Source organism: Janthinobacterium sp. PSPC3-1 (assembly GCF_049896105.1).
Lineage (GTDB): Bacteria > Pseudomonadota > Gammaproteobacteria > Burkholderiales > Burkholderiaceae_D > Janthinobacterium.
Map to the genome: position 1 here is coordinate 1 of NZ_JAFCTQ010000027.1, position 57671 is coordinate 57671.

Here is a 57671-nt window from a genome sequence, read left to right on the forward strand (position 1 = left end):
TGTGAAGGATTTGCATACCCCCGATTTAACCAGCGATCTGCCTAGCTGAACAGGCTGGGGTTCGTGGAGCGCTTACGACCAACCTCGTCCCCGACTGACCACTGAAGTGACACCACCGACAGAGCCAGGGACCGGCTGCTTGCGCCCCAAAGCGGAAGTAGTAGCCCTCTACATTAGTTCTTCTTGTCCCCTAGGTTTAGAGCAACTCAGCTATGTATCCAGCGTCTTGGAGGTAGTGCAAGATCAAGCCATCGATTTGCTCATCCGGGAAGTTGCTCTCACCAGAAGTAGCCTGCCATTTGCGGATCGACATGGACGCAGCGGGGCTGATACGAGGAAATTCCTTCGCAAGGATATACCCCAACTTTCGTGCATTGATCGATGAGTCAGCTTGCTGCAACATCCGAAATAGTTTCGAAGCGGGTGTACCACAGATCAATCCCTGCATCATATTTGCGCTACTCCGTAGGCTTCGAGAATTAGTAGGTTGAACGTCGGCTTGTGGCCGAACCGGGCCGTTCACGCCAGCATAGCAGGTTGTCAATCTGAAAATCTAGCGCCTGCATTGGCGGGCTGAATCTGCCCCAAAGCCGCCGTACTGGGGATAAACGGTTGATATTGATGTTGCCATTTGAGTCTAGTTGCACAATTGCTGCTCGCACGGAATCCCATCGCGATCACCATCCATATTAGGAACTTTGCATCGCTCTTGCTGGAACAGCGCCTCAGCGCAAGATGTCATCTTCGAACACGAATTCTTTTCTGGTTCGCATTGGAATTCTGGATGCGACTTAAGCGCATCTCTAGCTGAAACAATCTTGTATACGCTTGCAGAGATTGTGCTGTTTGGACTTGAGAACCGAACATAGACGACATAACCAAACATAAGCAGAAGCGCCAAGCCGCCTACTAGAAATGAGAATGCGCCTGTAAAGCTTTGCTTGGATGGCGTACTGCCAATGAGATCAGCAGCTGCGGCTTGTAGTCGGCCTTTGTCGTCTCGCCGCATCTCATAAGTCACCAAGCTCCCCAAAATTGGCCGATCTCGACTCTTGCGAAATGCAGATATGTGCACGAACGTCCGAGAACTCGCCCCGCTTTGCACTATGAAACCAAAACCACGTTCATCGTTCCACTCGATGACTTTTCCGTGAAGTCGCATGTATTTATGAGTCCTAACTGTAGTGGCTCGCGTTGGAAAATGGGGCACCGTCCGCTCTTGGCCGAATGCCGTCGTTGCCCGGTTCCGCCCCAGAGCGGCACTTCAGCTTTGAGCTGAACAAGGAAGTTGTTTCGACGGTCAAATGCAAATAAACTATCGACGGGACTTTGACATTAAGGCGCCGGTAACAACTCCAATTGCGATCCCCGTACCAATGCCTAGAGCAAGGTTGCCGATCGCGACGCCAATTCCACATCCAATCGCAACTCCAAGACAAATTCCAACGCCTATGAATTTGCCATCTTTTTTGTCGGGTGAATCGCTCATAGAATCCTTTTATGAAGGGGCCGAAAGGCCGCTACTGGCCGAAAGCTGAAGTTGGTCGCAGCCATTGTAACTCAGCAAGAAGCGGCGGACTTCGCTACTTCACGCCCGGTAGTCGCAGTAATTTCCAAAACGTCGCATCTATTTCGGAAAGTCACAGCACAAATAAGCTAAACGCGTACAGCCCCGAACCCTTGACGGCTTTATGTCATGGCCACCGTCGTAGCCGTGACCAATGATCCTTTCTCTGGCGCAGCAGGTGTGGAGGTAGGTATTTTGGCGAGAAACGCGATCCTGCAAGCCCTGATATCGATAGTTTTTGCCCAGCCGGCAGCTGCAGCAAACACGGTTCGCCGCTAGCGCGGCGATTGTTTTCTAGCTCTTGGCCATCTGCGAGGCTTTGGTTTTTCCCATATGAATTACGCTTCAGCTGAAGCAGGTAAATCCGGCCCTATCTTAGCGCTACTCATTCAGGTAGATTTTTGCTATACGTATAATCACTTGCCAAAAAAGGAGATTTACATGTCACCGCTATCAATGTTCCAGTTTGCACTCATGCACGTCAAAGCCTTTCTATGCCCGCGCACGTTCGTCATCGGAATGAGCATTGCGGGTGCCGCTTGGATGTGGGGTCGCTCCCCGGTACCAGTTTGGGCATTGAAGTTCTTCAGTGGTTTCGGGGGATTGCTCGTTTTTTCGTTGTGTGTCGCAACGCTTCTTGCCTTGATAGCGTTGTTCAAGAAAGATCGTACCGGTTACCTTGCATACCGTATTTTTCAGCGAATTCTGTCCTGGCTCTTGCCGAAATTATTACGCTCAGTTTCGGTGTTTTTCGGCTTAGTTCCAGTGGCCGCTATTTGCTGGGTGGTTTCCGGCAGCGGCAAGGCACTCATGGCTGCATTGATGGCGATGGTGTTGGGAGCAACATTGGCATATTGCCGGATGGGATTAAAACAGATTGCTGCCGACCTGGCAAAACGAGCATGGCGCTACTGAATCATCGAAGCACGGAGCGAGAACGTGGACGGTTACACTTTAGTTGTTGATTTCGTAACTGAATCTCTATTTATGGCGTAAAAGCCAAGGCTGAGATTTCTGGTTAAAAATTAAGCGCGTTGTGTTGACGTTGTCCGCGATCCCTGGAAGACGTTTCCTAACGGTCCGAATAGGGACGCACATGCACACCGCGGTGGTTCGCTCGTTTCGTACCAGTCCGTTATCGAAGCGATGCTGGTAATCGGCACGGATTAACGTCGTACCCAAAACGCGAGCGTCCCGAACGGTGGCGTAACGTTTTCTGTGTCGTAGGAGTTTCAACCACGTGGATGAGGGCGCTATGGGTATTTAAGCTGTGAGCTCGGGGAGACAGGCACCTACCTGGCCATGGCGGTGCGAGAGAATACCTGGAATACTGGAAGAGCATAAAATTGTCATATTGCAACTAAAAGCGGCCAACTTGGATGCATGTCCCGATCACAGATTAGTGGTCAGGATGTTAATAACTACGAACGTTGGCTCTCTCTGAATCGCGGCCAGGGAAATGATTGCGGTACCTTCGGTAGGCTTCAGATAATCGAAACAGAAGAGTGCGTACCCGAGTTGTTCTGCCTCGTGTGAAATCCTTCTGCGTAAAGACCGCGAGATATGTGGGCGCCCGGCCAGCACTTCTAGTGTGCTCCTGGTGATCCGTGAGCAGATCGCGCCGGATCGTTGCATCGCGTCGGCGATCAGGGCTGCCACTTCGGACGCTTCGCGCTTGGTCGGAACTACGTGAATCTCAACCTTGGTATCCATGATTACCTCGCTATCTCAGTTGAAAACGCTGGCGCACGCCGATATCGTGAATGGCTGATGGAATTGAGGAAGAAAAGAAACTGGCCAATTGCGCGAACCCCTCGGCATGCGGCCCGAAATTGAAGGCCTTGAGGTCCTTCTGGGCGGCGACGTAGTCGTCGACGGTGCCGATATCGTCGATCAAGCCTAGTTCCTGTGCTTCCAAGCCGCTCCAGACCTCGCCACTGCCGTAATTTACGCCGGCGCGCAGCAGCTTGGCACGGCGCTGTTCAAGTTCTCGCAAGAAGGTATGACCGACATGGTCGACCAGATCCTGCGCCTTGGCTTGCGCATCCTGGCTCGGTGGCGTGAACGGATTGAGGAATGACTTGAGGTGGCCAGACGCAAACACCTGCTGCGAGATTTCCAGCCGATCCAGCGCGCGTGACAACTGCCATGGCGCGATGATGGCGCCGATCGAGCCAACCAGGCTGTATTTTCCGGCAATGATTTTATCTGCACGCAGTGCGATCATATAGGCGGCGGAGGCGCCAACGTTGCTGATCACCGCGACCACTGGTTTCGGGTGCTTTTTCTTGAAGGTTGCGACGGCGTTGCCGATACGTTCAGCCTCGACAGGAGCGCCGCCGGGGCTGTCGATTGCCAATACCACTTGGGCGACATTGTTTGCTTCAAAGGCGCGCTCAAGCACAGGTACAATTTTGTCGGCCGATGATGGCGATGCTGACGATATTTCACCATCGATGTGGACGATGCCGATCACCGGGCCGAAGGGCCCAGCTTTAAAACCCGAGACCTGCAGGAGGAAATAGATTCCGAAAAGCAGCGGCATAAGCAGTAGCGTCGACTTGAGTGCAATGTTGAGCCGGCGTGCAAATTTGCGATCCTGTTCAAGTGCCAGACGCTCATTCCGGAATCCAATGCGCTGTTCGCGCATTTCAGCCAGCAGCAGTAGAGCGAGACTGACTGGTTCCAGGTTTGACTGGTTTTTGCTGTCGTCGTTTTCCATGACATATTTTCTCGGGAAATGAATAAAGAAAGTTAGCGACAGTTGCCGCCCCAGCCTAAGACAACCATGGCCCAAGTGATCGACTCACCGCATTTCTTTTTTTCTTCATCTTGACGTGATGACTGAGTACTTCGGTTTGGTGCGCCCTCTTCGATCATCTTTTCCGTTGTCTTTGTCCGTTCTAGGTCAGCTAACGCGGCAGTTGCATTTTCAATTTTGGAAATCGAGCAACGAATCATAAACGCATGAGGGTATTCCTGAGTTCCTGCTGATTCACGCCGAACATCAGATATGCTACAAAGTTGGGCCGTGACTACTCTGAAATATTTTTCATCGAAATCTATGCCATCTTCGGAGTGGAGCACTAGAACCTGCCCATTTTTACACTCTTGGGTTGCAAATCGGAGTGCAAGGCGAGCATAAATTGCTCCTTCTTCGCGGGTGCGGGCCTCGACAAAAGTCTTCTGTGCTAGTCGGTAAGTTGTCATGGTAGATAAGTCACAAACTAAATCATCGGTGGGCTTGTTAGCCAAGGAAACTGCGTGGACTGAAGATGAGTTAGAAAAAGATATTATAATAAATAGAGTTATAAAAAATTTCATCATAAAAGCTCCTTTTTTTGTTGTGCTGAATATTAATTTTCCTCAGTTGTTATTTATTGACATAATTATTATTTATACTATAATTATACTGAATTAATATAATTGGGGGGGGTAAAGTGAAAACATATAAAAAATTGTTCTTCTGTGCGCTTTGCGGCATAATACTTGGAGGCGCCTTTGGCTTAGCTAAATCACCCAAATTAATTTTTGCATTTTCCATGATGGGTCTTTTGGTAATATTATTCCTGTATGGAATTGTTTTCTCAGTCATCTTTATTATCGATAAGATTGTTATAAAAAAAATTAATGGATTAAAAGAATTCACAAAGTGTAATGATATTATTGAATTATCTGAAATGACAGACTTGGGAAATCAAGCTTGTAGAATTGATGAAAGCGGAGAAATAAGTGTTGATCCCCAATGGCTTATGCGTGATTGATTTAAATCATCGATTTTTGATATAGTTTTTAAACTTTTCCATGACCTTGTTCGTGGATTGTATTATGGGTTCGGCTACAATGTCTGGGTCTTCTTTTACTTGTTCGTTTGCCTTGCTGAAAAGAGATTTTTTTGACGAAATATGACCAGATGGATTTTCGACAATACCTGTCTCATCTCTAGCATTTTGGCGTGCCTGCTCAATTTCTTTACCTGTTTTTTTCCATTTTTGGTCTAATTTTGACTGTAATTCTGAAGGTTGTCTCGGAATATCATCCACTAAAGATTCCTTTTTCGCTCCGTTGCGTGGTGGCTTCGCATTGACTATGGGATCCTCCGCGCCCTTGTGGAAACCTTTAGCCTGCTCTTTTTCAATATTTTGATGAGGTGATAAATCTTTTTTAATTTCTTCATAATTTGCTTTGGTCGCATCGAACGAATCAGGAAGATTATTGGCCGATGATGGTATTGTCGGTGTTTTAGAAATGCTTCCTATATACGAATCAATCATTATTCTGGCCGCCGCACTTGTTTGGTTGTTTAATAAGAGAGATTCAAATAATTGATTATTGTGAGGATCTTTCGCCAAGTCAAAATGAAATGACTCACCGCGTAAATATGCTGCGGAAAGACTGGCGGCATACTCGGTCTGTTCACGAAGTGTTGCCTCCGCCCGAGAAGATGTTGCAACCGTCCGCGTAATTCGTTCGGAATTTTCGGTAGCGCTCCTCTGATCTTCCGTCACTGTACTTAGCAAGCTGGTGTTATTTGTAACTGTATTTGCCCAGTCCTTGAATTTTGAAATATCTTCGCTGTTTAAATGATTTTTAATATCGGAAGTTCTCTTATCTATTTCTGCAGAATATTGCTTTGCGCCTTTGGCTGAGATGCCAATTTTTACACCAGGTATGATACCGATAGGTGGAGTTCCAAAACTGAGTGCGGCATCGCCACCAAATGCGACACTTGCCACCTGTTGCTCAGTAGCGCCTGTAGCTTTGGCTATCGAATTGGTAATTTGTCTCAACTCATTGGTGCGCATGCCAAAGCTATCGGTGCTCGCTCGGTTTGTACCATTTGACTTGGAGCTCGCGGCAGTAGTTCCGTTCGATTGCAGCAAGGCATGCGATAGCGCTGAAGCTTTTTCACTCGTCGCCGCGACAGTTTGGGACTTGGCCGCCGCAGTTAGTCGTGACGCCGTCGCCACATGATTTTCCGTCACTTTGCCTTCGATCGAGCGGGAGACTGGTCCTTCATTGGACAGCGCCTTCACCGCAGTCAGGCCGGAGGACAAATTGGTGGTATAGCTATTTCCTGACACATCATTTTGCCGGCCACTGAAAAATGGCGAGGAACGCGTTGGAGACAGTGTCATCTGATCCATGCCGACGTTACCCATGGAGATGTTCCCAGTTGACGCTGAGTTGGTGGAGCTGGTCACGTTACCCTGCAGGGTACGCATGCCATCGACCAACGCTGTACCAAAGTTTTCCATCCGCTTGACGGCGGCCCAGGCAATGAATGGAATGCTGATCGTCATATATCCCACCACCGCCTCACCCGAGATAGCGCTGGAGAAAATGGTCGATGAGGTGGCGAGAGACAGAGCGTTGACGCCATTGCCTACGCCGGCAGCGGCGGCCATGTCACGCATCGCGAAGATCATGGACGTGTAGTTAAGGATGGCATACAGCGGTGGCCACAGTTGGATCCAGATCAGGATCATGGCGTAGTTTTTGATGCCGGCCACAGTCTCCTTGCCATTGGCCAGCAACAATAACAAAATCATCAGCGGAAAAACCGCGTAGACGACCGCTTCGACGACGTTGCGGATTACCGGCAGTGCTTGTTCCGCAACCTTGCCGTTGTTAATCCATCCGGCGTTGGTTTGGGCTACCGCCTGCGCCCGGCCGACGGCCAGCAGCATGGTGGCCGGGTCATTGATTTTCTGTCCTGTCATCAAGCTGGTATCCCCGATCGCATTGATCAGCGCATTTTGTCTGATGATGTTGGCGGCGGTGGATGACGCATCAGCGATTCTTGCCTTAATGTAAGCCTGTTGAACCTGATCGGCGATCAGGGAAGCTGCCACGGGGCCCGGCAGCGTCGGATTCATACGCAAGGACAAGGTGCCCTGAACACGGGCTATCTCCATTGGCATTTTTGCCGACAGGCGGATGTAGGCTTGCGGGCAGGTCATTACTTCGGCAACACCGGCTGCATCCGTGATGTTGGTGAACCTGGCCGGATTTGGATCGCCCATGAGACTCCATACGTCGCCCGAGGTAGCGAAGGCGTCGGGCGACAGATGACCAGAGGCCAGGTCGTACATGGTGCAGTTGTGCAGAAAACTGATCAGGTCTGTTCGAAAATACGGGCTTTGGAACACCACTCTGGATGTTTCGCGCACCAACCGGCTGCCGAACATCAGGCCGTTTTGCTGGTAGGTCAGTTTGTCCGGCATGCCGGCTGGGCCTGGTATAACTTGCATCGCTGTCTCTTCCAGTTCCGTCAAGCTGTTGCCGATGGTACTGGTCAGCGACGCCAGGACGGCAAGGCCGAACGGCACGTTGTCGACGAAAACCTCGGCCGAGCCGCCGGTCTTGTCGACGATACCCACGGTTACCTTCGGTACCAGCAATACCGACATGACGAGCATGACCGACGCCAGCCATTTCCAGCCAATCAGCTTTTCCGGAGCAAAGGTGTAGGCGAGTGCGGACACGAAAAAGCCACACACCAGGACCATCCCAAGCGCGTTACGGTAGGTGTTCGCACCGACCATAGCGGCGACCGCGTTCATCAAGCCATACAAGCTATCCGAGTTCTGATACGCAAATATTTCCCACATGATCGGACTCCTCCAGCGGCATTCTCATCGCAAATACGCGGCCTGGCGGCCCAGCAGATCGAGTACCTGTTGGGGCATGTTGGCGCGCAACTGCCGCTCCAGTTGTTCCAGATGGTTCGACACGACCGTCACCGATCCGACTTTCTGATACACCAGCGCCTTCTCTCTGGAAAGGTGAACCAGCATGTCGCTGGAGCGTTGACGTATTTCTTTTGATCTTTCCTGCTGCTTCATATCTAGCGTGAAGTCTTTTTCAAGAGCATTCATGCCCAGACGCAAGTTCTTTTCCAGAAACACATACGCATAGTCAGCGGCGATGACGTCGCGATAGATGGCGATCAACTGTTCATTAGCGGTAGCGGAAGGAAACGAAGCGCCGATCGACAGCATGCGATACACCGGTTCGGTGGTCTGATTGACGAAGCCGACTTCGGCCGACATATTCGGGATCGGTATCCGGTTCTGGATCTTGTCGGCGATCGAACGCATCAGATTTTCCACTTTGACGGTAAAGGGCGTATGGACGTAGTCGCTGTCGATAGCAACCTCGTCACAGGTCGTATAGTTGTTGCAGCGAAGGATCGCCTGCTTGACGTTGCCAGCGCCGGCGTCGGACCGTCCGTACAGCAGCTGCGTGATCGAGGTAAATGTTGGCGCGATCGGATTGGGATCCCGCCCTTCGGCGTAGAAGATGACCGTACCGACCAGACTCATGATCATCTCGCGCTCCTTGTCGTCCAGGTTGTTGCCGGCCAGTTTTAACGACTCCCAGGTGAGGTTACCCACGAACGGGGCCTTGTTTTTCAACTCCGGATCAGTGGAGTTGCGCGCGGTGCCGAGAATCGACGCCTTGTCCGACTTGCAGCGTACGGCCGCCGCCGCATAATCGGATTCGAGGCCGAGTGTGACGGCGATGTCCTCGCAGGCCTTGCTGGAGCTAAACCCGGTTGCCTCGGCGGCCGAGGAGACCAGCGACTTGGCGGTGTTGCAGGAATTGATGTTGGCATTCGTCATCATCGATTCGATGTTCTTGGTCCACTTGGTGATGCCGCCCAACAGTGGCGAGACCGATTCGAGCGCGAGTTGGAACGCTACGCCGGGCAGCGCCGCCGTAATATTTTTCAGCATGTTCTTGAACTCGGCCGCCGAAATATACGAAAACGAGCCGCCGAACATGTCGATGCCACCGCAACCGGCCTTGGCGGTCGGATAGTTGATGGCCATTAACTGGTAGGTCTTGTTTGGCGCGCGCAGCATCATGCCACCACCGCTGAAGGTGTTGAACACCTGACCGCGAAAGGCCCCCGGCGCAGTGTAGTTGCCGATGGCTCCCAGGTCATTGAACATCTTGTCGACTTCGGCATTGAGGTCACCAGCGAACAGCGGCACGGGGGCCAGCGCGCAAGCGGCGAGTGACAGGGCGGAAATAGCGTGACGGACAGGCATGATGCGCTCCTTATTGGTGTGAGGCGGCAGTGGTCATCGGCGTGGCCGGCGGTGCGCCTGGCCGTGGCCGCAATGCATCCAGACGTTCAAGCAGTTGCCCCTCGGCCAGCACGCCGACGCCGACCGGCATGATCTTGCCGTTGACCGGCTGGGCCAGGAACAGCGCCGGTACTTGCTTCACCTTGAGCGTGGCGGCGATGCCGTTGTCGCCACGCGCCTGGGAAAACCCCGGTACCGTGCCGCCATCAAGACTGATCGGCACGACCTGGAGATGGTGCTTTTCAGAGAATGCGCGCAGTACCGGCCCGAACGCATGGCAATATGGACAATCACCGCGCATGAAGAACAGCAGGACATGGTCCTTTCCGAGCTCCGCTATTGCGCTGGCGCGCTGCTGCATCTGCACCTGCTCGAATACCTCCAGCGCCTGGGCATTGACCGGCCGGCCCTCGGTAGTCGGGTCGAGTTCCGGGCTGGCCCAGGCGACCTTTTGCGCCACGTCGGCAAAACGCGAGGCATGCTTCACCAGCTTGATCTCCAGTGCCATGTAGCGGCGCACGTTGTCTTCGGTCGGGTTCATGATGGCCACCGATTTGAGCTGTTCCAGCAGGCGCTGCAGGTCGCGCAGCGCCTGCACTTCCGGTGGGACCGCCGTTGACGGCGCCGGCCGGGCACGCGTTGCCGGTGGCATATCGGTCGGCCGCGGCACGGGTTCGTCTTTCGCAGGGTCATCATAGAAATGCCAGCCGCGGCGGGTGTCATCAAACGCGCCGGTCGCCGGCGCCGGCACGACGGTTTGCGGCGGCGCGGCACGAACCGCCGTGGCGAGCAGTGCCGCCACGATGCAAGCAACGATGGCCCTCATGGCAGCGGCCCTTCCAGGCGCAAGCTGGCCGGCGGCGCGCCATGGCGACAGTAATTGAGGCCCATATCGATCGTTTGTCTGGCCGCTGGCGCGGCGGGATCGATCCTGACGCCCTCCTGCCAGAAACGCACATTGAGCCGGCGGCAACCCTCCTGGGCGTAACGGGCAAGCGTGGTCACGTCGATATACAGCGGTGAGGTGGCCGTAAAGCGGCGTCCAATGGCATCGGCAATGTCACCCGCCAGCACGCCATAGGCGCGTCCGTCTGGCGCATCGATGGCCGCACGCAGCAAAACCTTGGGATCTTGTACCTGCGTGCGGACCGGGTCCGACCGGGTCGCCGCCGCAGCCAGCAGCGCCGCGCACAGGACGAACGTGGTGATAAAGCTGCGGCAGCGTGTCAGCATTTTCCTCTCCCCAGATAGCAGGTCGGTGCGCGCTGGGTGGCCGTGTTGCGGATCGCCGCCATATCGGGCAGCGTCGGCACGATCGAGGCGTAGAACTCGGTCAGATCCAATTTGGAAAAGTCGAGCTGCTGCAACTGGGCGACGGTGAAGCCGGCACAGGTGGGATTGCGCGGATTCCCCCAGCCCATGCCAAGCTGCGCGCGGCCCTGTTCGTTGATCATGCGTGCCAGGCGCGAATTGAAACAACATTTTCCAGTGGTGTGCTCAATGCACGAGACGCATTTTCCCAGCACGCGGATGCAGGAGCTGCACCAGGTGCCGATGGACTTGCACAGGCTAGCACCCTCCTTCATCGCCAGCTTTCCCTCGCCAGCGCTGCAGGACATCATGGAAATGGCGATGTACATCACCACCGCGATTGCCAACGTCCACGGATTGAAGGCGATTGCCAGGTTTTGCGTGGTGGCCAGCGTCACCGAGCCGGCCGGCAACGCGGTGCCGTTGACGGCGACCGTCACGCCAAAGCTGGTAAAGCTGCCGCTGAAGCCGCCACTTGTCAGCAAGGCCTGGGCGCCCTGCATCAGGAATTCGCGGTTGCCACTGTTCATCAAGACGTCATACACCAGGCGCGAGCCGGTGCCAAACAAGGACTGGTTGGTAAAGTTGGCGCCGGCAGCGTCCTGATAGCAGCAGTTTTTGAGCAGGCGGTCGCGGCAGGTATTGCCTTCGCCGTTGAAGACCTTCATGGTGTGGGGATCGAGATACACGCCGGCTTCGCGCGCCGCCTCCAGATAGGTCATCGTCTGGGCGAAATCGATATCGTTGGTGTAACTGGTGTCGAAGCATGCCGTACCCAAGCAAAAGGTCTTGGGGATGCAGGCGCCGCCAGCAGGGCAACCGGCACCGTAGGCGGCCAGTGCGCCATCGGTCGCGAACGGGTCACGCGCGATCGCCTGCGCCCGCGCCATCTCCGGATCGGTGGCGAACACGGGCGGGCGCGGTGTATTGGCTGATTGCAGCGCACCGGTCTGGGCCTGGCATAGCGGGTCAGCTGGCGTCATCGCACACGCGGCCAGGCGTGCATTTGCGTCGCCTTTCAGGTCGGGCCGACCGTACAGTGCCGCTTCCGGTGGTGCGGCGGTATATGCCGGTACATGCGCCGCGGCGCTGCCGGCGTTCACGCTGGCGCGCGCCGCCTGGTTGGCGGCCGTGGCGCCGGCCATGTCCGGTGTGTTCTGCTGGCTCTGGGCGTGTGCCTGCGGCGCCTGCGCGCTGACCAGAGCGCAGGCGGAGAGGAAGGCCATCAGGCGGCGCATGGCTATTTCCCCATCCGTGCCAGCAGCCGCGCGGCGGCGCCGGCAAAGCGCGGTGTGCGCGCCTGGAACGTGGTCAGCGCGTAGTCGAGCGAGACGTCGCCTGCGACGCGCGCGTAGGCTCCGGGCGCCACACAGCTACCGGTGCCGCATGGCTCGCTGGCGGTTCCGGCAGGAACCAGCACGAACGTCGGCGCCTGGCGCACCGCATAGCGATCAAAGGCCTGGGGATCGATCTGCAGCGCTACCCGGTGCGTGCCCATGATCTGCTGTGCGTGGGCCGCCGTCTTGACCAGCGAGCCCGCTTCCAGACCGCGCAGCAGCAGCGTGGCGCCCGCTGCCGCTGCCTGTTGTACCAAGGCTTTCAAGGCCGCGTCAGGCATGGCAAACGTCACGAAGACCAGCAGCTGGTCACCATCGGCTTGCAGCCCTCGACCAGGCCGGGCCCTGGCGGCCGCTTCAAATCCCTGCGCGATCTGTGCCAGATCGATGGTGGCGCCCGGGTGCGGCTGCGGCAAAGCGTCAACGCGCACCTGGGGCGTGACTACACCCGGCACCGTCGGAATATCGGGCGGCATGGGATTGGCCCTGATCGCCCGTGCAATATCCTGCTCGGTGATGACGGGCTGGAGCGCCTGGGCACGGGCGATATCGGCCTGCGTGACCTGCGGCACGGGTTGCGCGATGGCGCTGGTCGATAAAAGGACCGCCGCGATCCCGGCCGCGCCAGGCCGGGCAACACGCTGGCGGCACCGTTCTGCCAGCAGCCAATGTAAGTTAATAGCCAACACAGCAATTCCTCTTACGAAACAGCATGAACGCGAAGTCCTCGCCCTTGACCGGATACTCCTTGCCGGCGCCCCAGACAATGGTGGTGCGGCCGAACGGCTGGCAGCATTTGCCAGCGTCCTTGCGGGTTGCTGGAATGGGATACGTCAGTTGTGCCTTGTAGGCGGTCTTGTCCATCACCGGCAGGAAGTACGGTCCGCATAACCCGCGCTGACCGTGCATGCCCCAGGTGATCAGCTCCCGGTGCATCTTGGCCGTCAAGCGCTCCATCATCAACTCGGCTGTCCTGACGCCACCGACATGATCGGCCGCCCGGCCGCCGAGTGGATACAGGCCGCCCTGGCAGCCGGCGCACCAGAACAGCTCCCGGCGGCCGAAACCGGCCGTGGCCGCTACGCAATCGGCGGCGCAGGCGGCCACCGCCACGGGATTGGCGAACAGCACCGCGTCCGGATTGAGGATCAGGATCAGCTCGTCGTCGTCCCATATTGGATCGACTTCAGTCAGGTAGACGATATCGAAGGAACCTGCTTCCAGGCAGGGAAAGTCGGCCACGGCCTTGAGCCAGTAGATGGTGGGGTTGACATAGAAATGTGCCTGATAAAATCCATCTTGCGCACCGCTGGCATCGGTCACGCGGGCCGCCTCCGGTGCGGCGATCCCCGGATTGAGGTCAATGCCGCCGAGCGACACCAGGCAGAACGGCCGGCGCACTACCTCGACGTGCCGCACCGGCTCCCAGAAGCCGATCGACAGACCGATGCTGGGATTCACCTGGCAGGAACAGATAGGGCTCCCGGGGTTGGCAATGTCTTCCTGGCCGCCGAGGTTGCCCAGCGTCGCAGCACCGAGCGAAATCGGCAGAATACACGACCAGCAGATGTCGGTGATCGGATTAGGAAATGTGCCATGGCAGGTGGCGCTTTCTTCTGCCTGCGCACTGGCGGCGCCAGCGAAGAGCAGCAGGGTGAAAATCAGCTGTCTGACGGTCTTCATGGCGCGACGACCTCGTCAATGCGCAAGCGCAGACCGTCCTGCGACACCAACGCGGGTACATGCCGGATGCCGAAGCGCCGCACCAGCAGCCCTTGCTGGTCATAGTAGAGTCGGGTTTTCCAGCGCTGCATCAATGGCAGGTAGGCACCGCCGACCAGGACTGGCTTGATGCGCTGGCCGTGGCGGTCGATCAGCGCCTTTGCCAGTTTGACCTGGCGCGGCTCGCGCGCATCGAAAAACAGTAATTGCTTTGATAGCGTTGTAATCGACAGCGGATTGGTGCGGGTGCCGGCCGGGAACAGAATGCGGCCAGCGCTGTCAAGGATGTTCTGCTCAAGTACATAGGTGGGATCGAACCAGAACGAGCGTGGCGCTTCGGTGGGTGCCAGGCCGGCTACCGGCAGCGGGTTGGTGACGCTGCGTCGGCTGTTGGCGATCGCCTGCTCGCGCAACAGGGCCAGCTGGCCGCTTTCCTGCATGGCATGCAGGCGCCGGGTGATCAAGTCGAGAAAGTGCTGCTCGGCGATCGGATAGGTCGGGCCGATCACGCCCAAATCGTCTGACCGTGCCGTTGACGCCAACAAGCTGCTGGCGAGCAGCAGCGTGATGCATGGGCACCGGGCCACCCTGCCCGCCCGGCGCAGCCACGCTTTCACGCAGACGCCTTGCACGTTGGTGATGCGGGAGGCCGGCGCCGCATCTTCGCCCTTTGCTGCTGTCCGCAGCATCGATGGCCGGTGTCGCTTGCTGATCGCTACGATGACTATCACGCTCGCCTCCGCTGCTAAAACAGGGGAATCACCACACCCAAGATGGCACGCGCCGGCACCAGGCCATTAATGCGGTAGCGCGAATCAAAACTGTCCACTCCGGTACCCTGCACATAAAAATACGACGGTGGAATCACGATGTCGGCAATCGGGTCGAGCGGGATATGCTTGACGCTGGTATGCGTCTTGGCCAGGCCGACCTCCTCCCCGTTGACATAGACACGGCGGCCCAGCACGGTCACTTTGTCGCCGGCCACGCCGCGCACGATCTTGAAAAAGGGCTGGTGGTGCAGCCCTGGGAACACAGCCTGCGCCGGTCCTTCGAAGGCATAGATGACGAAGTCGCCGCGATGGATGCCTTGGGCACGGTAGTTGACGATGGCCATCGTATACGGCAGGCTGCCGCTGACATTGAACAGGATCGGCAGGCGCGGCGTTGCATCAAAAAAGACGCGGATATAGGCCAGCGTCCAGATCCCCAGCAAGACCAGGTACAGATACCAGCGCCGGCGCGCATGGCGAAAAAAGTCGCGCGTCACAGTTTCACCTTCCTTTTCAACACCGGCGTGAGATCGAGCAGTTCCTGATGGGCCCCTATCACGGCGGCCTTGTCGATGACCAGACACTGGCATTCATCCGGCAATTCGGCCAACGCGCTGGCAAAGCTGGCGGCGAAGCGCTGGGCTTCGGCGACGGCGTGGCGGCGCTGGTCGTCAGAACGGCTGTCTGCCATGGCGCGTACCAGCAGCGCCTCTTTGGCCTGGAACACCTGTGCGGCATCGACCACCCCGATCATCTGCAGCGGACGCACGATTTGCCGGTGGTATAGCGCAATGCCGGTCAACGCCACCAGGACCGAGACCACGAGGTGGAGGCAGAAGGCTTTCATTGCAGCCCCCGCTGCGCGAGCACCTGTGCAATGGCTTCGTCAATCGACAAGCCGCGCGCCCGCAGTTCGTCGATCGGCTGGTTGTCGGCCAGTTTGTTCGAGAACAGCAACTGCGTCGCCGGATCGATCACCAGGCGTACCACGCCTTCGCCCACTGGCGACGAGACGTACATTTCAGCAAAGGCACCGGCCTCGGTGCGCAGCGAATTGAGGAGCCGCTTCTTGGCGGCGTCCATCACCAGGCGTTTGTTGCTCTCCAGGATTTCGATCGATTCGGGCTTTTGCCGCAGCAGGAACACCCAGTCGGAGCAGTTGAATGCCGCTGTCATCTGCACAGAACCATAGTAGTCATCGGCGCCTTGGGTCGCGGTGCCGAGTGCGCCGCCGTACTTGCGCGCGCGGCGCGCCGCTTCCTCCACCACTGCAGCCTTGACCGGATCATCGGCGCCGATCTCGCCCAGCTGTTGTTTCAGTTCATTGATGATCAGGAGCTTCTTGCGGTCGCGCGACAGATACATTTCGCCGGTGATCTGATACATCAGCAAGATGTTGATTACCGCGTGCAGGTCGGGCTTACGCTTGAGTTCCTCGTTCTCGATCACCACGAAGTCATTGGAGAAATCGACATTATTCTTGCCTTCGAAAAAGCGCTCGTATTGGCCGCCTTTGGCATAGGGGTTGAGCATGATGGCCAGGTCCCGGATGCGGTCATCACCCTCAATGCCCAGTTCGACGATCCGTCCGGTCTTGAATTCATCGCGCATGGCGGTCATGGTCAGGTCGTTGCCGTACGCCTTCCAGAGCTTCAGCAGCACCGCCGACAGCGCCTTGTACTGCACTTCCTCCAGCCGCTGGCTCATCGAACACATCTTCGCCATGGCTGGCAGCAGCATGTCGATATCCTCATGGATGTCGTTGACTGCCGTAAATGGATTGAGGATGATTTTTGAGCTGGGACTAAATTCGACGTGGGTACCCTTGGCCTTGGTGCACAGCTTTTCGAACGAACGTCCCAGATCCAGCAAGCGCACCTGTGCGCCGCCCGAGCGGTAGGACCAGGCGATCTCATTGAGCGTCACCGATTTGCCGGAACCCGGCGCGCCCACCACCGCAAAGTTATAGTTGCCCAGGTCATTGTCATACAGGTCCAGCGTGACCAACTGGCCACGGCGGCCGGCAAAAATCAGGGTGGGGGTTTCGGTGCCACGCCACTCGCCAAGGAGCGGCGCCAGGTGGATGGCGTTGGCCAGTGACTTGCGCGTCACCCGTTTCATTTTTTTCATGTCGCTGTGGAAGGCCGGCGTCAATGTCATTGGCAGGCTGGCCAGCAGCGCCTGCCGGTGCATGTAGACGTCGGAATTGAGTTCAAAGCCGGCCGCGCGCCAGATGGCCTTCGCCGTCTCTCCGGCCGCCGTGGCGTCGCCCGGCGGAGAAAAAATCGCCAACTGGTGGTACATCGAGACCAGATTGCCGCCGATATCCATTGCGTTGGCCACCGCGCTCCAGTCTTCCTGCTTTTTGTGCACATCGGGCATGATCGCGGCCATCTTGCTGCTGGCGTTCTGCGTCGCCCGGATATTGTTGGCGGTGACCAGGGTGCGGGTCGCATTGGGATCGAGAATGTGCACGCCCATGGTCAGCAGGAACGGTGCTCGGTACTGTAGCGCCGGCTGCATCACATGACCGATCAGGCTGCCCATCTGCCACAGTGGAAAGCGTTCCGGGAACGACTTGATGGAGAAGAAGCGCGCCTCGACGTCCTGCGGATGCCCTGGCTTGGAAAAGCGGATGCCCTCGTCGATCGGTTGCTGGACCGTATCGAAATCGACGATCTGGTCGCGCAATTCTCGGCCATCGTCGTAATTGATCCATGTGGACTTTCCTTCGACCAGGCGGTGCGGATTGGCGAATTGCGCGCACCAGTTGATCAGGTCTGCCGCGCCGCAGACTTTGCTCGGCAGCGACGCGGCGTGCAGGGTGCTGGCCATTGACTCGCGCAGCCCGATCACGGCCTCGCGCCGACCGAGGTCATCAGCGCGACCTTCCACCGTGACGCTCATCATCAGGCGGAAATCGCGCAGGGTGAAATGGAAGCCCTTGGTGAGGGAACGCTGGCTGCCCGCCAGCAGATGACCGACGCGCTTGCGCGCCAGCTGGCGGAACAGGTTGCTGTTCCTGGCGGGTCGCCCCCACTCCTTGGAGTTCTGGTACTGGTCCACGTCTTCCATGCGCATGTTGGCGTACTGCAGCAGCGGAGCCTCGATGTCGGGCGAGGCGAACAGATGAAATTGGACACCGGTATTGGCTGGACAGTTGGTGTACAGGCTTTGCAGCACTTCCACCATCCGCTCATCAGCGCCCGATTGCGGCATCAGTTCCAGCATGAAACCAAGCCGTTGCTGGCGGTTGATGAAGAGTTGCCCGTCACCGGTGTAGGCGCCATACGGCAGCCAACTGGAAAACTGGCCTGGTGCAGCCTCGGCATCGCGCTCCAGGCCGAACCGCGCCCATAATCCGGCAGCGGTATCGTTGCCTGTCCCTGCTGGTTGAAAGAAGCCGAACATGGAAAACCTCCCTGTCAATGGATGGATCAGTCCTTGCGCGGGCGTTCATGCCGGCGGTGCTGGCAACACGTCGGCCCCCTCACCGCCTGCCGCCGGTATCTCGGGGGCGGGGTTGGCAAGTGGCGCAGCCGGCGCTGCATCAGTTGGTGCGGGCATGGTCGAAGGCATATGAATAGCCGGGGCGATGGCCGGCGCCGCCGTCGGCGATACCGGCGGCTTCAACGGCGCATACGCGTCGCGAATCTGGCGCTGCGCATGGGCGAGTTGCCAGCGGCCCGGCTCAGCTTGCACATACACATAAGATTGATCGACCAGGTCGTGCTCACTGTCCTCCCATGGCTTGATCCATAAGCGCAGGACGCGTGCCTGGGAACGCAGCGCGGCCGGCTCGAAGACCGGCGATGGCCGGGTGGTGAGGGTTGCCGATGTCGTTTTCTGCATGGCCGGTGCGCCGGGCGGCGTCGCAGACTGAGGAGACTTCGTCGGTACGGCCGTCGCGCTGCTGTTGCTGCTGCGTGGCTGGAACGAGTTGTAGTAGTTGCCCGACACCGAATTGCATTGCACGCCTTCTGGCGCTGCACACGCGTACTGCGCCTTGCCCCCCAGTCCCGACAGGTCGCTGCAGCCGGCCAGCAGGGTAAGGTAGGTGAGCGCCATCGGAATCGCATGGGAAGTTCGTGGAAACATAGCGGCTACTCCTGTGTGGTGCCGGCGCGCGAGCCGGCGACGGTGGATGAACTGAGCCGTGCTTCGATCTCGTGTGCATCGAGGACGCCGGTTTCGCGCACGCCATTGCTGAAGATGAGCGTCGGCGTGCCCTGCACGCCAAGCCGGGCCGCCAGCGCCAGGTTGCGGTCGATCGGGTGTGCGCAATGCGGCAGCGGCGCCGCCGGCGCCGTTGCGCTCCGCAATGCGCTTTGCCAGGCAGCTACCCGGTCCGATGCGCACCAGATATGAATTGGTAGCTCTCGGCCCTGAAACGGCACCAGGAAGTTATAAATTCGTACATCAGGTATCGTGGCCAGCGCCAGTTCAAGCTGTCGGCAATAGATGCATTGCGGATCGGTAAACAGGTACAGCGTCCGTGCGCCGCTACCGTGCGTGGTGGCAATGGCGTCGGCTAAGGGCAGTTGTGCGGGATCAATACGTTCGGTGGCCGGCGGCGCGGCCTGTGTATTGGCTGCCCCGCGTTGCTGCAGTCCCGGCGCTGTCAGGTCGCGCATGGTCTGCACATCCACCAGGCGCCCGAAAATCATGTAACGCGGATGGGTGTCTGTCACAAAGCCGACATTGCTACCCATCCACACCTCAAACAAATGCGGGATCGGCGTGGCGACAACGGAGTCAAACGTCGTGGCGGGGTATGCTTGCCGCAGTGCCGCCAGCAATGCTTGCTCCGCTGGCGCCGCGTGCGCGCTCAGACCGAGCATGCCGACCAGCATGCCGAGGGACAAATTAGTGCGTATCGTCATCTGATATGCTCCAGTCCAGTGCCTCGACGCCATCCGGCGCAGTATCGCCTTCCTCGCCAGTGGCTGGCGGTGCCGCCGGAATACGCATCCCTTTGGTCAGCACCACGTCCACTTTGCGGCCGGCATGCACTTCGATGACGGGAAAAGTCTGTTCGGCGAGTCGGATGTAGTAGTTGGAGAGGTTGTTGAGGGCTTGCCCGACGCCACCGCCAATGCCGCGCCGCATCTGCTCGGCGGTGCCAGCGCTGGTAGTGGACAGCGTGCCGAACGGTGAGCTGGTAAACGTGGAGGCGCCTTGCGAGAATCCCTGACCAATGCCGCTGACAATGCCGGCGCGCAGCGCATTGGCAAGCAACTGGCCTTGCTTGGAGACGAGCGTGCCGCGCAGACCAAGCTTGCCGTCCTCGCCAAACACGTTGCCTTCGATTTTGACTTCCAGCACCGAGCGGTCATGCCGGACGCAGGACAGCAGTCCGGTGCGCAAATAGGCGCGCTCGGCACTGATGTCGCCATAGCCGGAAGCAATAATGAAGCATTCCTTGACTCCGGCGCGGTAGCGGTTCGGCAGGATCGCATCGGCGGCCACCTTGATCAAGGCTGGCAACGGGTTGTTTTGCGCCTGGCCGCCAGTTGGCGCGTCAAGGCCGCCAAGCAATTCACCCGGCAGGATACCAACCGGCACAAAATCGTCCAGCGTGGCCACCTGCGCGGCGCGCGGCGCAACAGCCTGATTGTCGGTTCCGGTACCGGCAACTGTGGCTGCAGGCGAACTGGCCAGCGAGACATGGATCATCGGCGCCGCAGCCGGGACCTCCTCTTGCATGGGGGGGCGCGCTGTTGGCGTAGCGGCGGCTACCGGCGCCCTGCCTGCCGAAGCGCTGGGTGGCACTGACGGTGGGGTGCCTGGCGGGTACTGCGTCGTGTCGGGTGGTGCCGCCAGGTCAGCTGGACTGCTGGTCGTCACTGCCGGCGCAGGTGGTGGCACCGCCGGCTGGGTGCTTGCCGGTGGTGTGCCGAATTTCGCTTCGAGTTCGCCAAAGCGCTTGAGCAGTGTCGCCTCGAACGCTTTGCGCTCCTGGTTGACGCGTTCCTGTGCCTCCTTGTCGCTTTCGTACTGCGCCAATTTTTTGCCAGCGTTGCCGACCCATTGATCGACGGCGGCGATTTCGCCCGGCACCATCATGTTGCTCGCGTCGACATTGACGGCGGTGCGCTTGCCGTCGCTCCTGGCCACCGTGCGCTTTGGGTTACCCGAGTCCGAGTACGCCAGCACCGCCCACAGCACGCCAATGCAGGCGGCGAAAATGGCGCTTGCGGCCAGGTATTGCTGTTGTTTCGGTGTCCACTTGGCCACTAGCTGTTTGCATCGTTGCAGGGCGCGCATGATTATTCTCCGGAGCGGATGACGTACACGCGCGTGCTGTCATGCGGGCGCAAATTGAGATGTTCGATCGCCACTGCCAGTACGTTGCCGTCTTCGCGGTCGAATTCCTGCTCCGCGAGCACCAGGGGCGCGCTACTGATGTTCTTGAGCAGATAGGTTTCACCTGTCAAACCGCGCCCTGTGAACAGGCGGACGAGCTTCATCTCTGCCTCGGCCCACAATAGTTGCGGGTCATCACGCGTTTCCATCTGAATGTCCGCCGGCGGGCGATCCGCAGCCATGGCGATCAGCATCGCTTTGAGGCTACGCACGTAACTGGCAGACCGGGCGGCCGCTGGCAACGGTGCCCCGGCCTGGCCGCTGGTGCGTCGGGGCGACTTATCGACGATCACGATGGTGTCGGCCGGCACATCCGCACGACTCAGGCGCAGGCTGTAGGTGGCGGTATTGGAGGAGACGAACAAGTTGACCACCGGCGCGGTCCCGATGGGCTGCAGATAGATCTCGCCGCGTGCCAGGTTGCAGGCGAGTGTGAACTGTCCACTGGGGTTGATAGACGCCGTCCCGGCCTGCTGGACTTGGGTGGCGGCCTCGACCGGCTTGGCCAGGCAGTTGCTGCTGGAGTACATGTTGCCGACCACGTCGACGATCTTCTCGCCATCGATCCGGATACGTGTCGGTTCACGGGCCGATATCACGGCCTCGATGGTCGCGCCGTCGCGCACCTCCCGTGTTTGCACAGCGCCGGCGGGAAGCTCAACGCACGCCAGCGACAGCCACATCAGTGACAGAATTCGGATTTTCACGATCGACCTCCTTGAAGTCTTTCAAATGCACGCGGCCGCCACGGAAGATGAAGTCGGCGCGATAACTTTTCTGTACATCGGATGTCTTGACCCCATTGACTTGGGTGAGCAAAAATCCCGTGAGCAACACCGATTGCGTCTCTTCGTCGGGCACCAACTGCTGCAGCTGAAAATAGGTGCTGGCATTGAGTTTTTTCAGGCGGGTCGCTTCCAGTTCCTGGCGCGTCTTGATTGCCCCGGCGTTGTCTGGCAAACACCACTTCAGCAGCATGTCCTTTTTCCACTCGATCGATTTGGGCGTCACGTCGAGCATCAGATAGGCGACGAAACTGCTCATCTGCACCAAGTAGTCATTGCTGCCTCTGCCGTCTTCGACCCAGAAGGTCTTGCTCACACTCGGTGGGGTGATGATGGTGCGCTCTGTACCGGCGATGCGGTAGATGATGGACAGGGCCAGCAGCAGGCACAGGGAGAGAATGCCGATCGCCAGGCGCTGATCGAATACCCGGCGGCGTAGTGTGCCGAGGTCGTCTTGGTAGGTTTCCAGTCTCATCGAAATCTCCCGGCCGTTATCCGACCATCCTGCGAATGTGGGAAGGCGGTGTGGCACGCATGGAGGTCAGCGGGTTGGCGGGCAAATACCAATACGTCCAGTGCAACACGAAGGCGGGGTGCTTGTCGGCCTTTTTCCGGCTGAGCCAGCGCGACACGGCGACACCGGCGCAGACAGCAAGGCAAAATCCCACTTTGCTGCTGGCCAGGTAGCCGATGAAAATTGAAAAGAGCACAGGAAAGGCCACGTCGAAATCCCACAGGCCGAGTTTCCACTGGTCGTCCAGGCGTCTCGGAATATAGGTATCTGCTTGCATCCCGTTCTCCTCTCAATACTGCCGCGCTGTCCTGCCTGGGAGGCGGGTCAGATGGTGGCACCCATGATGGCGCCGGCGATTACCAGGCCTACCGCCGCGAAAATGGCCAGGCCGACAAAGAACAGCACTGGTCCGAAATTGCGCAGCGCGCTCAAGGAAATGAGTGCCACGACAAAGCCGATAAAGCCGACCAGGGCTTTCAGGCCGGGCGCCAAGTCGGCCAGCTGCGTGAGCGCCGACGTCAACGGCCCGGTAATCCCACTGAAGTTGACGAGATCGATGGCGGCAGCGGGAAAAGCCGCGAACAGGCCCAACGCAATCAGGGCGAACAATGCGAGCACCTTGCCGGCAAATGCCAGCTTGTGGGATGTGATGCGATGTTGCTGTACGGTTGGCGGTGCGAGCGAGACAAATTGCAAGGTATTCATGGACATTCCGATCATGAAAAGAACTGCAGAAAGTGTGGCGGAGCGCGGCGAATGGCGTGCAGGGTATGGTGGGCCGCGCACCAGGCATTGCCATTGGCTACCCCGATGACGGCGTGGTGTTGGGCTGCGTAGCCGCACAGCTACCGCACACAGGGCGAGATTGGTCTGGCTCATTGGCGCACCTGCTGGAAGTCGTCGGCGGCCACTGTCACTTCAACCCGGCGGTTACTCTGGCGTCCCGTGCTGCTGGCGTTGTCCGCGAGGTAGCAACAGACGCCGGCACTCTCGATCTCAAGGAGCACGTCCTTTCCAGCGAGCTGCGCGCGCAGATTTGTCGCGACGTTGGCCGCGCGCTCGTGCGCCAGCGCCGCATTGCGCGCCGGCGAGCCGGTGTTATCGGTTCTGCCCGTTATGCGCATCCGGCTTCCCACGGGGGTCCAGCTTGCCAACTGATGCAGCGCGCGCTGCGCCGTCTGATCGAGCGCGGCCGAGCCAGTGACGAAATGCACCATGAGCGGCGCCTCGCCTCGCATGCCCGGTTCCAAAGAACGGGGCGCGCGTGGCATGGTGGCGACCATTGGCGCTATCAGCGGCACCGCGTGCCCAATCGGCTCCAGGGAAGGGACGATGCTGGCCGGTGTTTTGCGCGTGATGGTAGGGCATGCAGGGGGCGTGCAAAATCCATACGCAGCGTGCGCACCGTAGTCGAGCTGCGTGAGGTGGTACCGCGGCGGCGGTGGCGGCATGCGCGCGCTTAGCGTGGATGAGATTGGTACATGGGGCGCTGGCGCCGCGCACGCGCCAACCAGCAATGCAACGGCCACGATTTGCATGGACGCGTTGGTGAAAGGCGGCAGGACGGGCATCATGCCAGGCTCACGATGGTGATGATCGCCGGGCCGCGCTCCGGGCCGGCGGTACGGGGCGGACGAGGCGCCTTGCGCCGCTGGCCTGTCGCTGGCGCCTGGTGCAGGAAACCATACACGCGCCAGGCATAGCGTCGGCGCGTCTGTTGACAGGCGACCGGCGCGAGCCTGAGACACGACGCGTTGTAGGCGCCGATTGCCTCCCAGGTATTATCGAAGCGATCGATTTTTTCTCGTAAGATCCTCGCGCCGGCATGAATATTTTTGCAGGTGTCGTACAGATCCTCTTCGCTTAGCCCCAAGTTGCGTAACACTTTCTTATCGGAATTGATGCCCATGTAGCCGATATCGAGCGTATGGGTAACATGAAAGTGTGTGCGGTTCACCGCCCTCGGATTGAGTGACGATTCCGCTTGCGCCACGCTGTACAACAGTGCAGGAGGCACGGCATATCTTCGGCCGGCGTCCTCCCAGCAGGCGCGGGCGGCACCCGGTATCATGATAAAGAGGACGGCGATGATGTGGACAGGACACGACATGGATGTAGCACCTACCTGATAGGGAATAAGCACTTGTTGCAGGAGCAACAGGTGATGGCCGGTATGCAATCAGGTAGGCCTGCGCCAGGCGCCAGGCGGGGTCGTAACTTGGTATCAGCAACAGCGCTTTTTCAGGCCAACAACGCGCCGCCGGCTGAACGTGCGGCGGTGTTGGCTCGGGCTTGGCCAAACACCGCATATTTCGGGATGCCTTTTTTGATAATGATCGCGATGCACGCCGTGGTGAAGTGATCCAGCGTGAAATGCGGGTTGGGGTGGCAATTTTCCGGTGAGCGTTGTAACACCAAGAGCTGCTCGTACTGGGGTTTCCAGATTTCCTCCTGGCGGCGTGGTGTCCGTTGATCCCGTAACAGAAGTTCTGTGTGTAAATACGTGAAGATCAGTAACTCTGGCTGTTGCTGGGTGAAGGTCAGCGAGATGCATGCGCTGATCAAGTCGGTGCAGCTAAATTTTGGCCCGTAGTTGTCACCATCGGCATGCAGTTTCCTGATGAGATCGAATTCCTCGTACAGGACTCGGGTTGCCACGGTAGGCTTTGTTCCGGCCGGCGCCTTGTGCGCCGCATGGCGTGGCGGGGTGGCCGTGAGCGCCGATGTGTGATTTGAAGTAGGCATTTTTGTTCACTGGCAGAAAGCATATCCACAATGATCATCGTAGACGAACTGGTACCGTTCGTGTCGCCGAAAAAATGTGGTTTCTGGGGCCTTTTTCTGGAAATATCTTGGCGAATGCGGTAGGTAGCGCGGATCGAATGACCCCGCTCGTGTTGTCAGTGACTGATGCGACACCTATCGCATGGACGCGCTGGCCCACCAGGCAGTGCGGCCGATGGCCAGCGCAAGCGGGAGGTGGTGCCGATGGTGCAGTGAGCGCTAGCCGGTGGGGCAAGAGGAAACTGGTGTGGCGCGTTCGGCCAGTGGACTGCATGCTGCCAGCACTGGCGAGCGTGCTTCGGTGCGTGCAGGCCCGGCACATCACCGCTATGCCTTGACGTAATTGGCGACGCCCAGATTGATCAGGACGCACATGAACAGCAACATGATGGGAGCGAGCAGAGGGTGCGCTGTCCACGGTAGCACCAACGAGAGTACCGTCATACAGATGGTCACGACCAGGAGACAGGTGCATACCCCAAAGATTTCCGGACTGTGCCGCAGGAACTCTTTTCTTTTGACCGCGCGCCGGATCGCCCCGTCAATAAAACTGGCAAGCAACAGTACGGCGAAACACGGCAGCCATTCGATCAGGGTCGCCAGGCGATACGCGCTGAGGGCTAGCAAACCATTCAGGGAGCGGACGTAGGCATTATCGATCATCCGGTTGCCGACCCTTCCGACCTCGAGCGCTACGGCGCCCGACGGCGGCGGGCGTGGCTTGTCAGGGGGCATCAGCGGAACCTTGCGCGGTGTTGCGTCGACGAAGACCAAGGTGCGCGCCAAAATATGCGTACCGAAGTCTCCCTGCCAAAACCGCATTGCTGCGTCGTGCTCGACCCGAATCTGCTGCACAAATTCGACGGGCGTATAGGCGGCCGGCAGATACAGCACCATGATCAGGAGGATGCTCAACGAGCCAATGCTCAGTACCCTGAACATCATGCCACCTCGGGATAATCGTCGGGGCCTGGGTCGAGCAGCGTGCACCGACCCTTGATCAACCTGCCACCCGAGACCGATGCAAAGTATTGCAGATTGGGCAGTTTTCCCAGCATCGAAGGGGGGATTGCATCGTCAAGCTCTTCGGTAACTTGCAGCGACGTTACCGCCGTAAAGTCACTCAGATGCGCATCCGACGCCGTATTGCGCCCGACGCGCATGCTGTGGATGCCGGTTTTGCCAAACGTTTCCACAATGAATTCCTGTGTCGGCTGATCTTTGGAGCGAAATGCGATCAAATTGTTCAGGTTACCTAGCGCCATCCGTGCCGCATCCGCACTGCCCAGTCGCTTGGCCAGATCGGCAAATGTTTGCATGGCGACGATGGAGAAGATGCCGCCCTCGGCGCCCTTGTTGAGGATCTCGATGAGTGGCTGGTTGATCACGTTCGACACTTCGTCGACCACCAGGGTGATGCGACGGTAGCCGCCCAGGTTATACCGCATGCCAGAGCGCGCCGCCAGATCCGCCAATGCCAGGGCGCCGATCGCACTGGCGACCGATGGATCCGGCAGTGAATCAAGACACATCAGCAGGACATGGCCGCCCCGTTCGATCTTCTCGAAGTTCATGATCGGGCGCTCGTCTTCTGGATCGAACGGATTCGGTGACAGCGATTTTCCGAGGTCACCGGAGGTCAGCATCGACAAGATAGGTAGCAGGTTGGCGGTGATTTTTTGGTAGTGTTCCCGGTTATGCCGAAACACCCCTACCTGGGAGTCGATCACCTTGTCATGCTGCAACTCCGGCAGGTAATGCTCATAGTATGCGACGAACGCGAGCAGATCGGTGCTGGCCGAGGGACTGGGCGATTTGATCAAGCCTTTGCTCGATCGGTCGAGCAGTTGCGCCATCTCCGGCCTGGCCCGCCAGCTCACCCCCAACAGTTTCTTGAAATGCCGCCGCAAACATTCTTCCAGTATCGGTTCAATGCCTCCTTCGATGTATTTCGTCAGTTTCATTAAATTGGGGCGCCGCTCCAGGCTGACCATGCCTTGTACCACGACGTTTACTGCGCTCCATGCAAATGCCGAGAACGACCCTGCCGTATCGGGCGGCAAGATGGACTCCAGACGCGAGGCAACCTCGGTCGGTTTTTGCCAGTTGAAGGTGAAGTCGATCCTGGCACTGTGTTCCGGAAAGGCCGGATGAAACCAGATGAATGTGTCGGGGGAGCGGTAGTCCCGACACGCGCGCATGACAATGCGCTTGAGACGGCTTGAATTTTTCGGATCCAGACAAATGACGACATCACCGCGCTTGATTGCCTGGGTCAACAGATTGCCGAGCATAACGCCCTTGCCGGACTGGGTGGTGCCGACGATGACGGTACCACCCTCGAAATTTTGCAACGGACGGTAGAGTGGAATTTCCATCGTGCTAACGCCATGCAAGATGGGCAGGCCGATCTCGGTGTCCGGTTGCGATTGAATCACGAAACTGCGCCCGATTGCGTAGTTCAGGAGCGTTTGCACCAGCGGGGAGATCAGGTAATCCTTGTAGTCGACCTTGGACAGCTCATACAAGCGTTGGGAATGCACCGGTTTCCATTCAAAGCCAAAGCCCAAAAAAAGCTGATCGTCGTGTTTGATGTAGTTGGCGAGCGCTTTGGTCGATATCATCTCCATGGCCCGTCCCGAGAGTGCCGCGCGGACCTTGATAATATGCAGGCCTTGCCGCATACGGTAGGCGGACATCATCAGCGACATGCTGGCCGAACACAGGCCCAATTTGAGCGGAACAGTATCCGGTGTCATGTAGACCAACGCGGCACACGCGCAGGCCCACGCCGAGCCGGCATACAGTTCTGTTGCCCGGCGCCAAGGCATCTCGTATGCTCGAAGCAGCATGGGTGCTCCTAGGTATCCGGCTCGTTGAAGTCGTCACCATGCAGCCCGTGGACGAAAGCCGGCTTCAATACCACGCCTGGAACGGTTTTTCCTTGAAATTCCCTGTCGGTCGTGGGGCCAGACCGATGCTGCACCAGCATGCTTGTTTCAGCCATGGCGCGGACGGCAATCTGAATATCGACCTGGCGCTTTGCCAGTTCGCTGAGCGGGATGAATATGCCGGCGGCGGTAGTGCAGCATGCCATCAGCGACGGCGCCAGATTCATCGTATGGATGATTTGGCTCAGCGGCTTGACGAGCGCATGATTGAGGCGCATTGGTACTTTAAATGACAGCACAGCGTCGCTACTGTTAGTGGTCGCCGTTGGCGATGCCACATTCCTGGTCTGCGGTGGGCTTGCACACGGTGTCGATTCGAACAGGTCAGGCTGGCTGTCTACCGCTGGCGTCGGTAATGTCTCGACAAGGTGGGTGGCAGGTTGCTGACTTGCATCGCTGCCGGATGCCTGGTTGGGCGCCGGCGGTTTGGCGGCGGTGCGACCGGATGCGATGTGCAAGTAGCGGACATTGCCCGCTTTCAGGGGGCGCCGCGGCAGGGTTGACGCCGGCGTTGAGGCGGCAATATCGGCAGGTGCGGGTGTTGGTGCATGCGGGGCCGATGCCGGCGCAGGTGGCGGGCGCTGCGCTCCGAACAGCAATGGCATGGAGAGCGGTATAGGGGATGGCACCACGCCGTTCAGCAGTAACGCCGGATTGACCAGTTTGATGGCTTCGATCCCGGAGGTCACGCTGGGCGGCCGGATCAGCCAGGTCGATTGCACCTGGTCCTGGGGCTGGACCATGCCATTGTCGAGCAGAATATCCAGTACCTGGTCGGCGGATTTTGGCAGGCCAGGTAACAGCTGTTCATCCAGTATTTTCAGTACTTCATTGAATGCATTGGGCCACACGACGAACAGCCCTTCTGGTCCGAACCAGACCCGGGATTTTTCTGTGTTGGGACGCCAACTTGCGCTGTTCACCACCAATTCCTGCATGGTGGCGAGGAAGTAACGGCCAAGATGCAGGCCCGGTGGTTGTGTACCTTGCGCGCGTGCGGTGTCTTGAAGGTCAAGGTCGATGACGAACGCGGCGGCGCGCCGCACCAGGTCATCAAGTAAGTTGTGCTCCTGTAACGTGACACTACCACTAATGGACGCGAGCATATGCGGGACCACGACATTATTTTCTTCGGCGAGATCCGCCATGATCTCGGCCGTGACGATGAATGGCAAGGCATACAAACCGAGTGAGCGGGTTTCCTGCTTTCCTGCTTCCCATTGAATGATGAGGCACTTGATCCGATGCCGCTCGACCCATTTTCCCAGTGGCATCAGGTATGGTTGCCATGCATGGTTTTGTACGTCACTGACGTGAATATGACTGAGCGTGCGATGAAGCTCGGCGCACAGGCCGGCGATAAAAGTCGCCTTGCGCCAGCGCAATTCCAAATGGCGGCGTTTGGTGATGCTGGCGCGGCCCTCGAAGATTTGATCATCGGTCGCTTGCAGTGCATAAAATGCCGTCCGCAACCCCAAGGCAACCATTCCCCCTGCTTGGCAGAAAAAATGATTGGGTGTGGCGGGAAGATCCAGGACAAATTCGATATAACGTTGAATGAGCGGCAGTAGTTCTCGTTGGAATGTTTCTTGATCACAGCCATAGGACAGCTTTATGCGTTGAATTAAATCTTGATGGCTTTCAAGAATCGTATTGGCAGAGCGGATGGTGATCGTTTTATCGTCGACCGGGCGTCGATCGCGGTTGGTAGTGGAGTGCCCGTCAGCGCGACTGGATGCCTTTTTCTTGGTGCCGGCGTGGTTTGGTGCTAGTAGCCAATCAAGCCAAGAAGAGATTGTCATGACCATTGCCTCATTGATGAAATCAGTTTTTATTTATTTCCTGGGTGCTAACATGACGTTCTTCATACTCATGCGTTTGTAGTTGAGTGTTATCTCGAACGGGATGTGCAGCGGCGAGTCGGTAATGGGAAGAGCCTGCTGACATGCGCGTAGGTGCATTTCTTTAATATTTCGCAGAAAATACATTGCGTCGTCATCCCCACAACATCGTCACGGTGAATGATCGATTGGCAACCACAGTGGGAGCAACGGTGCAGCAGAAGGGAAGTAGTACGTTGCTTCCATATCCCTTTTAAATGGCATGCTAACAAAAATGCCCGGTCAATCGAAACGAGTCGGGTGCTGTGACAACGCTCTGCATATAATGTATAGCTATCGATTAGCGCTTCGCCAGCAGAGTAATGTGGCCCTGCCGGGTGAAGGTCATAGATGCGCATGAAGATTGTGGCAAACATGCAGGCGTGGGCTTTTTCTGCATAACTCGCTTTTTCATACCAGAAAACGACTGATGCCATGTTTCTGCCGCGGTTTTCACTATTGCGGTCGTAAAGCAGATAGCGTAACGAAGTATAACTGAGTCCGCTAATGCATGAGGTCGTTCCCATACGCGCGCCGAGTTGTGCGCAAGCACCGGCAAGTTTCAATGCGTTGATTCGACGATGAATTTGCATATATCCCATCATATGCCTTTCTGCAATTGCTTTGATTTACATCGTGGCAAATTTATTTTGCGAAAGATTGGATGGGGTAGGCGGGCGTACCACTGATAAAATGCTGGATAGGCAGGCAGGCGCGTCTAATAATTGCAGAAAATCACTACGTGGAAGGAAGAGACTTTCACCTGACATATTGTCAGCCAGCGCCTGTATATCGGCGGAACTCATCTTGGACAAACGTGCACATTGCTCTGTGGTGAGCCTGAAATTATATGCGGCTACAACCGGATTGGTTTTTACGTTGAGATGAATCAGGTTTAATAATTGCAGATTCATCCATTGAACATTACTAAAGACGTGGTCGCTATCCATGGTTAGCCTCAATTGAGTCGAAAACTTGTCTAAGGTAATTTCTTGGGTCGACAGAATGGTCTTGCTGCCACGACTAATTTCCTATAATCAAAACCGCCGTGGTGAGGGTTATATTGATTTTTTAGCCTACACCACGCAAAAGACAACGTCAATAGCAAATGCTCATTTTAGTAGTGCGGGAAAATCAAAAAAGATGAAAAATGTTTATATTTTTTAAACGGTGTTCCTCTATTTGTTGATAAGAATTGCGTTGTTCCTAGGGAAGAGCAAGTGCTGTAAACTGCCTACAAATAAATTGAATCTTGATGTTGCTATGCTTAGGAGTGACTCTAAGATGAGATCTCAAAAAAAAATTGTACCGTTGGCCAAAACGATCGTCGGTGCGGTGGCGATTGATCTGGTGCCAGGACTGCGAAACCGCATTAATGTTGAACTCGCCAAGTTGAATGTGGCTCGTGGTTCACAGCATAGTTTTTTAAGCGAAATAACGGGACGGGCGGAGCAGACAGTGCGGCGTTGGCTCGACCGCGAGTCACCTGGTCTCCCCGATTTGCGTTCGCTGGCTATCTTGTGCATTCAATTTGGGGTCGACGCGAATTGGCTGCTCGGCCTTACCCGCCACCGCACGTCTTTCCTGTTTCATGACTTGACCGATGCAATTGCCTCCCACCTCGATCATGATGACCTACAGAAACCAGACTGGATCAGCGCAGTGATTGATGAAACCAGATTGACTTCGCATGAGCTGAATGTTCACATGCTATGGGGCGATGACATGGCACCGTTGATCAATCCAGGTGCTGCTGTCTTCTTTGATAGGGACGATTGCCAAGGCGATAGCAGCGGTGTCTATGTAATCGAGTACCATGGCCAAACGGTGGTCAGAAACATCGAGGTGCGGCCGGAAAAGGGGGTGGTATTGCATTGCGAGAATATTCGGTATGCGCCAATTGTGATTGAGCAACGCCTGGATGGCCAACCGTTGGAATTGAAGATTATTGGCAAGGTCAAGATTGCATTGAACCCAGTGCATTTTTGATATTGAATGAGTCACCGCTGCAGCGTTGTAGCCTGGCATTCGGGATAGATCGCAGCGCCCTGCTCTGCGCAGCACGGTGCCAAGCGATCACAGTGTGGCATCCCACTTTGCGGTGAGGTGCGGAGCGCAGCATAGCTCGCTGCCAAGCGTAAATAGCCGGTGGAACATCAAGGTGGATTAATGAAAATTGCGTGACTTCGTATCCAGCTCGCCGAGCAGATGACTCAGATCGACCAACCGCTTTGCGATCAGGTGCCGGACGTTGTGCTCGCACTGCCAGATGCCATAGACGCCCAGCAATGATGCCCCCATGATCTCGCGTCGATACTGATCAACCAAGCTTGACCAGCAGATGACATTCACCGTGCCAGCTTCGTCCTCGAGTGTGATAAACACCACACCCTTGGCGGTCTCCGGGCGCTGGCGCACTGTGACGATGCCACAACCGCGCGCCAGTTGGCCGTTGGAAAAGCTGGCCAGCACGTCCGATGGCAGGAAGCGCATTGTCAATAGTCGTTTGCGCAGATAGCTTACAGGATGGCGGCCCAGCGTCAGGCCCAGATGGCGATAGTCGGCAACGGTGTCCTCCGCCTCGGTGGGCGCTTCCAGCTGCACCCCGTCTTCCATGATCGTTGCCAGGCGCAACAGTCCCTTCTCTGGGATGCTGGCTGCGGCTTGCCACATTGCCTCGCGGCGATTGCCCGACAACGATTCCAAGGCGTTCGCGCTAGCCAGTGCCGTCAGATGACCGGCATTCAGGCCCGCACGCGCCGCCAGATCCGCCGTGGTGTCGAATGTGCGCACGGCGCGCGCCTCCTCGATACGCCAGGCGGCATCCTGTTCCAGGCCGCGAATAACATTCAATCCCAGGCGTACAGCAGGCTGTGCGCCCTGCTCTGGCGGCTCCAGTGTCGCGTCCCAGCCGCTGATGCACACATCGACCGGCCGCACTTCGATACCGTGGCGACATGCGTCCTGCACCAGCGCCGACCGGCTATAAAATCCCATCGGCTGGGAGTTCAGCAGCGCGGCGAGGAAGGCCGCCGGCTGGTGGCATTTGAGCCAGCTTGATGCATAGGCCAGCAGCGCGAAACTAGCGGCGTGCGATTCCGGAAACCCATACTCAGCAAATCCGCGAATCTGGCCAATAATGGAGGTGGCAAACTGTTCGCTGTAGCCGCGCTCGGTCATACCGAGCATGAGCTTGGTTTCAAATTGCTCCAGTCCCCCCTTGCGTTTCCAGGCCGCCATCGCGCGCCGCAGTTGATCGGCCTCGCCAGCGGAAAAGCCGGCGGCAACCATGGCAATTTGCATGACCTGCTCCTGGAAAATCGGAATGCCCAGGGTCCGCTCCAGCACCGATTCAATTTCCGCACTGGGGTAGGAGACCGGATCAAGGCCTTGCCGACGCCGTAAAAAAGGATGGATCATGCCGCCCTGGATCGGACCGGGCCGAATGATGGCGACCTCAATGACCAGGTCATAAAACGTGCGCGGCAGTAGGCGCGGCAGCATCGACATCTGTGCGCGCGACTCAATCTGAAACACGCCGATCGTGTCGGCCTGGCAGATCATGTCGTACGTCGCCGGATCTTCGGCCGGCACATCGCCCAGCTCGAAGCGCTCGCCACGCTGTTCGCTCACCAAGTCGAGCGCGCGCCGGATACAGGACAGCATGCCGAGCGCCAGGATATCGACTTTCAGCAATCCCACCGCATCGATATCGTCCTTGTCCCACTGGATAATGCTGCGCTCGGACATGGCGGCATTTTCGACCGGTACCATCCGTGACAGCTTGGTGTGCGAAATGACAAACCCTCCGGGGTGCTGGCTCAGATGGCGCGGAAAGCGCATCAGCTGCTCGGCCAGGACGTACCACTTGTCGGCGATCGGCGATTCCGGATCGAAGCCGCAGGCGAGCAGACGTTCCTGCAGGTCGGTCTTGCCACCCCAACCGTGGCTTGCTTTGGCCACTTTGTCGACGATGCTGAGGTCGACACCTAATGCTTTGCCGACATCGCGCAATACACTTTTGGGGCGGTAGGACGTGACCACCGCCGTCAATGCGGCACGCATGCGGCCATATTTTTGATAAATGTACTGGATGACTTCCTCGCGGCGCTGGTGTTCGAAATCGATGTCGATGTCCGGCGGCTCATTTCGCTCTTTGGAAATGAAGCGCTCGAACAGCAGCGTGCCGCGCGACGGATCCACCTCGGTCACCCCCAGGCAATAGCAGACGGCGGAATTGGCGGCCGAGCCGCGGCCCTGGCACAGGATTTGTCGCGAACGTGCGAAGCGCACGATATCAAACACCGTCAAAAAATAGGATTCGTAGCGTAGCTCGGCAATGAGCGTCAGCTCGCGATCAAGCAGTGCCTGCACATTGTCCGGCACGCCGGCCGGGTAGCGCCAGTGGGCGCCAATATATGTTTCCCGGCGCAGATAGGATGTGGCGTTTTCCCCTTCCGGCACCAGCTCGTGCGGATACTGATAGCGCAGTTCGTCGAGCGAAAACTGGCATGATTGCGCAACGCGTACCGCCTCTTCCATCGCTTCGCGCGGGTACAGATTGGCCAGGCGTACGCGCGCCCGCAGGTGCTGCTCCGCGTTTGGCGCCAGCCGGTAGCCGCACTGGGCTACCGGCACGCCATGCCGGATCGCCGTCATGGTGTCCTGCAATGGTTTGCAGGAGCGCACATGCATGCATACCTCCCCCGTGGCGACCACCGGCATGCCAAATTCGCGCGAGATATTGGCAACCAGCGTGCGATGCTGCTCGTCCTGGCCACGATGATGGAGTGTCAGGGCGATACGCGCACGGCCAGGCACGCATTGCACCAGCCATGCCGCCTGGCGCGCCACTTCCTCGTAGGCGGTGTTGTAGCGCGGCGCCAGGATGAACTGGCAGTCGTGCATGCCGCGCAGGTGCACCAGGTCGCCGACTGGCGCGGCGATGTCCCTGGGCTTGAGCAGATACGTTCCCTTCTCGCTACGGGTGCGCGCGACGGTAATAAGCTCGGACAGGTTGCCGTAACCGTTGTGCGACATGGCCAGGATAATCAGATCGAACGATGCACTGCCGTCCTCCGGCGTGGCCGTCATCTGGCTGCCGATCACCAAATGCATGCCCAGCGTCTTGGCAGCGATGTGGGCTTTGACGACGCCGGCTAGCGTGCACTCGTCGGTGATGGCCACTGCCTTGTAGCCCAGATTGTAGGCGCGCGCGACCAGATCCTCCGGGGCCGAGGCTCCGCGCAAAAAAGTATAGTGGCTAAATGCTTGGAGTTCGGCGTAATCGGGTAGCGTCGACACGGGAGTGATCGGGATAGTGTGCATGGCTTTCACGCATACAGTCCATGTAAATACCAGCGCGCGTCTTTGACACGCTCGAGATAGATCCAGTAGCAAGTGGCATCGGTACCCTGCGCCACGTAATAGTCGCGCGCCGCGGTCTGGTCGTCCCACCACCCTGCTTCAAGCCGTTCGGGCCCCTGGATCAGTTTCAATGGACTGCTGTAGAACGGCCGCTCGTTGCGCATCAGTAATGGAATGGGTTTGGGCAGCAGCCAGAACGGCCGGCCGGACATGATCTCGTCGCCATCCGGTTTGGCACGCTTTTCCGTGACGGGTGTCCATGCATTGCAAAACTCCGGCCGATAGTCCTGCGCCGCCGCAGGCGAGAGGACATTGTCGACGCCTAACCGCGCGGTGAGCAGCTCAAGCAGGCGGTGATAATCTTGTGGCGAGCCGCCAGGCTCCGGAAACAGCGAGGCGTTGGGCGGCAGCATCGGTTCGATACGGCTCGCCTCCAGTCGCAAGGCAATCACCGGTGCGGTCAGCTCGACCTTTGCCAGGCGCTCTTTGAGCAATCGCACCAGATGTGCTTCATGCCATGCCGGCTCGGCTAACGCAATGTCAAGGATGGTCGGCGCGATTGCCGCGCGGCCGCGCTCATGCTCGAGTGCCAGTGTGAACATGCGTACGGCTTGCTGCAGTGAGGTCAACCAGCCGACCAACTGCAGGATCAGCCGCGTCGCGCCGTGCATCAGCGCCTCGGCATGTTCGACCCGGTCAAAGGTTTCCACGCGTTCGGAAAAGTGCAGCGGCATGGTGAGCCATTGAAACATTTCGGGCGCCTGGCCGTATGCGCGATCGAGTTCGTCAATGAGGGCCTTGCTGGTGCGCCGCATCAGGCCGGTGCGCGGCAAGCGCCGCAGCGCTCCCAGGTGCTTTGCGCCAATACCGGCAAACCAGTCGCTATGGGCTGCCGCGGACGGCAGCAGCTCGTTCGGCAAGCGGTCGAGATAGCGGTGCAGCGAAGTCATGGCCAAGGTGCGGCGGCGACAAATTGCATGCTTGCGCCGACCGCTCCTGGCCAGTAGCCAGGCCCCCTGCGCTGTCGGCCCACTGCCCATCTGGGGAGTAAAGCCCAGTAGTGCGACACTGCGGCTGACACGCTGGCACAGCGCGTGCGGCCCATTGAACAGGCGCAGGCTCGCGCTGACCTCCATCAGGATCGAAAAATCGTCGGCAAATGTCACTTCGGGGGTAAATTGGAGCAGTGCCATGGCAATGGCGTCGAGCGCACGCGCTTCCTTCTCGATGTCACGATCGATCAGGATGGTATCGGGGGCAATTGCCGCCACGCCTGCGGCCCGCATGCCGATCCGCACGCCACTGCGTGCTGCCTCGGGGGACAGGGCGTGGACCATCTGCAGGTGCATCACGGCATACGCGCCGGCGTCAGACCAGGACGGGCGCAGCGTTTCGAGCGGCAGCAACGGCAGGTGTACGCTGAGCAGTAATTTCATGGGGTGTCTCCAGGGAGTGGCGACCGGCGGGCATGTCTGCAAGCGATACGAAGAGCGGCGCGTCGCAATGGGGGCCGCGACGCTTGATGATGTCAACCGACACGCCGCCGAGTGCCGGACGCAGAGCAAGGCGCAGCGGCGATGGCGAGGCATCGGCACTCGATGACAGCGGGCGCATCAGCCACAGCCAGGTGTCGGTACTTTGCGCTGCCAGATTCAGGCGCCGCAGCGCCTCTGGCCGGACATTGGCCTGCCACAGAATCACCGCGCCGCACGAGCCGTTTTTAAGGATCTGTTCAGCTGACCACAGCGCATCGGCCGAACTGGCTGAGCGCAGCCAGAGCAAATTGCGCTCATTGATACCCCAGGATTTGCACGCCATCGCATGCGGCAGATAAGGGGGCTGGATCAGCGCGATGCGCTGGGTGCGGGACAGGCTGGCCAGCGTTGGCTGCAGCAGCTGGATCTCACCAATCCCTGCCTGTTGTACCAATACTTCAATCAATGCCGAACGCGGCCAACCGCTGTTCGGCAGCTGGGCATCGAGCGCTGCGTGGCCGGTGCTACAAGTAGTCGAACGCGATATGGCCAGTTCACTCGCCCGCCAGACATCGCGCATGGCGAGCTGTCCCGCAATCCGTGCTTCTGCGGTGATGGTGAGAGGAGAGGTAAGCATGGCAGTTCAATGTTCGTCTAGAAATGAATGTTGTTGTCAATAAAATACTGTATAGGCATACAGTATAATGGCAATTGAAAAAAATGCGCAAGGAAATTCAATTGCATCTTGGAATGGTCGATGACGTCCAGGAGCGCGAGCGATGGTTCAACCCATGCAGGGCGAGGTAGCTTGGTCAGAATCGGAGAAACGCACACTGGCCGCATGTATTGCAGTGCCGGCGATTGGGAAACCGTGCCTGGCACGCCCTCCAGACTGGCGATCACGACCGGCCTGTGCCTTGTCGGCATGCGTGACCTGACGAACTGAGAATGGCACGGTCTGCTTGTACAATCGAGACAGTTAACTCGATGGGGGCACCATGTGCGTGAACTATGTGACTGTAAAGCGGCACGAACTCGATCTGTTCAACACGGTGGCCGCACCCGATGCACAGTGGCCAGCGGAAACATGGCAAGATTATGCGGCACCTATTATCCGTCGCGGCGTACAGGGAGCTAGGGAAACGCTGATCGGCACATTTGGCATGGTACCGCAAAAGAGCATTCCCGCCGGGGTCAAGAAATTCAGTACCATGAATGCCAAATCAGAGACAGTCGGTAGCAAACGCAGCTTTTCAAAGCCATGGCGTCAAGGGCAGCTTTGCCTGGTGCCGATGGCGGGGTTCTATGAGCCGAACTGGGAAACGGGTGAACATGTCCGCTGGCGCATTGGCATGGCGGATCAGGCATTGTTTGCAGTGGCGGGATTGTGGCGCGACACTGTTGATATCGAGGGCGCGCCGGGCTTTAGCTTTACGCAGTTGACAGTGAACGCGGATGACCATCCATTGATGCGGCGGTTTCATAAGCCTGACCAGGAAAAGCGCTCACTTGTCATTGTTCCAGCATCACAATACGATGACTGGCTCGATTGCGGTGATCCGGAATTTGCCCGGGCCTTTCTGACGCTCTATCCATCCGAATTGATGGCGGCCGTGCCGGCGCCCAAAAAATAAAGCACTTTTCCGTAGCGTTGGAAGATCTGCCATTGCCAGCGGTGACAATAAAAAAGCCCGGACTGAACATACTGGTCCGGGCTGTTGAACTGCATTATTGCGTGACGCGACGAGCCGTGCTGATGTCACTACTGCCGCATGGATCTCAGGCAGGCATGACGATCGCCTTCCAGTCCACCGGTTCAAAATTGAGGATGTGGCCACCGAACTCTTCGAAGTCCGTCGCCCGCTCATAATCGGCGATGTCCTGTGAGTAGCCGGTGACGGCATTGAGCAGACCAAACCCGGATAGATCCCCTTCTTCGATCAAGTGGCGCAGCACGCCGCCGCTTTCGTCATCGTTAAATGCAAACCGGTTCGCCAGTACCTCGACTGACTTGACGGGGTCACCAAGCAGTTTGATGCCCATGGTTTTCTGCATTTTTGCCGAAATCAGGCGGAAGGTGACTTCCGACACTGCTGACTCGACCATATCGCGGGTTTTCAGGAACAAGGCATGGTCTTCTGCCTTCAGCGTATCGTCCTGAAACACCACGACGTTGTCTTCGTCGCTGATCAGTTTTCGACCCAGATGGGTTTTACGCATCGCTCGATCGGCCACGATCATGCCGTTCCTGCACACCAGCCGGTAGATAAGTGGCTCGACACGCAGCTTGCCGTGGCCAATCTCCGAATTGCTGACTATGACGCCAGCCTGGATCACGTCGCCAGGTGCGACCTCGCAGGACACGTTGCTGGTGACGACTTTCAGGAACATCCTGGATTCGGTCAGCTCCACCGATTCGAAGCGGGCACCCGGCAGACGGCTCAGGATCGGCAAAATGTAGTTGGCCAGATCCCAGTTGTCGATCCTGCGATAGCGATCGGTCAGAAAGGCGCGCGCTTTGCCATCGAGCGTGCGGACCAAGCGATTCACGCTGGCGTTCGCGTGCAGCCAGGTGTTGACGTTCTGGTCGAACAACACCGGCTGTTCCAGGCGCATGCGTTCGAAATAGGCGTAGGGAATCGCGTGCTTGTCAGCGATCTGGCGCAAGGCAAAATCGGTCACAGGATACGCGTGTTCGCTGTCTTGTTCGTCGACCACCAGGGCACACTGGCCGGCCGCGTCAGTGGATACGTGCATCTTCATCACCGGCACGATCATGTCTTTTTTACTGGCCAGTTGACGTTCAAGCTCAGTTGCCAGACCTCTCAGGCTACGTCCTTCTTTCATGATGATCTCCAAAAAAATAGCGGAGATGCTCCCTCTGCGGGAACATCCCCGCAGGGGTTGAAAAACTGATCACAACATTCAGGGCGCTCACGATGCGCTCTTTGTACGACCCAGCGTTGCCGCCGGTACATGACAAGGGGCCTTTGCAGTCCCGCCTATCAACGTTTGTGCGGCGATGTTACGCCGCGTGATTGAGGTAACTGAACTGAGGGGCCAGTACATTGACCCAATCTGCCCCGTTATCCTCGGGAATCAATACTTCTACTTCCAGCGGTGCGCTGCGGCGCGCTTTTTTCAGACGACGTGCCAAGCTGAATGCCGAGGCTTGCCCATCAAAGCAGCTATTGGCATCGTTGTCGCCATAGATGCGTAGCCGCTTGATCGTGTCGGGAATCCAGATCTTTTCCAGATTCCCGGCCGTCAAAGCCGACCAGACGGGCGGACCATGGTGCTTGTAGATGGCGATGCCATTTTCAAGCCCTTCCGCCACCGAGAGTTCAGTCGAGGGCTCCCCCAATCGGACTGCGGAAGCGAACCACGTATCTCCCAGCAATTTCTTCGGCGAATCCACGGGCGCCTTCTGGCCATCGAGCAGATAGGTGCGATGCAGTGCCACGGGGCTGCCTTCCTTTGCTTGGAGACAAGCAAGCATGGCGGGATAATCGCCGACGTGGACATACTTTTCAGCGTGCTCGTCCTTGATAAAATAAGGCAAAGCGGGATGAAATCGTAGCGTTGCGGGATACTGCTCCAGCGCGATGCCACGATTCTCCAGGTATCGATTTACCTCATCGCCTGGTTTGATCGGCCGCGCTTCGTTCCATACTTTCTCCCGGCTGCGCCGCGCGTCGCGTGTAGTGCGTTGCGGTCCGCTTGAGGTAGGCGTTTCAGGAAGCACATTGAGCACTTTTTCCACCTTACGTAAGGTATCGCCAGCGCTTAGTCCCAGCCAGTGCTGCAGTAGCTTGAAACCTCCTCCGGCACCGCAAGCACGGCAAAAATAATTTCCTTCTCCAAACTTGTCGGTGTACTGAAAGCGATCTTTACCGCCACAACCCGCGATTGGGCAAGGCCCGTTCCGGTGCTTGAGCAGCCTGTGATCCACACCGCATTCTGCCAAGATCGCTGTCCAGCGACCGTGGGCAAGCGTCAGCATGCGACGCATCCGCCCCTCGTACTCCTGTATGTTCATCATCTTCTCCCCGGATCAACACCACCATGACGCAAGGTGCGACCGACGGGGCCGGCACCCCCGCAGGTGGATGAATAGAAGGCATCAAGAAAATAGATCAGTCTGCACAATGGATGTTTTAATTTTCTGATTAATCCATTGCGGATTTTTCTCTAGCTGATGTGCCACCCAATCCGGATGGTGAATAATCTCGGACTGTATCCAAGCAGGATATCGACCGAAGCTCGCTTGCAACCAACCTTTCACGTTGCTGGCAATCCAATCGCGAACATCATCACTTGAGAGTGTGCCAAAATAAGCAGTTGGCGAGAGTGGACTTTTGCTAACCACTTCCAGACAGTTAACAAAAGAAAATGGCATTTGGTCGTGTGCGCCATCAGTAAATATCCATCGAAGAAGTTCGAATTTCTCCTCCAACGGTGTCTGCGGATCAGATAAACCCTCGATTTTTTTCAAGAGTAGCCAATGAAGTTCCACAATGCTTTTCTGATCCCAAAAAACCTCTGGTTCTTCATCGAGAAGTGGAAGAAGCATGTCATCATAAGTGGTGCTCTTTTTGCAACGAAGGTCGAACATATCTCGCTGTGATGAGGTTGAAGTTAGATCACGTCTTTCCTTAGCTTTCGTCGATGCGGTATCCATGATTACCTCCTGCTGAAGTGGGACCCACCATTCAGTCGGGCAGATGTCCCGGAGGATAAAAAAATGCGGTAGCAACGTGTATGATTGGGTTGCTAGAGCCCATTCGGCGACAGATGATGATTTAATCGTCGTCAAAGTCATGTTCAAAGCAGCCACAAGGGCAAGTCATGCTATCTAATCCATGAACGCAACTTCCATCTTTGCGCCATTCAAGCAGCATTTCATTGATCTCGCGCGGTGCAAGATAGCCAAAACGACGCGCTATCTCGATTACACGAACTTGAACGTCGACCTCAACGTTAATCAATTCATAATCGACACTCTCTGAAAATTTCTGTACAAAAATTTCATACGAACATCCTGAATTGCAACTGCTCTGGTTATAAATAGATCTAATGTCATCTTCGATGTTAGAGAATTTCATGTGAGCCTCCAAAGAAAATTAAAGACGTGATTAATCTGCTCAGCACTAAACGCATTTGATGCAATGGCGTCGGCAAAGCGAATTAAGGGAGAGGTAATGCCTGATGGGATACTTTAATAGCTGTGCCATGCGCGATGCATTTAATGCAGGCAGTCATTTATGATTTTTCAAGAGTGCGTCATTCGCTGGATCGGCGAGATCGGTGCCCGTGTAGACGAAGGGAGAATATTTCGCTATTTTGCAGAATAATTTGGAGAAATTAAATAAATAATACTATTCAATGTATTGAGATACCGGTATTCCTGAATGGAATAAATGACAGTCACACAAAACGTAAAAAATGTCGGCGTGACGTCTGACAGAGCTGGATGCTCAAGGGAGTGACAAAATTGGTGCCAGACAGACAGGCAGGGCAGGAGGTGTGCCGGCAAGTAACCTTGTTGGAGGTCATCGCCACCTTATGGTGATGAAGTACTCATCGAAATGAATAACTGGCATTTGCCGAGTATTAAGAAGGCGGGTAACGACCGCGACGCCTATCGACAGAGCGATAGGGTATCAAGCAGGCTGATCGATAAGTCCACTTGAAAGTATGCGAGATTGAATCTCGCAGAAAGCAATCCCATTTTTACATCACCGTCTAAAAAATTCAAGGTGTTTCCGCTGCTAATGCCAATTGATACCAATAGGCAGGCATTATTTCCTCCTGCCCATATGGCAGCTCTACCGGCTACTCTTTCAGTTGCCTAAAACGTGATTCATAGTACGTTTATCTGCAGTAGAGCTGTATCGGACGGTCTACTAATTAAGCCCTATATTTCAACAATATGGGAGTCACTACTATTGTGGTGCCGCAAGGTTGATCTTGTTGTGTCCGCTAAAGTTGTTGCTAACGAATAGTGAAGGAAACAGGATTTCCATGAACTTCTTCGAAGGCGACGCGCTCACATTGGCTGCACTGCTCGGCGACATGCAGGGCGACCGATTGCTGCGCCTGCATTTTCCGCAAGGCGACGCGCCCGCCGGCGCCCTGCTGCTGGCCAATGCGCTCGACGCCAGCGAAAGCCTGTCGCGCGATTTTTCCTATGTGGTGGAAGTGCTGTCTGATAACGCCTCCATCCCGCTGACTGCGCTGATGGGCAAGATGGTCAGCATCGAACTGGTGCGCGAAGACGGCAGCCTGCGCTACTTCAATGGCCATGTGTTCGAGTTCCGTTTCCTGCGCACCGACGGCGGCTTCGCCTTTTATGAGATGGTGCTGGAACCCTGGCTCAGCCATTTGCGCTTGCGCCACAACAACGTGGCCTTCCACGGCAAGACCGTGGCGGACCTGACGGAACTGGTCTTCAACGACTACCTGATGCGCGACTACAAGCTGGCCGCCGGCGGCCCCGACCCGCTCATCACCTATATCTGCCAGTACAACGAAAGTGACCACAATTTGTTGCACCGCCACTGGGAGCAGTTGGGCTGGCACTATCGCTATGAACATCGGCGCGACGGCCATACCCTGTGGCTATCCGACGATACGACTAGTGGCCAGCCCATCGATGGCGAAGTCAGTAGCATGCCTTTCCAGCACCAGGCTGGCAGCCTTGAAGACGATGGCGTGCATGACTGGAGCCCGATGCGGCGCATGGCGCCTGGCAAGATGACGGTGGCCAGCTTCAACTTCAAGAACCCACGCAGCGCGCACGCCAGCGGTGATTCCCTGAATCAGCAAGGCACGGTGCCGCAGTTGGAAATGTATGAAAACACGGGCAGCTACGGGTTCAAGAATATCGACGATGGCGAGCTGCTGGCCAGGCGCCGCATGGAAGAGGTTGACGCGCAAGGCGAACTATTTCATGCGGAAGGCAATGACCGCACGGCGCAGCCTGGTCGTTGGTTCACCTTGAGCGGACATTTCGACGCTCTTCCAACAATTCCACGCAAACCCACTGCCGAATACATGATCCTTTCGGTGCGTCACCGAGTCAGCAATAACTACCATCAGGGGCGCAGTGCCACTTCGCACTACAGCAACACCTTTACCTGCATCGACCGCAGTATTCCCTGGCGGCCGGGCCGCAACTTTCACAGCCGCACGCCGAGAATCTACGGCGTGCAAACGGCCAAAGTGGTTGGCCCGCCCGGCGAAGAAATCCATACCGACGGCTATGGCCGGGTCAAAGTGCAATTCCACTGGGACCGCCTGGGCACCTTCGACGACAAGAGTTCACCTTGGATCAGGGTCGTCTCCAGCTGGGCCGGTGCCAATTTCGGCCACATCAGCCTGCCCCGGGTCGGCATGGAAGTGGTGGTGCAGTTTTTGGATGGCAACGTCTCCATGCCGATCATCATCGGCTGCGTCTACAACGCCCGCAATATGCCGCCCTGGGACCTGCCCGCCAACAAGACCCAGAGCGGCTTGCTGAGCCGCTCGTCAAAAAGCGGCACTTCCTCGCACGCCAACGCGCTGCGCTTCGAGGACCGCAAAGGCGCGGAAGAACTCTGGCTGCACGCCGAAAAAGACCAGCGCATCGAGGTCGAGCACGATGAGTCACACTGGGTCGGCAACGACCGCCACAAGACCGTCGAGCGTGATGAGGTGGTGCAGGTCCAGCGCGACCGCACGGAGACGGTGGGACATGATGAAACGATTACCGTCCAAAACAACCGCAAAGAGCGGGTTGATCACAACGAGCATATCGACATCGGTAACAATCGTACCGAGGTCGTCGGCAACAACGAATCGGTCCGCATTAATGGATTTCGGGCTGAAAAAGTCGACCGTGCCAAGACCGAGACGGTTACCTTGGCCAAGGCCTTAAGTATTGGTGGTGCCTATGCGATCACTGTGGGAGCCGTCATGCATACGGTGGTGGCCGGCGCCAGGTATTTGCGCGCACTGCGCAACATCCTGACCATCGCCGAAAAAATGGAGATTAATGCCGGCACAGAGTTTGAAATCATCGTCGGTCAATCCCACTTTCGCATGAATAAGGATGGAAAGATCACCCTGACCGGTGCCGAGATCACGATTGGCGCCACCGGGCCGGTGCAGATCAACGGTCATGACGTTGATGTGAACTGACCAGCCATGGACACCCTCAATCACACGCCATTCCCGGCCCAGGTGTTTGAGTCGATTGACCACCATGGCCAGAGTTTTTGGGTGGCGACGTTGCGCCAGACACTGAGCTTTGCGTCAGGTCAGGCCGTTTTCTCTGATCGCCAGGCACCACTATGCGATCGCAATACTCCTTTTTCGGAGATGACACCTGGCAGTGTGCGCCAGGAGTCCGACTACTGCCCGGTGAAACCACTCTGTGATGTCCTGATCAATGCTACCGCTTATGCACCAGGTACCACTGCGCTGTCCGGTTTCCAGGTCGCGCTACGGGTCACAAGGCCTGGCACCGCCTTGCCTTTGCCTGAACGTCCACGTGGACTCAGTCCCCATATGTCGCCAGCGCCTGCAGCACTGGCTGCCTGGCAAAGCGAGCTGACCCGTCTGGGCAAAATGACCACGCCACGCGAAATACTGATCGACAAAGTGCTGGCCGTGAGTGGCCAGCGCTATTTCGTCAAAAAGTCGCCTTTGTTACGCACCCTGCAAGCGATCGCATTCACTGCGACCATTGGTCTGTTACGCCTCAATCCATGGCGCCTTACTCCTGCCGCTCCGCTTCGCATGCTACCCGTGCTCCATGAGTATGCTTTCGGCGGTGAGTGCAGGATTGCGGCGGATGCGCCGTTGCTTCGGCCGATACCGGCACGCCACCGTCTTACCTCCGCGCAGATAGCATCTCACCCAGCCAGCATGACAGGCCATGTTCCAGTGGCGCATACGGTCTATGAGTGCAATCCGGTGGGCATGGGTTACGCCGAGAAATGGTATCTGCGTGCGATGGGGCTTAAACGGGTGCCAGCGCCGCAGATTGAAGCCGCCGGCCGACCCATGACGGCGGCGCAGTTCTGGCAAAGCCAACGACGCAGGAATGTCAGCGAAGCAGGAGAGCAAGGACCGTCCGATCCGAGTGGCCTGGGTGTGCGGAGCAACACCCATCCCGCCAGACGCATCCTGGCAGGCACGATCGACGAGGCGTTTATCGCCGGAACTGCTGCGCTGCCAGCCGATTTCGATGAGGCTTACTGGAACTGTGCCCCACAGCAGCAGCAAATACCGTATCTGCGTGGTGACGAGCGATTTGAGCTGATTAACCTCTGTACTGCGAACACAGCAGGTGCCTTCAAAGATACGCGCGGAAACACTGTTCTGCATCTGACGCTGCCTGAGCAAACCACATTCCTTCTGCTGCGTCTGCTTGACGGTGCGTTCATGACCCTGCGGCTGCAAGTCGATACCGTGATCATCGAGCCAGACAGTGGTGTCATCACGCTGGTTTGGCGTGCTCGCTGGCCAAAGGCACCGGCAATCGCAGTGCGCACCTGTGAATTCCGTGTGCGGCCAGGAGCTTGGCCTGGGGACTCCAGTGCCGCAGTGTCCGAACAGCGTGCTGCTTCACCATCGGCAGCCGTGAAGCGGGCTGTGGCATGAGCGCGCAAGTACCAGGGGCAATGGACTCCGTGTCACCACCTCGTACCGGTATCTGGACTGCGGGCGAACATGAGCAAATGCTGGCTCAAGCATGCCAAGCGATCGACACCGATGAGGCATCTGCAGCCTTGCGGGCGAATATGGCACGGCCTGCCATGCCCGGCGGTATCAATCGCATCGGGGCGCGACGAGACGCGGGATTTAGAGCGATCAGTACGGCGCCCTCAATCAATAAAACACCGATCGGCCCGTCAATGGTGCCCTTGCCATACCCAACGGTTCAGGACCTGTCCAATAGCGTAGGTACTGCCAGTTCAGTACGCTTCAATGGCGAGCCTGCATATGTATTGAACAGAAGTATTCAACCAAAAGGCACAGGTGACGAACCAGGTACCGGGAAAGGGGTACGCTCAGGGACGGTCACTGGCGAGGTCAAACCCGTGGTGGGAAGCAGCACGGTGCGCGTCGAAGGAAAGTATGTCGTCCGCGATGGTGACGCTTGCACGATGAATGGCGGGAACAATCCGGGCATTTACGTGACATCGCCGGCACCAGGCTGCGCGGTGAGTAACGGCACATTCACCGGCGACCCTGATCCACCTGTGCGTGCTGAAACGCCAGCGGAAGAGCATTGGTTTTCGACTTGGTGGAAAAACACCAAAAACGAAATGGGGGCGGCCGTCGATCACCCGTGGGAGGCTGTCAAGGGAGGTGTAAAGGGGCTCGCAAATATCCCTTCCGCGTTGGGCGAGATGCTTTTGAAAGGGGCAGCGCTGCAGAGTGCAGGCGAGATGGAGCAAGCCTCTGCCATGCACAGTTTGTTTGGCCAGACGCAAGCGGCGGAACAGATGCGTGATAGCGCCGCCCAAGTGCGCGATGGCGTCGATGCCATTCATTTACCCATGTTCGAGATGAGCAATGCCGCACAGGCGGGAGGCGACAAGATATTGACCGCCGCATCGCTCGTCGCCGGCGGGGCAGGCCTTGTAAAGAGTGGTGTCAAGGGATTGGCCGGCTTGAGCAAAGGCACAGTTGCGATAGAGGCGGAGGCGGCCAAAATAGTGACGACAGGCGCCAACGCTGTTCAAACCGATCAGGCCATAGCAAAAGTCGCTACGGTTGCGGATAATGTTGCCACACCGTCTGTCGCTGTTCCTGCCGGTGACGGTCTGAAGGTTCTTAAGAAAATTAAGTCACTTCGCCGGAAATATCTTGGAAAAACACCTGGCAAGAAATCTGCAACTGGACGTAAAGTACAAGAGCGCATGCGTGCCGATGGTGATTTGATCACTGATCGATTGACTGGTAAGACCATGTTCAGGGCAAGTGATGGAAAATGGTACGACATAAAGTATGCGGATATGGCACACAAGGAAGATGCTGTAACTTGGTGGAATCACACTGGTCGTCGATATGGTGCAAGGGCGCCTGAGGTCCGGGTATGGATGCTGGAATCAAAAAATTATGTGCTTGAACACCGGTCAATTAACCGTTCTCTTGGAGCAAAACTTGAAGAACGCTATCTCCCCCCATTGAAATAGGAAGTTTATGCAATCGCTATTTGAACAGATGAATGACATTGCTGATACCGTACATGCAGCAATCGAACGAGGAGACGTCGGTGTAGCCCAGGCAGAATTTGAACAGATATGGAACCGTATCCCGGAACCCAGGAGCGAGTGCGAGGCTATCAATGTTTTTGTTCAGGCAGCCGTGCGGGTGCTTGCAACATCCGGTCGTCCTACTTATGCCTTGGCTTGGATAGATCGATGCAAGCAGATGCGTGCCTCTGAGATTGATGCGGAGCCAGATTTCTTGATCGGGGTGACGTACTATGAGCTGAATGAGATGGATCAGGCTTTTGAGCATTTCAAACGCGCCTTCGTCTTGTCAAAAGGAAGAGCTTTCGCGGATGAGAATCCAAAATATTTGAAATTTTTTCGAGAATTTTCTACAGGTGGATGAGCAATGGAATTACCTCCTAACGTAAGCAGGCAAGTTGACTTTCTTTCAGAGGAAGGCAACGACTTGGCCGATCAAGGTGCGTTTGCCCTGGCCGCCGAAAAATGGGTGCAAGCGCTGGAATTGTTACCGCCGCCAGCTGCGGAGTGGGAGGCTTACATGTGGCTGAAAGCATCGATTGGCGACGCGCGCTATCAACTGGCTGATTTTGACGGTGCAAGAGAGGCGCTTTTCGATGCACTCAATAATCCGGATGGGCAAGAAAATCCGTTTGTCCATTATCGTCTAGGGCAGACCGAACTAGCGTTAAACAACGAAAAAGCCGGTATTGACGAGCTACTGAAAGCCTACATGCTTGACGGCGAAGAAATTTTCTTGGAAGAAGATGATGGGCACGTTTTTCTTCAAAAGTTGCGCGATGCAGGGTTGCTTGAATAGCGCTTAGCCTGTCCCCACTGCCGGCACGTTTTGTTGAAATTCTATAATTGATGCGTCTCTCAGCTGGACTTTATCCAATTTTGAATCTGGATGGTGGGAACGTAAGCCCTGGATGCACTGTCATTGATTGACCAACTCCACTACGAGAGGTTCATCATGGCAGTTTTACCATCCAGGCTTACGCAGTCCATTGTAGGATTTTCCGATCTGTTTTCCAAGCGAGCCTGGCCGCTGGCGCAGGTGCTGCTGGCCGGTGCCATCCTGGCCGTTGGTCCACGTACGGTCGCCGCCGTGCTGCGTGTTATGGGCATGGCCGAAGGGAAACAGTTTCAGAAGTATGATCGGGTGCTGAACCGTGTCAAATGGTCGACGCTGGCCGCCAGCCGACGCCTGCTGTACTTGCTGCTCCATGCATTCGTGCCGCAGGGACCCGTGCTCATGGCCCTGGACGACACGATTGAACGCCGGCGTGGCGCCAAGATTGCTGCCAAGGGCATCTATCGCGATCCAGTACGATCGAGCCACAGCCATTTCGTCAAGGCCAGCGGCTTGCGTTGGCTGTGCCTGATGCTGGTGGCGCCGATTCCTTGGGCCGGACGTTGTTGGGCATTACCGTTCTGTTCGGTGCTGGCGCCGACGCTAACGCGGGTACCTCGGCGCAGTGCAAGCAGAATTTGAAAGGGATGGAACGGCATCGTAGAATCTCACGAAAGGGGAAGAAGCCATCGATGCTGACACAATCACCACCGCATACTATGGATCTGCCGGACACTCCTGTTGGCCGATTTCTTGCCGTTTCAGTATCTGACTGACACTGTCCCTGATGCCGGAAGTTGCAAATCCCAACAGCCAGGCGTCGCGCAAGCCCGGCTCGCTGGCAAACAGGTAAGGCACCTCGCTCTGCCCGCGTGTGTAATCGCTGCTTCCCATTTCCTCCGCGTGATACCGCATCAATGTCATGATCTCGTGTCGGCGCGCGGGGTTGCCAGCCCAGTGTTGCGCGCGACGGTACTCATGGAAAATCAGGCTGATCGTTATCTGTAATATTTCGTTCATTTTATGCTCCTTGTTGCGTTGTGATTGCCGTAATGGGCCGCGATTTGGCGCTAGGTTTCGCAGCAGGTGTCTTGTGCAATGAGTTGGAATCGATAGCTAGTTGCAGCGATTGGGGGTGTGGAACCTGGACGCAAATGGACTGCAGGGTTGCGCTTGAAGGCGCGTCATCAAAGCGGCGGCGCCGTAGAGGTTGTAGCCCCCCAGGAACGCGGCGCTTTGGCGGCCGCGTACTATATTTCGGTGGACGGGCTGGTACCTGTCGTCATGTCTGTCGGGATGACGAGCCATCGTCTCGCTGCTAGCTGGCCAGGGAGGTATCACGCGATATCGAGCTATGGGCACGATAATGAATTTGGCGGGTGACGACCGCAACGCTTGCTGAGTGGCCAAGCAAGATGCCATCAGTATCACGGTGTCCTGTCACTGTGGAGTGAATGGACGTGAATACAGTCATATCTGGCGGTTGTGCATCAGATGCACCGACTTTCAGCCACCGCCGGACCGACAGGCGCATGGACCAAAATGATTACAATTGCTGGAGGGACGTCTGCAGTGATGCAGAGGACCAGCCCTCTCGGGCCGCCTTTCACCGGCCAGGTGGCATGCGCCGATGGCGAGCTCAGTGATCGACATCCTGCTGGTGGGTATCGGTTTGAGCGGTTCTTGTTGTCGGACGAGGCCCGGCATAGGCGCGTGGAATCCGTTTGGGCAAGGCTGGCATCGGCCCTTCGGAGTGCCAGAGCCAGGCACCAGGGGTTGCCCGCAGCTGGGCCGCCTTGGCTGCCTTCTCCTTTTCGTCCCAGAAGGCGCTGATGCAGTGCAATGGGACGTGCGTCGACCCTGCGTCAAGCAACAACGCGGATGCAAAATGCGTCGGATGCTTGCTGTCGTAGGCCAGCGGTTTCATAAAGTGCCGGTGCTCACTGGTCAGTTGGGCGAGTAATTGGCCCTCTTGGGCGCTGGCCACCGGAATCCAGTTTGCGGTCGTCGCCATCAGACAGGCGGTTTGAATACAATAGGCCGTCTCGGTTCTCGGGTAGATGAGCGCACTGAGCACCATGCGAAAGCCTGACGATGGCTCTGCGTCCTTCATCAGGAACGCAGTGTGGAAGGTGCTTTCGATTTTCTTCCAGGACTTCTCGTCGATGAACAATGGCAAGTCGCCCATGTGCTTGAGCAAGATCTTTTTCCCGTACCAGGACTCTTCAACGTTCTTCAACTCACCAAGCACGATGGCCAGGCCGCTGGCATGGCGGCCCATGTCCGCCAGAAGAGGCAAGAGCTTTTGCCGGCGTTGCTCGGCAATCTGAAATTTGCGTTGTTCGTTAAACTGCTCAGGCACGATCAGAATGGTGGATAGGGGGACACCTTTGAGCATGATATTGTCGGCCACTTCCATCAGGTATTTATGAATGACAGCCTGGCTGCGTTTGCCTTCCATCGCCGGCGACCAGCGATTGAATCCCGCCCGATCAAACAGCAAGTGCGTCACGGCGCGTAACGACATTTTTCTTCTGGCACTTTTTACTTCCGCCGGCTCCGACGCTTCTGCTCGCAAACTCGCTGCGCGCCTGCTTTTTTTCAGAGCGAAATTGACATGGATTTCGGTCGGGGCATGGTCGACCTCAATGACTGCATCCCCAATGAGTTCGCCCAAGCCCGACTCGTCGTACCCAGGTTCAAACGATTTGCAGGATGGGTGATGGGCGGCGCCTGTCCCAGGCATGCGTTTTAATACCCAATGATCCAGCTTGGCGATGTACATATCAATGCCGCCGCGAACGCACAGGCACCGCGGACGTTCGGATGTGCCATGCAGTTCCGCCAAGGCTTCCTGCATCTCCGGGGCATTTTCTGCCAGGCGACGTCCGCGCACAAGATAGGTTGGCGTATCCATTCTCCCCCCTAATGGCCAGGGCCTGAGGCGCGCAGGTGGCGCACGGCATTTGTTGATTGGGGAGCCCTGTCCATCGCCTGCAGCAGGCGGTTGACAGCGGCCGGTTCGGATAATCCCAATAACACGCCGATTTGCCGGTGGGCGACGCCCCGGTTGCCCAACTTTTGGGCGATTGTCCGGCGGGCGCTGAGTGCAGAGGTACCGACCGTCGGTGCAAAGCTGAAGATGCGCTTGTAGGCGAGCAGGATGTCGCTGCAAAGATACTGCTTGCCCGCGGTAGTCGCTTTTTCAATCACCCGCATCTGCCCCCCGTCCGACCGTAAAAATAATTTTGATGTGGGCGCCAGGCCTCGATAGTAGGATTCGCTCCACATGCCATGCCGCATTCCTATGCGCTCGCTGAGATAGGCGTCTATGCAGGTATTGACGGCAGCACTACAAAAATAGAGGGGCCGCTCTTTGCCACTGATCGCGATGTCACTGCGAATCATCGACAGTTCTCGAATCGATCCGTCCGCGTTCAGGTAATCGCGCACCTCGAGCCTGGCGATCTCGAGAGGTTTCGCCGCAGTGGAAAAAAGAATCATCAGGAGCGCGGCATCGCGTTTGGGATTGCGACTATGTTGACCAACCGCTTGGAGCAGCGTGTTGATCTGATCATCGGGCACCGGCCCTTTTCTCAGCCGCGCTTGATAGGCTTTATCGGGAGCGTAGTGTTCGAGTGCCTCCAGGTAAGCAGATCCGTTGGCTCTCAGCAGCTGTGTCGTGGGAACGTCATTGTCACCCACGCCGATGACACCTACTACGGCTTGTAGGTCGCGGGCGACGAGTCGCACGCGGTACAGCACCGCCGTCTGACTCAGACCATACTCGTCGCCAATTTGTTGGTAAGTATCGCCTGCCATCACCCTCTTGAGCATGGCGATTGAGTCGGTAATATTGGTCGGATTCACAGTCCCTCCCATGCTGATCTTTTGCGATATCATGCCAAACATTTGCCGTTCCTTCACCCCGAAATACCGCTGTTTTCATAGCGCCTTAAGAGATTTCTTGAAGTGTGCCGCACGGCCGCCATCAATGCCATGGCACTCCAGGTCTTTCGCAGCCGTCCCCATAGCCTGTACGCGATCGAGCGTCGGATAGGCCTACCTACACCGCTTCGCCAACAGTACGAAGAAACAGCCGTTAAGACACGATGACTGCGCTTTATGCTGTGCGTCATCCACCGCCCACTCGCGCCTGCAATGCCAGTCGGGATGACGTAATACTGCAGGTCCCAATAAGGATGTTGCTGCAGCGCGATTTTGGTAAATCGCGCATGCAACTACAAAGTCAATCCGGGTGGACAGTGCCGCCTGAGCTAGCGTGGGCACTTGAACAACCTAGCGGTGGTTGACGGAGGACACCCGACCAGCAATGGAGGGCTAATGATTGGGTGGTGAGGCAAGGAACACCGACGTCGGCTAGCGGTAGCTGCATGGCCGCAAAGTCTGCGCGCCTCCCGCACGCGCAATTAAGGACCGGGCGAGGTTGACGCATTATCAGACAACTGAAAGAATGGCATCACCCAATAACGCAATTAACTGAGGTTAACATATGACGAACAGAGCACCGCGCTATCGCGCGGCCAACACCGTCTTCAGCCCAGAGAGCCTCTGGGCGCTGGATCCCAAAGCGGCATTTCAGGAATGGCTCATCAAAACCGCGTTCGAGGATGGTTATGACTTTGGAAAACGCACCATTTCGGTTTACGTTGCGATGTGGGCAACCGCCATTGCATACCTTCAGGAGCATCGAAGCACACATCCCACCGCTGCCAACACGGCGGATATCGAACAATTTTTGAATCAAGCGCATGTCTGCCGCCGCGTCGAGGCGCGTCAACGTTACACGCTGTTGCTGCGCCGAGCCTACGGTGCCATGCACCAAGCCGCCCCCAAATTCGCAAACCCGATGGATATGCACTTTCGTCCAATCACGGCACATTTGGATGAAAAACCGATGCCCTTTTTGCTGGCTGACGAACGTGCGCGCGTCTTTCAGCTCATCTCCAAAGATGATCCCGCAAACGATCTGACAAGCCGACTTCGCATCCGCGCAAAAGCGATGTGCGCACTGATGCTGGGCGCCGGGTTTAAGCCTGGACAAGCAAACATCACCTCAGTTAATTGCGTCATCAACAAAGGCGAGCGCTTTATCATGGCTCCTGAAACCGGCGCCATGCCGCAGCACCTGGCGTTGGTCTATCCGGCCGCCTGGCCGGCGATTCACCGTTGGATCGAGTTGTACGGTTCGCCGCGTTGGATGTTTCCCGGTGCCGGTTCCCACGTCGAACAGCCGATCAATTACGCGCGCGCATTCTTAGGTGCAAAGGAGTTGCTGGCCGAACTGGGTCCTCTGGCCGGTGGCGAACGAGTCAGCCCTCAAACCTTGCGCAACTCATATGGTGCCAGCCTGCTTGAAGACGGATTGGGGATCGAAGCCGTGCGCGAGTATATGGGTTTCTCCAGGATGGAATACGCCAGGCGGTTTGCCCACGCCCACGCCGCCTGGCGCAAACGGATAGACAACTGATTCGTGCTTCGTTCACCTGACGGCGGCCACTTCGAGCCAGGGGGGAGTTAGACCGGATGGATAGTACGTCTAGCCTGCCCATCGCTCAGGTTGGCGGCTGGCTAGCGTCAGCAACACATACCCGACGTGTTGCATGGCAGGATAAGCCACGTGACCTGGCGGACTGGGTGTCCTTGCTGCAAATTTGTGAGACAGCACGCCAGTCAACAGTCGCGTTTGCACGGCGATATCCTGAAAAAGGCGTATTTTTCCCCACTATTTCCAAGTAAACAGCGAAATCGTTTGCCGAATCACCAATGTAAACGCTATATTTCGCTTGCTGTGAGCGTTGCCGCTTTTTACGATAAATCTAAAAAAGCGAAAATCTCAATAAAAACTAGTGAATTCAAGGAAAACCGGATGTCTACAAAGAAACTGTTGCCGGCTCGTACGGTCGTCGATATTGACGGCCTGATCGCTATTGCTGACCGCGCGGAAGCGACATTGGTCCGCCTGCGGGATGATTTGTTAGCGCCCTGGCCGCGCAAGACGGCACCGATGATCACGGGTACGCGGTTAGCGCAATTATGCGGTATCGAGCGCACGCAACTCAATCACTTGTGCACGAAAGGCACGATTCCGCCTGGCGTGATCAAGGGCAATGGACGCAGCCGGGTATTCACGCTCAGCGAGGCTCGCGCGATCGTACAGCAGATCGGGCCCGTCAAACGGCGCCCTGCCGGCAGTCCAGGCATCGTGATCTGTGTCGGTAACTTCAAAGGCGGTGTGGGCAAGACAACGGCAACGGTGGCGGCGGCTCAAGGGTTCTCCTTGCTAGGGCACAGTGTTTGCCTGGTTGATCTCGATCCCCAGGCATCCACCACCACGCTGATGGGATACGTCCCGGATGCGGAGATCAGCGAAGAGATGACTGTCATGCCCGTGGTATATGGCGATGAACTTGATCTCTCCTATGCTGCTGTGCCCAGCTATTGGGATGGCATTGACTTGATTCCCTCGTCCCCTGCCCTGTTTGGCGCTGACTACTTTCTCCCGAACAAACAAGCCGCAGATCCTCAGTTCGAGTTCTGGAAGGTGCTTGACACGGCCATGGCACCGATCCGGGAGAAATACGATATTGTCATTATTGACACACCGCCAACCTTGTCCTACCTGGCCCTGGCCAGCTTCATGGCCGCCGACGGCATGATTATCCCACTGCCGCCGGAGACACTGGATTATGCCTCCTCAACCCAGTTTTTCCGGCAGTTCGCTGAGCTATTCAGTAGTGTACGCGACTCGCGATCGGTCACTAAACAGTTTGAGTTCATCAAGATTGTATTGTCTAAAGTAAAACCCAGCGTGACCATGACGGATGTGGTGCGCAGCTGGATCAAGCAGACGTATCCGGAACTTCTGGCAACCTCGGAAATACCGGATACCGATTTGGTCAAAAATGCGTACGCCGAGTTCAAGACGATCTACGATCTCGAAACTTACGATGGCAGTGTGCGCACTTATCAGCGCGCGATCGATGCGTTCAACGATGTCGTTGCCGAGATCGAACAGGCCGTGCAGACCGCCTGGGCTTATCGCGAAGCGGAGGAAACCAGTCATGACCAGTAAAAAGAGTTCCACTAATACCAGTACCACTAGCAAGGAAGTAAAAGCACCAATGGCACCAAAACAAAGCAAGCTGGCTGCCCGGTTACTGGGCCTCACAAATCATTTGGGTGACAACGTTAAGGCTAATCCCGGTACGCCGATCGCCCAACAGCGCGCCGTGACAATGCCTGGACAAATGGGGGCATTTCGCCTCGATGCACAGCGCTATGCTGAGCAAATTGAGGCGCTAACGAAAAAGGCGGAGGAAGATCGCGCCAATGCGCACACGTACGCGCAGCAGGTTGAAGAGCTTCAACAGCAGCTCCGCTTGGTCGAACAGGAAACTGCCGACGAGATCGAGTCGCTGAAAGCACAACTGGACGAGGCTGCGGTCAGCAATACTGGACGAATGGAAGTGCCGCTTGGTCGGATTCATAAAGTACCAGGCCGTCAACGCATGTTGACTGCACAGCAGTATACAGAGCTGCGAGAAAATCTTCGCAATAATAAGCTCATTACGCCAATTACCTTGCGACTTCGTCCCGACGGTGATTATGACATCATTTCCGGGCACAACCGTTTTGACATTTTCGAGGAATTGGACCGCTCGACCATCGGCGCGGTAGTGGATATGGACACCGAGGAGTCTGACGGTGATACCGACGCTTTTTTCGCCAATTTATTTCAGCCTGATCTCACCGATTATGAGAAATATCTCGGCTTCAAGAAAATGCAGGAAAAGCAACCCACGATTACGCCTTCCGAGATGGCTGCGGTTTCCGGCTTGTCACGACCAACTGTCACCTTGCTGATGATGTTCGATGAATTGCCAGCGGCAGCGCTGGAACTGGTGCAGAGCGCTCCGCAGACGATTGGCATGACCGCAGTCAAGCACTTGGTAGGGCAAGTCCGTGCCGGTACCGGCGAACGCGTGGTGGAAGCGATAAAGAAAATTGTTCGAGGTGAGCTTACCCAGGATCAGGCAATCAAGCTCGCCAGCAAACCTGCTACGCAGGCACCACCGGCAGTGCCGATCCCGTCAATCAAGATCAAAGCGGGCAAGGCGACCTACTGTGATGTCCGTCGTGCGCAGAAAGTGCTGCGTCTGGAGTTTCAAAGCGACTCTGAAGCGGAGGCGATCATGGACGAACTCAAGCAATTGTTGGACAAGCGCGCACAGGCACAAAAAGCAAAGAATTCATTGGATTAAAAATTTTAATCCCTTATAAATCAAACACTTAACATAAAAGGAACGAACAAAAATGTCATAACCAACATTTTTCTTCCACTCTGAAAAGCAAAAGGCCCCGGCGGGAACCGGGGCCTTTATGCACGCTGCTTTGGATGAGACACCGCAAAATCATCACATACGTCTTACTAACCTTTTGTGATTCTAGTGCGGTGCCATCCCAAGTGCAAGGAGTTTTTTCGCCTTTTTTGCCACTTTGGAGCCTTCATGAACGATCATGACCAGGTTGGGACTAAACACGTCCCTTCAATTGAGATTACCGCACCCGCACGCAAAAATTTGCCCAATCGGATCCTGCGCGCCTTTGATACCGCCAAACACCTGTGCGGGCT

The 57671-nt window shown here is 56.9% G+C and carries 54 protein-coding genes (1 of these 54 running past the window's edge); 14 read left to right on the plus strand and 40 right to left on the minus strand.

Annotated features, from left to right (window positions below; genetic code table 11):
- Positions 1–637: 637 nt before the first annotated feature.
- Positions 638–1162, minus strand: coding sequence for a cold shock domain-containing protein (locus tag ACP7B7_RS22930; protein WP_426078203.1), 525 nt, complete (start codon positions 1160–1162; stop codon positions 638–640).
- Positions 1163–2008: 846 nt separating this feature from the next.
- Between ACP7B7_RS22930 and ACP7B7_RS22935 the strand changes: the two genes are divergently transcribed.
- The gene (locus tag ACP7B7_RS22935) at positions 2009–2482 is read left to right on the plus strand and encodes a hypothetical protein (RefSeq protein ID WP_426078204.1); all 474 of its coding nucleotides are present in this window, start codon (positions 2009–2011) and stop codon (positions 2480–2482) included.
- 477 nt (positions 2483–2959) lie between these two features.
- Here the strand turns inward: ACP7B7_RS22935 and ACP7B7_RS22940 are convergent, their stop codons facing one another.
- Genes ACP7B7_RS22940 through ACP7B7_RS22950 form a run of 3 tightly spaced genes read right to left on the minus strand, consistent with a single transcriptional unit; the run spans position 2960 to position 4894 of the window.
- The gene (locus ACP7B7_RS22940) at positions 2960–3280 is read right to left on the minus strand and encodes a hypothetical protein (RefSeq protein WP_426078205.1); all 321 of its coding nucleotides are present in this window, start codon (positions 3278–3280) and stop codon (positions 2960–2962) included.
- Between the two features lie 10 nt (positions 3281–3290).
- Positions 3291–4289 carry a S49 family peptidase gene (locus ACP7B7_RS22945; protein ID WP_426078206.1) on the minus strand — a complete coding sequence of 333 codons (999 nt, stop codon included), beginning with the start codon at positions 4287–4289 and terminating at the stop codon, positions 3291–3293.
- Between the two features lie 32 nt (positions 4290–4321).
- Positions 4322–4894: a hypothetical protein gene (locus tag ACP7B7_RS22950; RefSeq protein ID WP_426078207.1), complete on the minus strand. Its 573-nt coding sequence runs from the start codon at positions 4892–4894 to the stop codon at positions 4322–4324.
- A 113-nt stretch (positions 4895–5007) separates the two neighbouring features.
- Here ACP7B7_RS22950 and ACP7B7_RS22955 point away from each other — a divergent pair, with 113 nt between their 5' ends.
- Complete coding sequence (locus tag ACP7B7_RS22955) at positions 5008–5331, plus strand: hypothetical protein (RefSeq protein ID WP_426078208.1); 324 nt, start codon at positions 5008–5010, stop codon at positions 5329–5331.
- Positions 5332–5337: 6 nt separating this feature from the next.
- Here ACP7B7_RS22955 and ACP7B7_RS22960 read toward each other — a convergent pair whose 3' ends face one another.
- The 26 genes from ACP7B7_RS22960 to ACP7B7_RS23085 all read right to left on the minus strand — a co-directional run bounded on the left by ACP7B7_RS22960 (position 5338) and on the right by ACP7B7_RS23085 (position 31039).
- Complete coding sequence (locus ACP7B7_RS22960) at positions 5338–8181, minus strand: conjugal transfer protein TraG N-terminal domain-containing protein (RefSeq protein WP_426078209.1); 2844 nt, start codon at positions 8179–8181, stop codon at positions 5338–5340.
- A gap of 24 nt (positions 8182–8205) precedes the next feature.
- Positions 8206–9627 (minus strand): conjugal transfer protein TraH, encoded by a 1422-nt coding sequence (locus ACP7B7_RS22965; protein ID WP_426078210.1) that lies wholly within the window; start codon positions 9625–9627, stop codon positions 8206–8208.
- A gap of 10 nt (positions 9628–9637) precedes the next feature.
- The gene (traF, locus tag ACP7B7_RS22970) at positions 9638–10492 is read right to left on the minus strand and encodes a conjugal transfer protein TraF (protein ID WP_426078211.1); all 855 of its coding nucleotides are present in this window, start codon (positions 10490–10492) and stop codon (positions 9638–9640) included.
- Positions 10489–10899 (minus strand): hypothetical protein, encoded by a 411-nt coding sequence (locus tag ACP7B7_RS22975; protein WP_426078212.1) that lies wholly within the window; start codon positions 10897–10899, stop codon positions 10489–10491. Before ACP7B7_RS22975 ends, traF (ACP7B7_RS22970) begins: the two co-directional genes overlap by 4 nt.
- Positions 10893–12215: a conjugal transfer protein TraN gene (gene traN, locus ACP7B7_RS22980; RefSeq protein WP_426078213.1), complete on the minus strand. Its 1323-nt coding sequence runs from the start codon at positions 12213–12215 to the stop codon at positions 10893–10895. Before traN ends, ACP7B7_RS22975 begins: the two co-directional genes overlap by 7 nt.
- A gap of 2 nt (positions 12216–12217) precedes the next feature.
- Positions 12218–13000: a type-F conjugative transfer system pilin assembly protein TrbC gene (gene trbC / locus ACP7B7_RS22985; protein WP_426078214.1), complete on the minus strand. Its 783-nt coding sequence runs from the start codon at positions 12998–13000 to the stop codon at positions 12218–12220.
- Positions 12990–13997, minus strand: coding sequence for a conjugal transfer pilus assembly protein TraU (traU, locus tag ACP7B7_RS22990; RefSeq protein WP_426078215.1), 1008 nt, complete (start codon positions 13995–13997; stop codon positions 12990–12992). The genes trbC and traU overlap by 11 nt, the downstream gene beginning before the upstream one ends.
- Complete coding sequence (gene traW, locus ACP7B7_RS22995; protein WP_426078216.1) at positions 13994–14767, minus strand: type-F conjugative transfer system protein TraW; 774 nt, start codon at positions 14765–14767, stop codon at positions 13994–13996. Before traW ends, traU begins: the two co-directional genes overlap by 4 nt.
- Before the next feature lie 14 nt (positions 14768–14781).
- Positions 14782–15306 carry a conjugative transfer signal peptidase TraF gene (traF, locus tag ACP7B7_RS23000; RefSeq protein ID WP_426078217.1) on the minus strand — a complete coding sequence of 175 codons (525 nt, stop codon included), beginning with the start codon at positions 15304–15306 and terminating at the stop codon, positions 14782–14784.
- Positions 15303–15656: a hypothetical protein gene (locus ACP7B7_RS23005; RefSeq protein WP_426078218.1), complete on the minus strand. Its 354-nt coding sequence runs from the start codon at positions 15654–15656 to the stop codon at positions 15303–15305. The genes traF (ACP7B7_RS23000) and ACP7B7_RS23005 overlap by 4 nt, the downstream gene beginning before the upstream one ends.
- Positions 15653–18220: a type IV secretion system protein TraC gene (gene traC, locus ACP7B7_RS23010; protein ID WP_426078219.1), complete on the minus strand. Its 2568-nt coding sequence runs from the start codon at positions 18218–18220 to the stop codon at positions 15653–15655. The genes ACP7B7_RS23005 and traC overlap by 4 nt, the downstream gene beginning before the upstream one ends.
- A gap of 45 nt (positions 18221–18265) precedes the next feature.
- The gene (gene traV / locus ACP7B7_RS23015; protein WP_426078220.1) at positions 18266–18877 is read right to left on the minus strand and encodes a type IV conjugative transfer system lipoprotein TraV; all 612 of its coding nucleotides are present in this window, start codon (positions 18875–18877) and stop codon (positions 18266–18268) included.
- Between the two features lie 35 nt (positions 18878–18912).
- Complete coding sequence (locus tag ACP7B7_RS23020) at positions 18913–19692, minus strand: DsbC family protein (protein ID WP_426078221.1); 780 nt, start codon at positions 19690–19692, stop codon at positions 18913–18915.
- Positions 19676–21076 (minus strand): TraB/VirB10 family protein, encoded by a 1401-nt coding sequence (locus ACP7B7_RS23025; RefSeq protein WP_426078222.1) that lies wholly within the window; start codon positions 21074–21076, stop codon positions 19676–19678. The genes ACP7B7_RS23020 and ACP7B7_RS23025 overlap by 17 nt, the downstream gene beginning before the upstream one ends.
- Positions 21077–21078: 2 nt before the next feature.
- Positions 21079–21882, minus strand: coding sequence for a type-F conjugative transfer system secretin TraK (locus ACP7B7_RS23030; protein WP_426078223.1), 804 nt, complete (start codon positions 21880–21882; stop codon positions 21079–21081).
- Positions 21833–22435, minus strand: a complete 603-nt coding sequence (gene traE / locus ACP7B7_RS23035; RefSeq protein ID WP_426078224.1) for a type IV conjugative transfer system protein TraE — start codon at positions 22433–22435, stop codon at positions 21833–21835. Before traE ends, ACP7B7_RS23030 begins: the two co-directional genes overlap by 50 nt.
- A gap of 16 nt (positions 22436–22451) precedes the next feature.
- Entirely contained in the window at positions 22452–22751 is a 300-nt protein-coding gene (gene traL, locus ACP7B7_RS23040) for a type IV conjugative transfer system protein TraL (RefSeq protein ID WP_426078225.1), read from the minus strand.
- A 47-nt stretch (positions 22752–22798) separates the two neighbouring features.
- Positions 22799–23179: a hypothetical protein gene (locus ACP7B7_RS23045; RefSeq protein WP_426078226.1), complete on the minus strand. Its 381-nt coding sequence runs from the start codon at positions 23177–23179 to the stop codon at positions 22799–22801.
- Between the two features lie 170 nt (positions 23180–23349).
- Positions 23350–23691, minus strand: a complete 342-nt coding sequence (locus tag ACP7B7_RS23050) for an OmpA family protein (RefSeq protein ID WP_426078227.1) — start codon at positions 23689–23691, stop codon at positions 23350–23352.
- 353 nt (positions 23692–24044) lie between these two features.
- Entirely contained in the window at positions 24045–24653 is a 609-nt protein-coding gene (locus tag ACP7B7_RS23055) for a lytic transglycosylase domain-containing protein (RefSeq protein ID WP_426078228.1), read from the minus strand.
- Positions 24654–24715: 62 nt separating this feature from the next.
- Entirely contained in the window at positions 24716–25219 is a 504-nt protein-coding gene (locus ACP7B7_RS23060; protein WP_426078229.1) for a hypothetical protein, read from the minus strand.
- A 366-nt stretch (positions 25220–25585) separates the two neighbouring features.
- Complete coding sequence (locus ACP7B7_RS23065) at positions 25586–26173, minus strand: DUF4400 domain-containing protein (RefSeq protein ID WP_426078230.1); 588 nt, start codon at positions 26171–26173, stop codon at positions 25586–25588.
- Between the two features lie 26 nt (positions 26174–26199).
- Positions 26200–28110, minus strand: coding sequence for a conjugative transfer system coupling protein TraD (traD, locus tag ACP7B7_RS23070; protein WP_426078231.1), 1911 nt, complete (start codon positions 28108–28110; stop codon positions 26200–26202).
- A gap of 8 nt (positions 28111–28118) precedes the next feature.
- A complete protein-coding gene (mobH, locus tag ACP7B7_RS23075; protein ID WP_426078232.1) occupies positions 28119–30011 on the minus strand; it encodes a MobH family relaxase in 1893 nt (630 codons plus the stop codon).
- A gap of 89 nt (positions 30012–30100) precedes the next feature.
- Positions 30101–30694, minus strand: coding sequence for a FlhC family transcriptional regulator (locus tag ACP7B7_RS23080; RefSeq protein WP_426078233.1), 594 nt, complete (start codon positions 30692–30694; stop codon positions 30101–30103).
- A 24-nt stretch (positions 30695–30718) separates the two neighbouring features.
- Positions 30719–31039, minus strand: a complete 321-nt coding sequence (locus tag ACP7B7_RS23085; RefSeq protein WP_426078234.1) for a hypothetical protein — start codon at positions 31037–31039, stop codon at positions 30719–30721.
- Positions 31040–31373: 334 nt separating this feature from the next.
- Here ACP7B7_RS23085 and ACP7B7_RS23090 point away from each other — a divergent pair, with 334 nt between their 5' ends.
- Positions 31374–32078, plus strand: coding sequence for a S24 family peptidase (locus ACP7B7_RS23090; RefSeq protein ID WP_426078235.1), 705 nt, complete (start codon positions 31374–31376; stop codon positions 32076–32078).
- Positions 32079–32255: 177 nt separating this feature from the next.
- Here ACP7B7_RS23090 and ACP7B7_RS23095 read toward each other — a convergent pair whose 3' ends face one another.
- From ACP7B7_RS23095 to imuA, 3 genes are read right to left on the minus strand one after another with little or no spacing between them, the layout of a single operon-like run.
- Complete coding sequence (locus ACP7B7_RS23095) at positions 32256–35417, minus strand: error-prone DNA polymerase (RefSeq protein WP_426078275.1); 3162 nt, start codon at positions 35415–35417, stop codon at positions 32256–32258.
- 5 nt (positions 35418–35422) lie between these two features.
- On the minus strand, positions 35423–36892 hold the full coding sequence (locus ACP7B7_RS23100; protein ID WP_426078236.1) for a Y-family DNA polymerase: 1470 nt from the start codon (positions 36890–36892) through the stop codon (positions 35423–35425).
- Positions 36825–37568: a translesion DNA synthesis-associated protein ImuA gene (gene imuA, locus ACP7B7_RS23105; RefSeq protein WP_426078237.1), complete on the minus strand. Its 744-nt coding sequence runs from the start codon at positions 37566–37568 to the stop codon at positions 36825–36827. The genes ACP7B7_RS23100 and imuA overlap by 68 nt, the downstream gene beginning before the upstream one ends.
- A gap of 361 nt (positions 37569–37929) precedes the next feature.
- Here imuA and ACP7B7_RS23110 point away from each other — a divergent pair, with 361 nt between their 5' ends.
- Positions 37930–38565 carry an SOS response-associated peptidase gene (locus ACP7B7_RS23110; protein WP_426078238.1) on the plus strand — a complete coding sequence of 212 codons (636 nt, stop codon included), beginning with the start codon at positions 37930–37932 and terminating at the stop codon, positions 38563–38565.
- A 145-nt stretch (positions 38566–38710) separates the two neighbouring features.
- Here the strand turns inward: ACP7B7_RS23110 and ACP7B7_RS23115 are convergent, their stop codons facing one another.
- From ACP7B7_RS23115 to ACP7B7_RS23130, 4 genes are all read right to left on the minus strand, one after another.
- A complete protein-coding gene (locus ACP7B7_RS23115; protein ID WP_426078239.1) occupies positions 38711–39778 on the minus strand; it encodes a DUF932 domain-containing protein in 1068 nt (355 codons plus the stop codon).
- A gap of 178 nt (positions 39779–39956) precedes the next feature.
- Entirely contained in the window at positions 39957–40973 is a 1017-nt protein-coding gene (locus tag ACP7B7_RS23120; RefSeq protein WP_426078240.1) for a DUF7146 domain-containing protein, read from the minus strand.
- Between the two features lie 81 nt (positions 40974–41054).
- Positions 41055–41612, minus strand: a complete 558-nt coding sequence (locus tag ACP7B7_RS23125) for a hypothetical protein (RefSeq protein ID WP_426078241.1) — start codon at positions 41610–41612, stop codon at positions 41055–41057.
- A 121-nt stretch (positions 41613–41733) separates the two neighbouring features.
- The gene (locus tag ACP7B7_RS23130; RefSeq protein WP_426078242.1) at positions 41734–42036 is read right to left on the minus strand and encodes a hypothetical protein; all 303 of its coding nucleotides are present in this window, start codon (positions 42034–42036) and stop codon (positions 41734–41736) included.
- A 919-nt stretch (positions 42037–42955) separates the two neighbouring features.
- Between ACP7B7_RS23130 and ACP7B7_RS23135 the strand changes: the two genes are divergently transcribed.
- From ACP7B7_RS23135 to ACP7B7_RS23160, 6 genes are all read left to right on the plus strand, one after another.
- A complete protein-coding gene (locus ACP7B7_RS23135; protein WP_426078243.1) occupies positions 42956–45112 on the plus strand; it encodes a type VI secretion system Vgr family protein in 2157 nt (718 codons plus the stop codon).
- A gap of 6 nt (positions 45113–45118) precedes the next feature.
- A complete protein-coding gene (locus tag ACP7B7_RS23140; RefSeq protein WP_426078244.1) occupies positions 45119–46579 on the plus strand; it encodes a DUF2169 family type VI secretion system accessory protein in 1461 nt (486 codons plus the stop codon).
- Positions 46576–48120: a PAAR-like domain-containing protein gene (locus tag ACP7B7_RS23145; protein ID WP_426078245.1), complete on the plus strand. Its 1545-nt coding sequence runs from the start codon at positions 46576–46578 to the stop codon at positions 48118–48120. Before ACP7B7_RS23140 ends, ACP7B7_RS23145 begins: the two co-directional genes overlap by 4 nt.
- Before the next feature lie 7 nt (positions 48121–48127).
- Complete coding sequence (locus tag ACP7B7_RS23150) at positions 48128–48544, plus strand: hypothetical protein (protein WP_426078246.1); 417 nt, start codon at positions 48128–48130, stop codon at positions 48542–48544.
- 3 nt (positions 48545–48547) lie between these two features.
- On the plus strand, positions 48548–48979 hold the full coding sequence (locus tag ACP7B7_RS23155) for a tetratricopeptide repeat protein (RefSeq protein ID WP_426078247.1): 432 nt from the start codon (positions 48548–48550) through the stop codon (positions 48977–48979).
- Between the two features lie 123 nt (positions 48980–49102).
- Complete coding sequence (locus ACP7B7_RS23160; RefSeq protein WP_426078248.1) at positions 49103–49657, plus strand: transposase; 555 nt, start codon at positions 49103–49105, stop codon at positions 49655–49657.
- 75 nt (positions 49658–49732) lie between these two features.
- On the opposite strand, the gene ACP7B7_RS23165 is transcribed toward ACP7B7_RS23160, so the two are convergent.
- The 3 genes from ACP7B7_RS23165 to ACP7B7_RS23175 form a co-directional block, all read right to left on the minus strand.
- Positions 49733–50035 (minus strand): hypothetical protein, encoded by a 303-nt coding sequence (locus ACP7B7_RS23165; RefSeq protein WP_426078249.1) that lies wholly within the window; start codon positions 50033–50035, stop codon positions 49733–49735.
- Between the two features lie 619 nt (positions 50036–50654).
- Entirely contained in the window at positions 50655–51932 is a 1278-nt protein-coding gene (locus ACP7B7_RS23170; protein WP_426078250.1) for a DUF1173 family protein, read from the minus strand.
- 8 nt (positions 51933–51940) lie between these two features.
- Positions 51941–52927 carry a hypothetical protein gene (locus ACP7B7_RS23175; protein WP_426078251.1) on the minus strand — a complete coding sequence of 329 codons (987 nt, stop codon included), beginning with the start codon at positions 52925–52927 and terminating at the stop codon, positions 51941–51943.
- Between the two features lie 601 nt (positions 52928–53528).
- Between ACP7B7_RS23175 and ACP7B7_RS23180 the strand changes: the two genes are divergently transcribed.
- The 4 genes from ACP7B7_RS23180 to ACP7B7_RS23195 all read left to right on the plus strand — a co-directional run.
- On the plus strand, positions 53529–54506 hold the full coding sequence (locus tag ACP7B7_RS23180; protein ID WP_426078252.1) for a tyrosine-type recombinase/integrase: 978 nt from the start codon (positions 53529–53531) through the stop codon (positions 54504–54506).
- Between the two features lie 216 nt (positions 54507–54722).
- Positions 54723–56111 carry a ParA family protein gene (locus ACP7B7_RS23185; RefSeq protein WP_426078253.1) on the plus strand — a complete coding sequence of 463 codons (1389 nt, stop codon included), beginning with the start codon at positions 54723–54725 and terminating at the stop codon, positions 56109–56111.
- Positions 56101–57300: a ParB/RepB/Spo0J family partition protein gene (locus ACP7B7_RS23190; protein ID WP_426078254.1), complete on the plus strand. Its 1200-nt coding sequence runs from the start codon at positions 56101–56103 to the stop codon at positions 57298–57300. Before ACP7B7_RS23185 ends, ACP7B7_RS23190 begins: the two co-directional genes overlap by 11 nt.
- 246 nt (positions 57301–57546) lie before the next feature.
- Positions 57547–57671, plus strand: the 5' end (the start) of a protein-coding gene (locus tag ACP7B7_RS23195; RefSeq protein ID WP_426078255.1) for a hypothetical protein. It continues 952 nt past the right edge of the window; 125 of the gene's 1077 nt are visible here — the first part of the coding sequence; its start codon is at positions 57547–57549; the stop codon falls past the right edge of the window.

Bases quoted from the DNA above. Each gene is read 5' to 3' on its own strand.
- ACP7B7_RS23170 (WP_426078250.1), bottom strand. From the start codon at position 51,932: ATGGATACGCCAACCTATCTTGTGCGCGGACGTCGCCTGGCAGAAAAT.
- ACP7B7_RS23050 (WP_426078227.1), bottom strand. From the start codon at position 23,691: ATGGTGCATTTCGTCACTGGCTCGGCCGCGCTCGATCAGACGGCGCAG.
- ACP7B7_RS22950 (WP_426078207.1), bottom strand. From the start codon at position 4,894: ATGATGAAATTTTTTATAACTCTATTTATTATAATATCTTTTTCTAAC.
- ACP7B7_RS23175 (WP_426078251.1), bottom strand. From the start codon at position 52,927: ATGTTTGGCATGATATCGCAAAAGATCAGCATGGGAGGGACTGTGAAT.
- ACP7B7_RS23020 (WP_426078221.1), bottom strand. From the start codon at position 19,692: ATGACGATACGCACTAATTTGTCCCTCGGCATGCTGGTCGGCATGCTC.
- ACP7B7_RS23060 (WP_426078229.1), bottom strand. From the start codon at position 25,219: ATGCCTACTTCAAATCACACATCGGCGCTCACGGCCACCCCGCCACGC.
- ACP7B7_RS23155 (WP_426078247.1), top strand. From the start codon at position 48,548: ATGGAATTACCTCCTAACGTAAGCAGGCAAGTTGACTTTCTTTCAGAG.
- ACP7B7_RS22930 (WP_426078203.1), bottom strand. From the start codon at position 1,162: ATGCGACTTCACGGAAAAGTCATCGAGTGGAACGATGAACGTGGTTTT.
- ACP7B7_RS23135 (WP_426078243.1), top strand. From the start codon at position 42,956: ATGAACTTCTTCGAAGGCGACGCGCTCACATTGGCTGCACTGCTCGGC.
- ACP7B7_RS22945 (WP_426078206.1), bottom strand. From the start codon at position 4,289: ATGGAAAACGACGACAGCAAAAACCAGTCAAACCTGGAACCAGTCAGT.
- ACP7B7_RS23120 (WP_426078240.1), bottom strand. From the start codon at position 40,973: ATGATGAACATACAGGAGTACGAGGGGCGGATGCGTCGCATGCTGACG.
- ACP7B7_RS23180 (WP_426078252.1), top strand. From the start codon at position 53,529: ATGACGAACAGAGCACCGCGCTATCGCGCGGCCAACACCGTCTTCAGC.
- traL (WP_426078225.1), bottom strand. From the start codon at position 22,751: ATGCAAGCAGATACCTATATTCCGAGACGCCTGGACGACCAGTGGAAA.
- ACP7B7_RS23005 (WP_426078218.1), bottom strand. From the start codon at position 15,656: ATGAAAGCCTTCTGCCTCCACCTCGTGGTCTCGGTCCTGGTGGCGTTG.
- mobH (WP_426078232.1), bottom strand. From the start codon at position 30,011: ATGACAATCTCTTCTTGGCTTGATTGGCTACTAGCACCAAACCACGCC.
- ACP7B7_RS23130 (WP_426078242.1), bottom strand. From the start codon at position 42,036: ATGAAATTCTCTAACATCGAAGATGACATTAGATCTATTTATAACCAG.
- ACP7B7_RS23045 (WP_426078226.1), bottom strand. From the start codon at position 23,179: ATGAATACCTTGCAATTTGTCTCGCTCGCACCGCCAACCGTACAGCAA.
- ACP7B7_RS23145 (WP_426078245.1), top strand. From the start codon at position 46,576: ATGAGCGCGCAAGTACCAGGGGCAATGGACTCCGTGTCACCACCTCGT.
- traE (WP_426078224.1), bottom strand. From the start codon at position 22,435: ATGAGACTGGAAACCTACCAAGACGACCTCGGCACACTACGCCGCCGG.
- ACP7B7_RS23190 (WP_426078254.1), top strand. From the start codon at position 56,101: ATGACCAGTAAAAAGAGTTCCACTAATACCAGTACCACTAGCAAGGAA.
- ACP7B7_RS23125 (WP_426078241.1), bottom strand. From the start codon at position 41,612: ATGGATACCGCATCGACGAAAGCTAAGGAAAGACGTGATCTAACTTCA.
- ACP7B7_RS22940 (WP_426078205.1), bottom strand. From the start codon at position 3,280: ATGGATACCAAGGTTGAGATTCACGTAGTTCCGACCAAGCGCGAAGCG.
- ACP7B7_RS22935 (WP_426078204.1), top strand. From the start codon at position 2,009: ATGTCACCGCTATCAATGTTCCAGTTTGCACTCATGCACGTCAAAGCC.
- traU (WP_426078215.1), bottom strand. From the start codon at position 13,997: ATGAAGACCGTCAGACAGCTGATTTTCACCCTGCTGCTCTTCGCTGGC.
- ACP7B7_RS23140 (WP_426078244.1), top strand. From the start codon at position 45,119: ATGGACACCCTCAATCACACGCCATTCCCGGCCCAGGTGTTTGAGTCG.
- traN (WP_426078213.1), bottom strand. From the start codon at position 12,215: ATGCGCCGCCTGATGGCCTTCCTCTCCGCCTGCGCTCTGGTCAGCGCG.
- ACP7B7_RS23085 (WP_426078234.1), bottom strand. From the start codon at position 31,039: ATGGATAGCGACCACGTCTTTAGTAATGTTCAATGGATGAATCTGCAA.
- traF (WP_426078211.1), bottom strand. From the start codon at position 10,492: ATGAGGGCCATCGTTGCTTGCATCGTGGCGGCACTGCTCGCCACGGCG.
- ACP7B7_RS23090 (WP_426078235.1), top strand. From the start codon at position 31,374: ATGAGATCTCAAAAAAAAATTGTACCGTTGGCCAAAACGATCGTCGGT.
- ACP7B7_RS23165 (WP_426078249.1), bottom strand. From the start codon at position 50,035: ATGAACGAAATATTACAGATAACGATCAGCCTGATTTTCCATGAGTAC.
- traC (WP_426078219.1), bottom strand. From the start codon at position 18,220: ATGTTCGGCTTCTTTCAACCAGCAGGGACAGGCAACGATACCGCTGCC.
- ACP7B7_RS23110 (WP_426078238.1), top strand. From the start codon at position 37,930: ATGTGCGTGAACTATGTGACTGTAAAGCGGCACGAACTCGATCTGTTC.
- ACP7B7_RS23100 (WP_426078236.1), bottom strand. From the start codon at position 36,892: ATGAAATTACTGCTCAGCGTACACCTGCCGTTGCTGCCGCTCGAAACG.
- ACP7B7_RS22960 (WP_426078209.1), bottom strand. From the start codon at position 8,181: ATGTGGGAAATATTTGCGTATCAGAACTCGGATAGCTTGTATGGCTTG.
- ACP7B7_RS22975 (WP_426078212.1), bottom strand. From the start codon at position 10,899: ATGCTGACACGCTGCCGCAGCTTTATCACCACGTTCGTCCTGTGCGCG.
- imuA (WP_426078237.1), bottom strand. From the start codon at position 37,568: ATGCTTACCTCTCCTCTCACCATCACCGCAGAAGCACGGATTGCGGGA.
- ACP7B7_RS23150 (WP_426078246.1), top strand. From the start codon at position 48,128: ATGCAATCGCTATTTGAACAGATGAATGACATTGCTGATACCGTACAT.
- ACP7B7_RS22965 (WP_426078210.1), bottom strand. From the start codon at position 9,627: ATGCCTGTCCGTCACGCTATTTCCGCCCTGTCACTCGCCGCTTGCGCG.
- ACP7B7_RS23115 (WP_426078239.1), bottom strand. From the start codon at position 39,778: ATGAAAGAAGGACGTAGCCTGAGAGGTCTGGCAACTGAGCTTGAACGT.
- traD (WP_426078231.1), bottom strand. From the start codon at position 28,110: ATGCTGCTTCGAGCATACGAGATGCCTTGGCGCCGGGCAACAGAACTG.
- ACP7B7_RS23025 (WP_426078222.1), bottom strand. From the start codon at position 21,076: ATGCGCGCCCTGCAACGATGCAAACAGCTAGTGGCCAAGTGGACACCG.
- traV (WP_426078220.1), bottom strand. From the start codon at position 18,877: ATGGCGCTCACCTACCTTACCCTGCTGGCCGGCTGCAGCGACCTGTCG.
- ACP7B7_RS23080 (WP_426078233.1), bottom strand. From the start codon at position 30,694: ATGATGGGATATATGCAAATTCATCGTCGAATCAACGCATTGAAACTT.
- ACP7B7_RS23095 (WP_426078275.1), bottom strand. From the start codon at position 35,417: ATGCACACTATCCCGATCACTCCCGTGTCGACGCTACCCGATTACGCC.